General features: G+C 67.8%; 43 protein-coding genes and 1 pseudogene. 26 read left to right on the forward strand and 18 right to left on the reverse strand.

Going from position 1 to position 46,874, the window contains the following annotated elements; genetic code table 11:
• Positions 1-650, reverse strand: a 650-nt coding sequence (locus H0W40_RS06180) for a YgcG family protein (RefSeq protein ID WP_367153750.1), incomplete at its 3' end; no start/stop codon positions are given.
• Between the two features lie 43 nt (positions 651-693).
• Positions 694-1,341 (reverse strand): LemA family protein, encoded by a 648-nt coding sequence (locus tag H0W40_RS06185; protein WP_292444303.1) that lies wholly within the window; start codon positions 1,339-1,341, stop codon positions 694-696.
• An 80-nt stretch (positions 1,342-1,421) separates the two neighbouring features.
• Between H0W40_RS06185 and H0W40_RS06190 the strand changes: the two genes are divergently transcribed.
• The 3 genes from H0W40_RS06190 (at position 1,422) to priA (ending at position 5,381) form a co-directional block, all read left to right on the forward strand.
• On the forward strand, positions 1,422-1,688 hold the full coding sequence (locus H0W40_RS06190; protein WP_292444305.1) for a hypothetical protein: 267 nt from the start codon (positions 1,422-1,424) through the stop codon (positions 1,686-1,688).
• Complete coding sequence (hemE, locus tag H0W40_RS06195; protein ID WP_292444307.1) at positions 1,685-2,833, forward strand: uroporphyrinogen decarboxylase; 1,149 nt, start codon at positions 1,685-1,687, stop codon at positions 2,831-2,833. The genes H0W40_RS06190 and hemE overlap by 4 nt, the downstream gene beginning before the upstream one ends.
• Before the next feature lie 382 nt (positions 2,834-3,215).
• Positions 3,216-5,381: a primosomal protein N' gene (gene priA / locus H0W40_RS06200; protein WP_292444400.1), complete on the forward strand. Its 2,166-nt coding sequence runs from the start codon at positions 3,216-3,218 to the stop codon at positions 5,379-5,381.
• Positions 5,382-5,507: 126 nt separating this feature from the next.
• On the opposite strand, the gene H0W40_RS06205 is transcribed toward priA, so the two are convergent.
• Positions 5,508-6,473, reverse strand: coding sequence for an AEC family transporter (locus H0W40_RS06205; protein WP_292444310.1), 966 nt, complete (start codon positions 6,471-6,473; stop codon positions 5,508-5,510).
• A gap of 191 nt (positions 6,474-6,664) precedes the next feature.
• On the opposite strand from H0W40_RS06205, the gene H0W40_RS06210 reads away from it, so the two are divergent.
• On the forward strand, positions 6,665-8,824 hold the full coding sequence (locus H0W40_RS06210; protein WP_292444312.1) for an ATP-dependent helicase: 2,160 nt from the start codon (positions 6,665-6,667) through the stop codon (positions 8,822-8,824).
• Positions 8,825-8,972: 148 nt separating this feature from the next.
• On the opposite strand, the gene H0W40_RS06215 is transcribed toward H0W40_RS06210, so the two are convergent.
• The 6 genes from H0W40_RS06215 to H0W40_RS06240 all read right to left on the reverse strand — a co-directional run bounded on the left by H0W40_RS06215 (position 8,973) and on the right by H0W40_RS06240 (position 14,622).
• On the reverse strand, positions 8,973-10,232 hold the full coding sequence (locus H0W40_RS06215; RefSeq protein WP_292444315.1) for a glycosyltransferase: 1,260 nt from the start codon (positions 10,230-10,232) through the stop codon (positions 8,973-8,975).
• Complete coding sequence (locus tag H0W40_RS06220) at positions 10,229-11,749, reverse strand: radical SAM protein (RefSeq protein WP_292444318.1); 1,521 nt, start codon at positions 11,747-11,749, stop codon at positions 10,229-10,231. Before H0W40_RS06220 ends, H0W40_RS06215 begins: the two co-directional genes overlap by 4 nt.
• Before the next feature lie 45 nt (positions 11,750-11,794).
• Positions 11,795-12,739 carry an MBL fold metallo-hydrolase gene (locus tag H0W40_RS06225; RefSeq protein WP_292444322.1) on the reverse strand — a complete coding sequence of 315 codons (945 nt, stop codon included), beginning with the start codon at positions 12,737-12,739 and terminating at the stop codon, positions 11,795-11,797.
• Positions 12,740-12,813: 74 nt separating this feature from the next.
• Positions 12,814-13,389: a YceI family protein gene (locus tag H0W40_RS06230; protein WP_292444402.1), complete on the reverse strand. Its 576-nt coding sequence runs from the start codon at positions 13,387-13,389 to the stop codon at positions 12,814-12,816.
• 76 nt (positions 13,390-13,465) lie between these two features.
• Entirely contained in the window at positions 13,466-14,038 is a 573-nt protein-coding gene (locus tag H0W40_RS06235; protein ID WP_292444324.1) for a YceI family protein, read from the reverse strand.
• On the reverse strand, positions 14,035-14,622 hold the full coding sequence (locus H0W40_RS06240; protein ID WP_292444326.1) for a cytochrome b: 588 nt from the start codon (positions 14,620-14,622) through the stop codon (positions 14,035-14,037). The genes H0W40_RS06235 and H0W40_RS06240 overlap by 4 nt, the downstream gene beginning before the upstream one ends.
• 184 nt (positions 14,623-14,806) lie before the next feature.
• Between H0W40_RS06240 and H0W40_RS06245 the strand changes: the two genes are divergently transcribed.
• The gene (locus H0W40_RS06245) at positions 14,807-15,916 is read left to right on the forward strand and encodes a phospholipase A (protein ID WP_292444329.1); all 1,110 of its coding nucleotides are present in this window, start codon (positions 14,807-14,809) and stop codon (positions 15,914-15,916) included.
• Positions 15,917-16,066: 150 nt separating this feature from the next.
• Here the strand turns inward: H0W40_RS06245 and H0W40_RS06250 are convergent, their stop codons facing one another.
• A complete protein-coding gene (locus H0W40_RS06250; protein WP_292444331.1) occupies positions 16,067-20,044 on the reverse strand; it encodes an indolepyruvate ferredoxin oxidoreductase family protein in 3,978 nt (1,325 codons plus the stop codon).
• Between the two features lie 285 nt (positions 20,045-20,329).
• Between H0W40_RS06250 and H0W40_RS06255 the strand changes: the two genes are divergently transcribed.
• From H0W40_RS06255 to H0W40_RS06270, 4 genes are all read left to right on the forward strand, one after another.
• The gene (locus H0W40_RS06255) at positions 20,330-20,635 is read left to right on the forward strand and encodes a BrnT family toxin (RefSeq protein ID WP_292444334.1); all 306 of its coding nucleotides are present in this window, start codon (positions 20,330-20,332) and stop codon (positions 20,633-20,635) included.
• Entirely contained in the window at positions 20,613-20,882 is a 270-nt protein-coding gene (locus tag H0W40_RS06260) for a BrnA antitoxin family protein (protein WP_292444337.1), read from the forward strand. Before H0W40_RS06255 ends, H0W40_RS06260 begins: the two co-directional genes overlap by 23 nt.
• A gap of 109 nt (positions 20,883-20,991) precedes the next feature.
• Positions 20,992-21,618: an alternative oxidase gene (locus H0W40_RS06265; protein ID WP_292444339.1), complete on the forward strand. Its 627-nt coding sequence runs from the start codon at positions 20,992-20,994 to the stop codon at positions 21,616-21,618.
• Between the two features lie 137 nt (positions 21,619-21,755).
• Complete coding sequence (locus H0W40_RS06270) at positions 21,756-22,451, forward strand: hypothetical protein (protein ID WP_292444341.1); 696 nt, start codon at positions 21,756-21,758, stop codon at positions 22,449-22,451.
• Positions 22,452-22,520: 69 nt separating this feature from the next.
• On the opposite strand, the gene H0W40_RS06275 is transcribed toward H0W40_RS06270, so the two are convergent.
• A complete protein-coding gene (locus H0W40_RS06275) occupies positions 22,521-23,399 on the reverse strand; it encodes a PEP-CTERM sorting domain-containing protein (RefSeq protein ID WP_292444344.1) in 879 nt (292 codons plus the stop codon).
• A gap of 426 nt (positions 23,400-23,825) precedes the next feature.
• Here H0W40_RS06275 and H0W40_RS06280 point away from each other — a divergent pair, with 426 nt between their 5' ends.
• Positions 23,826-25,127, forward strand: a complete 1,302-nt coding sequence (locus H0W40_RS06280) for a PAS domain S-box protein (protein ID WP_292444346.1) — start codon at positions 23,826-23,828, stop codon at positions 25,125-25,127.
• 148 nt (positions 25,128-25,275) lie between these two features.
• Positions 25,276-25,935 carry a response regulator transcription factor gene (locus H0W40_RS06285; protein WP_292444348.1) on the forward strand — a complete coding sequence of 220 codons (660 nt, stop codon included), beginning with the start codon at positions 25,276-25,278 and terminating at the stop codon, positions 25,933-25,935.
• Positions 25,936-26,139: 204 nt separating this feature from the next.
• Here H0W40_RS06285 and H0W40_RS06290 read toward each other — a convergent pair whose 3' ends face one another.
• On the reverse strand, positions 26,140-26,844 hold the full coding sequence (locus tag H0W40_RS06290; protein ID WP_292444350.1) for a helix-turn-helix domain-containing protein: 705 nt from the start codon (positions 26,842-26,844) through the stop codon (positions 26,140-26,142).
• A gap of 93 nt (positions 26,845-26,937) precedes the next feature.
• Here H0W40_RS06290 and H0W40_RS06295 point away from each other — a divergent pair, with 93 nt between their 5' ends.
• Together H0W40_RS06295 and H0W40_RS06300 are read left to right on the forward strand one after the other, a co-directional pair.
• The gene (locus H0W40_RS06295; RefSeq protein ID WP_292444352.1) at positions 26,938-27,810 is read left to right on the forward strand and encodes a methyltransferase domain-containing protein; all 873 of its coding nucleotides are present in this window, start codon (positions 26,938-26,940) and stop codon (positions 27,808-27,810) included.
• Entirely contained in the window at positions 27,807-28,763 is a 957-nt protein-coding gene (locus H0W40_RS06300) for a carbon-nitrogen hydrolase family protein (protein WP_292444354.1), read from the forward strand. Before H0W40_RS06295 ends, H0W40_RS06300 begins: the two co-directional genes overlap by 4 nt.
• Positions 28,764-29,054: 291 nt before the next feature.
• Here the strand turns inward: H0W40_RS06300 and H0W40_RS06305 are convergent, their stop codons facing one another.
• On the reverse strand, positions 29,055-30,800 hold the full coding sequence (locus H0W40_RS06305) for an AIPR family protein (RefSeq protein WP_292444357.1): 1,746 nt from the start codon (positions 30,798-30,800) through the stop codon (positions 29,055-29,057).
• Between the two features lie 175 nt (positions 30,801-30,975).
• On the reverse strand, positions 30,976-31,929 hold the full coding sequence (locus H0W40_RS06310) for a bestrophin family protein (protein WP_292444405.1): 954 nt from the start codon (positions 31,927-31,929) through the stop codon (positions 30,976-30,978).
• 154 nt (positions 31,930-32,083) lie between these two features.
• Between H0W40_RS06310 and H0W40_RS06315 the strand changes: the two genes are divergently transcribed.
• The 5 genes from H0W40_RS06315 to H0W40_RS06335 all read left to right on the forward strand — a co-directional run bounded on the left by H0W40_RS06315 (position 32,084) and on the right by H0W40_RS06335 (position 36,398).
• Positions 32,084-33,514 carry a CmpA/NrtA family ABC transporter substrate-binding protein gene (locus tag H0W40_RS06315; protein WP_292444360.1) on the forward strand — a complete coding sequence of 477 codons (1,431 nt, stop codon included), beginning with the start codon at positions 32,084-32,086 and terminating at the stop codon, positions 33,512-33,514.
• Between the two features lie 3 nt (positions 33,515-33,517).
• Positions 33,518-34,396, forward strand: a complete 879-nt coding sequence (ntrB, locus tag H0W40_RS06320) for a nitrate ABC transporter permease (protein WP_292444363.1) — start codon at positions 33,518-33,520, stop codon at positions 34,394-34,396.
• Positions 34,386-35,348 carry an ABC transporter ATP-binding protein gene (locus H0W40_RS06325; RefSeq protein WP_292444366.1) on the forward strand — a complete coding sequence of 321 codons (963 nt, stop codon included), beginning with the start codon at positions 34,386-34,388 and terminating at the stop codon, positions 35,346-35,348. The genes ntrB and H0W40_RS06325 overlap by 11 nt, the downstream gene beginning before the upstream one ends.
• A gap of 44 nt (positions 35,349-35,392) precedes the next feature.
• Positions 35,393-35,836 (forward strand): cyanase, encoded by a 444-nt coding sequence (cynS, locus tag H0W40_RS06330; RefSeq protein ID WP_292444368.1) that lies wholly within the window; start codon positions 35,393-35,395, stop codon positions 35,834-35,836.
• A gap of 79 nt (positions 35,837-35,915) precedes the next feature.
• Positions 35,916-36,398 (forward strand): nuclear transport factor 2 family protein, encoded by a 483-nt coding sequence (locus tag H0W40_RS06335; protein WP_292444370.1) that lies wholly within the window; start codon positions 35,916-35,918, stop codon positions 36,396-36,398.
• Here H0W40_RS06335 and H0W40_RS06340 read toward each other — a convergent pair whose 3' ends face one another.
• The 3 genes from H0W40_RS06340 to H0W40_RS06350 all read right to left on the reverse strand — a co-directional run bounded on the left by H0W40_RS06340 (position 36,399) and on the right by H0W40_RS06350 (position 39,239).
• Positions 36,399-37,322: a YihY/virulence factor BrkB family protein gene (locus H0W40_RS06340; protein WP_292444373.1), complete on the reverse strand. Its 924-nt coding sequence runs from the start codon at positions 37,320-37,322 to the stop codon at positions 36,399-36,401. It lies immediately after the preceding gene.
• A 30-nt stretch (positions 37,323-37,352) separates the two neighbouring features.
• Positions 37,353-38,048 carry a L,D-transpeptidase gene (locus H0W40_RS06345; protein WP_292444375.1) on the reverse strand — a complete coding sequence of 232 codons (696 nt, stop codon included), beginning with the start codon at positions 38,046-38,048 and terminating at the stop codon, positions 37,353-37,355.
• Between the two features lie 147 nt (positions 38,049-38,195).
• Complete coding sequence (locus H0W40_RS06350) at positions 38,196-39,239, reverse strand: murein transglycosylase A (protein ID WP_367153751.1); 1,044 nt, start codon at positions 39,237-39,239, stop codon at positions 38,196-38,198.
• On the opposite strand from H0W40_RS06350, the gene H0W40_RS06355 reads away from it, so the two are divergent.
• From H0W40_RS06355 to H0W40_RS06370, 4 genes are all read left to right on the forward strand, one after another.
• Complete coding sequence (locus H0W40_RS06355; RefSeq protein ID WP_292444407.1) at positions 39,223-39,564, forward strand: hypothetical protein; 342 nt, start codon at positions 39,223-39,225, stop codon at positions 39,562-39,564. The genes H0W40_RS06350 and H0W40_RS06355 overlap by 17 nt on opposite strands.
• Positions 39,565-39,681: 117 nt before the next feature.
• Positions 39,682-40,923, forward strand: coding sequence for a cation:proton antiporter (locus H0W40_RS06360; protein ID WP_292444380.1), 1,242 nt, complete (start codon positions 39,682-39,684; stop codon positions 40,921-40,923).
• Positions 40,924-42,048, forward strand: coding sequence for a YbdK family carboxylate-amine ligase (locus H0W40_RS06365; RefSeq protein WP_292444383.1), 1,125 nt, complete (start codon positions 40,924-40,926; stop codon positions 42,046-42,048).
• A gap of 109 nt (positions 42,049-42,157) precedes the next feature.
• The gene (locus H0W40_RS06370; protein ID WP_292444385.1) at positions 42,158-42,979 is read left to right on the forward strand and encodes a gamma-glutamyl-gamma-aminobutyrate hydrolase family protein; all 822 of its coding nucleotides are present in this window, start codon (positions 42,158-42,160) and stop codon (positions 42,977-42,979) included.
• A 72-nt stretch (positions 42,980-43,051) separates the two neighbouring features.
• On the opposite strand, the gene apaG is transcribed toward H0W40_RS06370, so the two are convergent.
• Positions 43,052-43,426 carry a Co2+/Mg2+ efflux protein ApaG gene (gene apaG / locus H0W40_RS06375; protein ID WP_292444388.1) on the reverse strand — a complete coding sequence of 125 codons (375 nt, stop codon included), beginning with the start codon at positions 43,424-43,426 and terminating at the stop codon, positions 43,052-43,054.
• A gap of 139 nt (positions 43,427-43,565) precedes the next feature.
• Between apaG and rpe the strand changes: the two genes are divergently transcribed.
• The 4 genes and pseudogenes from rpe to trpD all read left to right on the forward strand — a co-directional run.
• Positions 43,566-44,267: a ribulose-phosphate 3-epimerase gene (gene rpe, locus H0W40_RS06380; protein ID WP_292444390.1), complete on the forward strand. Its 702-nt coding sequence runs from the start codon at positions 43,566-43,568 to the stop codon at positions 44,265-44,267.
• A gap of 242 nt (positions 44,268-44,509) precedes the next feature.
• On the forward strand, positions 44,510-45,997 hold the full coding sequence (gene trpE / locus H0W40_RS06385) for an anthranilate synthase component I (RefSeq protein ID WP_292444392.1): 1,488 nt from the start codon (positions 44,510-44,512) through the stop codon (positions 45,995-45,997).
• A gap of 1 nt (position 45,998) precedes the next feature.
• Positions 45,999-46,568, forward strand: coding sequence for an aminodeoxychorismate/anthranilate synthase component II (locus tag H0W40_RS06390; RefSeq protein ID WP_292444395.1), 570 nt, complete (start codon positions 45,999-46,001; stop codon positions 46,566-46,568).
• Between the two features lie 20 nt (positions 46,569-46,588).
• Positions 46,589-46,874 (forward strand): annotated as a pseudogene (gene trpD / locus H0W40_RS06395) (anthranilate phosphoribosyltransferase); the annotation flags it as partial.

Below are 46,874 nucleotides of genomic sequence, written 5' to 3' on the forward strand. Positions count from 1 at the left end.
AGGAAGAACAGCGCCAGGTCCTGCCACTGCGCGCCCGGCTGCGCTTGCGCGCCGCGCGGCTCGGGCGCGGGCAGCGCTTCGCCGCGAATGCGGGCGGCCAGCGCATCAATGGCCGCGCTCAGGCCGCCGGCGTAGTCGTTCGCGCGAAAGGCGGGCGTGAGGTAGCGGTCGATGATCTGCTTGGCGGCCAGGTCGGGCACTGCGCCTTCGAGCGCCTTGGCCGGCGCAATGCGCAGCCGGCGTTCGTCTTTCGCCACGACGATCAGCAGCCCGTCGCCCACGTCGGCGCGGCCGATCTGCCAGGCGTCGCCGACGCGCTGGGTGTAGTCGGCGATGTCCTCGGAAGCGGTGGACGGCAGCATCAGGATCACGAGCTGGGAGCCGACCTCCTGCTCGAAGGCGGCGAGCTTGGCGTCCAGCGAGGCGGTCTGCTCGGCGCTCAGCGTGCCGGTCTGGTCGATCACCCGCGCGGTGAGTTCGGGCACCGGCACGAGTTCCTGGGCCCGCACCATTGTGCTGACGAGCGCCAGGGCCAGCGTGAGGGCCAGCAACAGCGCCATCGGTAGCACCTGCCAACCGGCGCGCGAGTGGTGCGGCCGGTGCGGCAACGAGGCGCCGGGCAGCGCCGGCGAGAGCCGCCGATCGCGCATCAGGGCCGGCCCGATGGTTGATGGCGCACGGCGAGTTGTCGCTTCATCGTGAAGCTGGCGGCGCCGCGGGCGGCGCGCCGCCCGGCGCGGCCGGCTTGCCGAAGTCGAAGTTCACCGCCGGCGGCTGTGAAATCTCGGCCTCGTTCTGCACCGTGAAATTCGGCTTGGGGTCGTAGCCGAAGATCATTGCGGTCAGGTTGTTGGGGAAGCTGCGCGCCAGCACGTTGTACTCCTGCACCGCCTTGATGTAGCGGTTGCGCGCGACGGTGATGCGGTTCTCGGTGCCTTCGAGCTGCACGCGCAGGTCCTGGAAACCCTGGTTGGCCTTGAGGTTCGGGTAGTTCTCCACCACCGCCAGCAGCCGGCTCAGCGCGCTCGACACCTCGCCCTGCGCGGCCTGGAAGCGCTGGAACGCCGCCGGGTCGTTCACGAGCTCCGGCGTGGCCTGGATGCTGGTGGCGCGCGAGCGCGCCTCGACCACGCGGGTGAGCGTTTCCTGCTCGAAGTTGGCCTCGCCCTTCACGGTGGCGACGATGTTCGGAATGAGGTCGGCGCGGCGCTGGTACTGGTTGAGCACCTCCGACCACGCGGCATTGGTCTGTTCGTCCAGGCGCTGGAAGTCGTTGTAGCCGCAGCCGCCGAGCGCGAGGCTCGCGAAGACGGCAAAGGCGGCGAAGGCGTGTCGGAGCATGGCAGTCCTTTGGAGGGCAGAGGCTGCGGCGCGCGCGGGCAGGCGGCCGAAGAAGTGAGCCGGGCGCGCGACGGGCCGCGTTGCGCGCTGGCTATCCTAACCACGGTGAACCCGAAAACGACCTCGATGCCTTCACTGCGTTACACGGCGCACTGATCCAGCGGCGTGTCGGCGCGGCCGCCACGCCGCCACGCCGCCGCGGCTGCACCGGCGGCGCACTGAGCCGGGCCGTGGTGGAGCGGGCGCTGGTCAGCGCGAGGGTCGCGGCTGCGGCACAGGACGGCCCCGCGCCGGTGGTGGCGCAGTGGGTGGGCGTCACAGGGCCGCCGCCGATAATCTCCCGATGACCCGACCCGCTGTTTCCGTTGCGCCGCCTGCCGCCGACGAGCCTCGCCTGCCCGAGCTCGCCAACGACCGTTTTCTGCGCGCCTGCCTGCGCCTGCCGACCGACTGCACGCCGGTCTGGTTGATGCGCCAGGCCGGCCGCTACTTGCCGGAGTACCGCGCCACGCGAGGGCGCGCCGGCAGCTTCATGGGCTTGGCGACGAACCCGGACTTCGCGACGGAAGTGACCCTGCAGCCGTTGGAGCGCTATCCACTCGACGCGGCGATCCTGTTCTCCGACATCCTCACCGTGCCCGACGCCATGGGCCTGGGCCTGAGCTTCGCCGAGGGCGAGGGCCCGCGCTTTGCGCACCCGCTGCGCACCGAAGCCGATGTAGCGCGCCTCGCCGTGCCAGACATGGCCAGTCTGCGCTACGTGTTCGACGCCGTTGCCTCGATCCGTCGCGCGCTCTTGCAGGACGTGGCAGGGGAGACGAAGGGACGTGTCCCGCTGATCGGCTTTTCCGGCAGCCCGTGGACGCTGGCCTGCTACATGGTCGAAGGCGCCGGCAGCAGCGACTACCGGCTCATCAAGACCATGCTCTACCGCCGCCCGGATCTGCTGCACCGCATCCTGGAGATCAACGCCGACGCGGTCGCCGCCTACCTCAACGCCCAGATCGAGGCCGGCGCACAGGCGGTGATGGTCTTCGACAGCTGGGGCGGCGTCCTGGCCGACGACGCTTTCCGGCGCTTCAGCCTGGCCTACACCGAGCGTGTGCTCGGCCAGTTGAAACGCGAGCACGACGGCTGTCGGGTGCCGCACATCGTGTTCACCAAGGGCGGCGGGCCGTGGCTCGAAGCCATCGCCGCGAGCGGCTGCGACGTCGTCGGCCTCGACTGGACCGTCAACCTCGGCCAGGCGCGCTCGCGCATCGGCGAGCGGGTGGCGCTGCAGGGCAACCTCGACCCGAACGTGCTGTTCGCCGAGCCGGAGCAAATTCGCGCCGAGGTTGTGCGCACGCTCGACAGCTACGGTGCGCCGTCGGCGCGCAGCGGCCACGTTTTCAATCTCGGCCACGGGATCAGCCAGCACACGCCGCCGGAAAGCGTGAGCGTGCTGGTCGAGGCGGTTCACCAGCATTCGCGGCAGCAGCGCGTTGCTTGAGAGGCGGCCGTCGGTCCGATCGATCCGGGGTTTTGCACTGTTTTAGCTGATTGGCGCTTGACTTATCCCCAAAAACGAATCACGACGCCGCTCGGTGTCAAGCTGTTGCGGTGCAGCACTCGATCGGCAAGGGTCGCCGCTAAGTTGTTGATTCATATAGGCAGGTTGTGCTGCCTCAAAATGCCTCAGTCCGTCCACAGGCCAACAACGGCGCGCATTTAGCGGCCGTTTTCGCAGGTTTCCCACAAAGTTTTCCACAGGCTGAGTGGATAGATCACAAAGCCTAGATGAATCAACAACTTGGGTCGGTTCTCTGACGATCGTTCGAGGTTTCGTGGCCAAGTCGACTGTTCTTCAATCGCCCGAGGCGGCTCTGCCGGCGGTGCCGGGTCACGCCCCGGTCGATGCCGCGACCCGCGTCGCGGTCCTGGTCGATGCGCCCCAGCACAGCGGCCTGCAGGGCGCGCTCGATTACCGCGCCGAGCGACCACATGTGCCCGGAAGCCTGCTGCGTGTGCCGTTCGGGCGCCGCGAGGTGCTGGGCATCGTCTGGGAGGCGCCGGTCGTCTCCGAGCCGATGCTCGAGCTCGCCGCGCTGCGGCCGGTCGGGGAGTCGCTCGACGCGCTGCCGCCGCTGCCGGACGGCTGGCGCGCGCTGGTCGACTTTGCCGCTGCCTACTACCAGCGCAGCCCGGGCGAACTCGCGCTGGCAGTGCTGCCGCCCGAACTGCGCGGCCTGGACGCCGCGGTGCTGGCGCGGCGGGTGGGCCGCCTGCGCGCGCAGCTCTCGGCGAAGTTGCCGCAGGGAACGGGCTCGCGGAGCGCATCCGGTTCGATCGGCTCGATCGAGCCGCCTGCGCCGACCAGCGTGCCTGACGCGCCCGGCCCCATGCCCAGTGGCGAACAGTCCGCCGTCCTGGCCGCGCTGGCCGCCTCAGTGCCGGCCGATGCGCCCGGCGTGACCCTGCTGCACGGTGCCACCGGCAGCGGCAAGACCGAGATCTACCTGCGCGAGTCTCGCCGCGCGCTCGATGCCGGCCGCCAAGCGCTGGTGCTGGTGCCCGAGATCAACCTCACGCCGCAGCTCGAGGCCCGTTTCATCGAGCGCTTCCCCGGCCGGCGCGTCGTCTCGCTGCACAGCGGCCTGACGCCCGCCCGGCGCCTGAAGCACTGGCTCATGGCGCTGCTCGGGGAGGCGGACCTGGTGCTCGGCACGCGGCTGGCGGTGTTCGCGCCGCTGCCGCGGCTGGGCCTGATCGTGGTGGACGAGGAGCACGACCCTTCCTACAAGCAGCAGGAAGGCGCGCGCTATTCGGCGCGCGACTTGGCGGTGGTGCGTGGGCGCATCGAGCGGGTGCCGGTGCTGCTGGGCTCGGCCACGCCCTCGCTGGAAAGCTGGCACAACGCGCTGGCGCCGGCCGAGGGCGGGCCGGGCCGCTACCGCCGCCTGACGCTGGCCTCACGCATCGGTGGCGGCGCACTGCCCGCGGTGCGGCTGGTCGACATGGGCCGGCTGCCGCGCGAGACGGTGCGCGACACGCCGATCGCGCCGCCCTTGCTGGCCGCCCTGCAGGAGCGGCTGTCGCGCGGCGAGCAAAGCCTCGTCTTTCTCAACCGCCGCGGCTATGCACCGGTGCTGCATTGCCTGGACTGCGCCTGGAAAAGCGCCTGCGCGCACTGCAGCGCCTGGCGTGTGTTCCACAAGCGAGACCGCACGCTGCGCTGCCACCACTGCGGCTTCACGGAGCGCGTGCCGCGCGCTTGTCCCGAATGCGGCAACGCCGACATCCAGCCGGTCGGCCGCGGCACCGAGCGGCTGGAGGAGCAGCTCGGTGCCTTGCTGCCCGGCGCCCGGCTCGGCCGCATCGACGCCGACACCACGCGGCGCAGCGGCGCGCTGGAGGCTGAACTGGCGCGCGTGCATGCGGGCGAGATCGACGTGCTGGTCGGCACGCAGATGATCGCCAAGGGGCACGATTTCCGGCGCATCACGCTGGTGGCGGCGGTGAACCCCGACGCGGCGCTGTTCAGCAGTGACTTCCGCGGCCCCGAGCGCCTGTTCGCGCTGCTGCTGCAGGCAACCGGCCGGGCCGGCCGCGACGCCGGACAGGCCGCGCGGGCCGAGATGTGGGTGCAGACCTGGCACCCGCAGCATCCGCTCTACGCGGCACTACGCGCCCACGACTACGAAAGCTTCGCGCGCCAGCAACTCGCCGAGCGCCTCTCGGCGGGCCTGCCGCCGCATGCCCATCTCGCGATCCTGCGCGCCGATGCCCGCAGCCAGTCGGTGGCGCAGGCCTGGCTGCAGGCGGTGGGGGACGCGTCGGCCGGCTTGCCCGAGGCGGCGCAGGTCACGCTCTATCCGCCGGTGCCGCTGTCGGTGCAGCGGGTGGCCGACGTGGAGCGCGCGCAGATGCTGGTCGAGTCGGCCTCGCGGCCGGCGCTGCAACGCTTCCTCGCCGCATGGGGTGCGCTGCTGCAGGCCCGGCGACCCGAGCAAAAGGGCGTGCTTCGATGGGCGGTGGACGTGGACCCCCTCGCCATCTGAGCGGGGCGATTTTTTCCGTCGATCGGCAAGCGCAGGCTCACGCTGCCCGGTAAGGCGATCGCTGCGATGCGTTTCATGGAAATGCCTCCTTGCGGGCGCCACGCCTCACGGCGGTTCCGGGCTGCGTCAGCCCGGCGTGGCGCCGAACAATCCGGCCAGACCCGAGAAGCTCAGGAACGCCAGGACCGTCGAGGTCATGATGATCCGGGCGATGCGGCCGTTGTCGGCCAAGAAGCGCTCCGCCAGCAGCGAGACGTTGCTGGCGGAGGGCAGGGCCGCCGCCAGGGTCAGCACCATCAGCTCGAAGCGCGACAGCGGCGCGCCGAGCGCGATGGCTGCACTGCCCAGCCCGAACACCAGCGCTGGGTGCACCGCCAGCTTGATCAGCGCAACCGGCACGAACAACGCCGGCGCGGTGCGCGAGTGGGCGTGCTGGCCGGCCCGGTAGAGCACGGCGCCGATGGTGAACAAGGCCACCGGCGTGGCGGCGCCAGCCAGCAGCTCGACCATGCGGTCGATCGGCCCCGGCAGGCCCAGCCCGTAGGCGGAAAACAGCGCGCCGAGCGCGATCGCCCAGGGCTGCGGGTTGCCGATCGGGCCGCGCAGGGCGTTGCGCAGGCGCCGGCCGAGCGGCAGGTGCGCGTTGTCGTGCATCTGCGCCAGGGCCAGGCACACGGAGCTGGTGATGAACATGTCGATCAGCAGGGTGACCATCATCGGCCCGGCCGCGGCGGCGCCGAGCAGCGCGGTCATCAGCGGCATGCCCATGAAGCCGGTGTTCGGGAAGGCGGCGACCAGCGCGCCGAAGGCGGCGTCTTTCAGGTTCACGTGCGGGCCGCGGGTGACCCGAATCGTGAAGGCAACGATGGCCAGCGCCGCGAGGCTCCACACCGCCAGCATCGCCGGGTTGAGCAGCTTGTCCACCGGCGTGCTGGCGCCGAAGCGAAACAGCATGCAGGGCAGCGCGAAGAACAGCACGAACGCGTTGAGGCCCGGAATCGTCGCCTCGGGCATCAGGCGCAGCCGGGCGGCGAGGTAGCCGCACAGGACCAGCCCGAAGAAAGGGACTGTGACGGCGAGGATGGCAGGCATGGGGCGGGCAGTATGTCAGGCGCTTGCGATCGCATCGGTCCCTCTCCCTCTCCCTTTGGGAGAGAGAGGTGAGGGCGGCGCAGCAGGGCGGCCTCGCCGACCCTCACTCCAACCCCGCTCGTGGGAGAGGAGTCGCGCAGCAGCGCATCGCTATGATCGCGCTCCCCTTTCGCTGCCTTGGTCCCGTTTCCTTGTCGTCCCCGCCCTCGCTCAACGCCGCCCAGATGCAGGCGGTGCATCACCTGAGCGGTCCCTGCCTCGTGCTCGCCGGTGCCGGCTCCGGCAAGACCCGCGTGATCACGCACAAGATCGCGCGCCTGCTGCAGCCCGGCGCCGGCGCCGGCCTCGAGGCGCGGCAGATCGCCGCCATCACCTTCACCAACAAGGCCGCAGCCGAGATGCGCGAACGCATCAAGGGCCTCGTCGGCGGCAAGGCGAGCAAGGGGTTGATCATCAGCACCTTCCACGCGCTGGGCGTGCGGCTGCTGCGCGAGGACGGCGCGGCGATCGGCCTGAAGCCGCAGTTCTCCATCCTCGACAGCGACGACGTCGCCGGCCTGCTGCGCGACGCCGGCGGCAGCAGCGACGCCGCGCAGGCGCGGCGCTGGCAGTGGACCATCAGCTTGTGGAAGAACCAGGGCCTCGAGCCGGAGCAGGCCGAAGCGCAGGCCGCCAACGACGACGAGCGCATCGCCGCGCGCGTGATGCAGCGCTACCAGGAGCGCCTGGCCGCCTACCAGGCGGTCGACTTCGACGACCTCATCGGCCTGCCGGTGGCCATGCTCCAGCGCGACGAGGCGGTGCGCGCCAAGTGGCAGGCGAGCCTGGGCCACGTGCTGGTCGACGAATACCAGGACACCAACGCGCAGCAATACGAACTGCTGCGCCTGCTGGTCGGCGACGGCAGCGAACGCACGGCGATGTTCACGGCGGTCGGCGACGACGACCAGAGCATCTACGGCTGGCGCGGCGCAACCATCGACAACCTCAAGCGCCTGCCGCTCGACTACCCGAAGCTGCAGGTGATCGCGCTGGAGCAGAACTACCGCTCCACCGGCAACATCCTGCGCGCCGCCAACAAAGTGATCGCCGCCAACCCGAAAATCTTCGAGAAGAAGCTGTGGAGCGAGTACGGCGACGGCGAGCCGGTCCAGGTGGTCGAGGGCGACAGCGAGGAACACGAGGCCGAGCGGGCGGTTTCTCGCATCCAGGCCCTGCGCGCGCAAGGCGGCGCGCTGCTCGGCGCCGGTGCGCCGGGCGCGGCGGTGCCGACGGACCGCTCCGGCGGCGGCCAGGGCATCGAATGGAAGGATTTCGCCATCCTCTACCGCGCCAACCACCAGTCGCGCGTGTTCGAGCAGAAGCTGCGTGCCGCGCAGATCCCCTACAAGGTCTCGGGCGGGCAGAGCTACTTCGACCGCGCCGAGATCAAGGACCTGTGCGCCTGGTTGCGCCTGCTGGTCAATCAGGACGACGACCCGGCCTTCTTGCGCGCCGTGACCACCCCCAAGCGCGGCATCGGCCATCAGACGCTGGCCAGCCTGGGCAGCTTCGCGGGCCAGTGGAAGACCAGTCTGTACGAGGCGCTCTTTGCCGAGTCGCTCGGCACGGCGCTCTCCGCCAAGGCAGTCGGCTCGCTGCACGAGTTCGGCCGCTACGTGAACGATCTGGAATACCGGGCTCGCCAGACTGTCGGGGGCGAGGATGCCAAGGCGCTGCTGCTCGGCTGGCTCAAGGACATCGGCTACGAGCAGCACCTGCACGATGGCGAAGACAGTGCCAAGGTCGCCACGGCCCGCTGGAGCAACGTGCTCGATTTCGTCGACTGGATCGCCAAGCGCTGCGGCGGCCAGATCACGCAGGAGGCCGGCACCTTCGAGGCGGAGAAGAAGAGCGTGCTCGAAGTGGCGCAGAGCATCGCCGTGATCATCAGCCTGGCCGAGCGCGGCAACGACCAGAACGTGCTGACGCTGTCCACCCTGCATGCGGCCAAGGGCCTGGAGTGGCCGCACGTGCAACTGGTCGGTGTCAACGAAGGCCTGCTGCCCTTCAAGCTGGAAGACGAGTCACTGAGCGTGGAAGCGCTCGCCCAGCGGCTCGAAGAGGAGCGGCGGCTCATGTACGTGGGCATCACCCGCGCGCGCAGCACGCTGACCGTGTCCTGGCTCAAGCGCCGCAAGCGCGGCCGCGAGACGGTGGCCGGTGCGCCCAGCCGCTTCATCACCGAGATGAAACTCGACGAAGAGCGCGCGCCCGGTTTGAGCCCGCGCGAACGGCTCAAGGCGCAACGTGCCGAGCTGGCGGCTCGTGCCGCGGCCGCATCAGCGGCGACAGCAGACAAACAAGGCTGATCGGCGCTGTTCGGCCGCGCGGGGCAACATCTCATGCGGTCCGGCGGCAGCGAATCATCTGGCGTGGCCGCCTCATCCTGGCGTCCGCGGGTTGCCATCAGCCGCGTCATGGTCGGCGAAGGGAAATACTGCGTTCCGGGTGCATTGCCTACTGACTTGAAGGCAGCGCTGCATCGAAGGCGCCCAGAGCCGCGTCGAAGCCGACGCCCAGCACCTCGGCCGATGTGCGAATGTCGAAGTTCTGCACCTTGCGCCGAGCGTTGTCGGCCAGCTGCTGCAGGCAGTGGGTGGGCGCGAGGAGACACTGCTCCATCGCATTCGCCAGTGCGTGAGCGTCGCGCGGTGGAACCAGCCAGCCGGTGACGCCGGTTTCGACCAGTTCGCGCACACCGCCCACGTCGGTGGCAATGGCCGGCCTGCCCGCTGCGAACGCTTCCATGATGGCCACGGGCAAGCCCTCGTCGTCGCTCGCCAGAACGAGTGCCCGCGATTCGCGCAAGTGCTGGCGCACCTGCTGCTGCGTTGCCCAGCCGAAAAGATGCACTGGCGCCGAAAGCCCGAGCTCCGTAACGCGCCGGTCGGCTTGTGCACGCAGGCTTCCATCCCCGATGAGGGTCAAGCGGAAGCGCACACCGCGCTCCTGGAGGTGCTTTGCCGCGTCGATGAGCAGCAGTGGGTTCTTCTGCGGATCGAGACGCGCCACGCACAAGAGATGCGGCGCCTGCGGAACCCGCGCCGGCGCTTCGTCTAACCAGGCGGCGTCGAGCCCGCAACGCACGAGCTTCGCCTTGGCGGCCCATGCGGGGTAACGCTCTTCGACGGCCCGCTGGCCGCTCGAAGAAACCACCGCAACGAACGATGCGCCGGCGATCTTGTCGCGCAGGTTGAGCCGCTCAGGCACGACAAACTCGTGCGGGCCGTGAAAGGTCAGGCTGTAGCTCACCTTGGACAGTCGGCTCGCGAGCAGGGCGACCGCTGCGGGGTTGGTGCCGAAATGAGCGTGGATGTGCCGGCAATCGACCGCTCGCAGGCTTCGACAGAGGAGGCACGCGAGCACGAAGTAGCCGGCGTGTGTCACGAATCGCGCGTCGCCGTTTCTGGCCATCCGCATCGCCTGCAGGAAAGCCGAACACGCGGCAAAGGGGCGGCTTGCAAAGGCGATGGCTACCGACGCCAGCACCCGCTGCCACTTCGACTCGAGCAGAACCTGCGTCATTCGCTGCTCGGCGGCATCGGCGGGGTCGAGCGCGAGCAGCTTGGCGCGCCGGTGCGAAAAGCGATGCACCCGCCATCCGGCCGATTCGAGTGCGGCGATTTCCCTGCGAATGAAAGAGTGGCTCGGTGAGGGATAAACGTTGATCAGGTACGCAACGGCGCGGCCGGCGGCTGGCGTGCCCTTAAGCGTCACATCACGCCTTCGAACTCGCGGGCATTCACCGAGAGTTCGCGCGAGTTGATGCGGTGCACCTCGGTCAGAAGCCGCATCGCTGCCCTTCGGTGAGAGGCGGTGTGGACGACGTCGTGGCGGTGTTCGACATGCGCCATGCCCGCGTTCTCGTGGACGATAGTGAATCCCTTGAACTTCTCCGGTTTTCGCTTCACCGCGCGATGCAGCGCCGTGCCCGTCACGAGATGCAGCCGATTGAGCGACACGCGTTCGATGACGCTGCGATGGCGGGCAAGGAACTCGACGCTCGCCTCGACGTCATCGGCTGTCTCGCCCGGGTGCCCGAGGATCATCGTGCAGCGTGCCGAGATGCCGGCCTGTGCGGTGCCATGCAAAAACGCGCTGATCGTCTCCAACCGCGTTCCCTTCTTCATCGAGTCGGCGATGCGCTGGCTGCCCGTTTCGAGACCGGTGGTGAGCCGCACGCACCCGGACTTCGCCGCCGCGCGCAGACTGGACTCCGACAAGCCGTTGTCCGCTTCGGTGCCTGCATGCACCGCGGCGATCCAGCGACTGCCGGCGACGGTGTCCTGCATGCCGCCGATGATCGAGCGCCACATCTCGATGTTGCTGTTGAGCTTGAGGTCGGTGAACACGAAGCGCGAGACGCCGAATCGCCGGTGGTGCGCGGCGAGTTCCGACAGAACGTTCTGCGGGCTGCGGCTGCGGTACGTGCGGCCTGCCGTGCTCGTGACATCGCTGCAGAACGTGCACACGCCCCAGCCGCATCCGCGGCCGGTGATGACGGGCACGATGCGGTTCGGATAAGCAGACCAAGGGAAATCGCTGTAGTCGGGATAGGGCACTGAGTCCAGCCCCTGCAGCGGCGGCGCGATGCCACCCCTCGGGCGGCCATGCGCGTCGGTGGTCACCACGCCCGCATGCGTGCTCGGGTCGTTCTTCGCGAGCAGCGTTTCGAGGATGGTCGGCAAGCGCAGTTCGACCTCTCCGGCGACGAGCGCTGAGAGCCCGGGCAGGCGAACCCACTCCTCGATCACATCGAGTTGAGCGAAGTACGGCCCGCCAATGACCACCGGAATGCCCCTTTCCTTGCACGCCAGACAGATCTGCGCGCAGGTGTCGCGGTACATCAGGTAGGTGGAAATCAGCACGGCTTGCGGCTTGGCAATGGCGATCTCTGCCTTCACCGCCGCCAGCACTTGCGCCTCATGGGAACTGATGCCCGAGAGCCGCTTCGCGGCGGCGCGATCTCGCCACCTGCGAACCCAATCACGACTGGAAGTGGCGACCCGGTAGTTCAGCTTTGCGGCAACCAGGCTGAATCGGTGCGGGCGCGGCTCCCGCGTGACGCCCTGCACGCCCACCATGAGAGGAGCGAACACGGTCACCGCATAGTTCGCCCGACGCAGGACCGCGGCAAGGTAGCCGATGGGCAGCGTCGGGTAGCGCGCGAAGTTGTTGAGGTCGACGAGCAGCACGCTGCGTTGGCCCGACGGGTCAGATTCTTCGATCATCATTTGGAGCAGAGCATATTCGCAAGATCGCGACCGCCTCTGCAGACCTCAAGCGTCGCAGACCACGCCCCCTTCCACGCGCAGCGCCCCGCTCCCCGCCAACTCATCCACCAGCCGTGCGGCCCATTCCTCTGGCGAGCCGGCGAGTGGCGCACCCACCCGCTGCCAGATCGCCACGAACAGCGACGCGCCCTGCGCCCACCGCAGCACTTCTTCCAGCGGCTGCTTCCGCTCTTCCATGAGGTGGTACTTGACCAGCACCTTGGCCGAGTGGCGCGCGTGGCGGTCGGGATCGGCGCGGTAGCCGGTCAGGCGGGCGCGGGCGCGGGCCAGCGCCCCGGCAACGTCGGCGAACGCAGGGCCATGGCCCGGAATCACCGTGGCGACCGGAAGCTGCTCGATCGCATCGAGCGCCGCGGCCACGGCGTCGAAGCCCGGCTCGCCTTGCAGTTCGGGGAAGACGATGCCGAAGCCGTTCTCCCAAAGCGCGTCGCCGGAGATCAGCACGCCGTGCGCCGAGTCGAACAGCACCACCGCGTCGGGGTCGTGGCCGGGTGCGGCGATCACTTCCCATTCGCGCGCGCCCAAACGCAACCGGCCGCCGGGCACCACGCGGCCGCGCGCGCTGAAACGCACGCAGCGCTGGCCGATCGGTCGAAATCCGAGGGCGTCTTCGTCCCAGCGCTGCACCGCGTCGAAGCCGCCCGAGGGCACGTCGATCGGCACGCCACCGAAGGCCTCGGAGACCGCCGCGTTGCCGCCGCAGTGGTCGCTGTGCAGGTGGGTGTTGACGATGCGCCCGAGCGGCGCACCGGCCAGCGCCTGGCGCAGCAGGGCGACGGTCTGCGCTGCGTGCGTGCAGTGGCTGCTGTCGACCAGCACTGCGCCGCCGGCATCGTCGTCGCGGTCGTGGATCAGCACGTTGTTCGACGACAGCCAGCCGCGCACGAGCACGGTAAGGTCGTCGGGCAGGCGCAATGAAAGGGCGCTCACGCCATTACTGTAGCGGCGCGTCGATCGGGCCCGGGCTTCAGGCGGCACCGTCGCGAGCCGGCCGCCCGTGCGCCCTACTGCCGGACCGCCTCCACCTGCACCAGCAGCCGGATGTTGTCGGGCTGCACCGGCAGGGCGTAGGTGATGCCCCACTGGCTGCGCTGGATGGTGGTCTCGAAGTCGCCGCCGCAGACCTCGCGCTTGAGCATGGGGTTCTGGTAGCAGTTGAAGTTGCTCGCCTTGAGCACGACCGGATGGGTCTTGCCGAGCAAGGTCAGCGTGCCGGCCACTTCGCTCAGTTTGTCGCCGTCGAACTGGAAGTCGTCGCTCTTGAAAGTGGCGGTGGGGAATTCGTCGCTGCGGAAGAAGTCCTTGCCGGTGAGGTGCTGGTTGAAGGGACCGACGCCTGTATTGACGGAGCCGGTCTCGATGGTGAGCTCGACCTTGCCCGTCTTCGCGGCGCGGTCGAACACCACCGTGCCCTGCTTCTTGTCGAAGCGCCCGCGGTTGGTCGAGGTGCCGAAATGCAGCGACTCGAAAGTCACGAAGGTGTGGGTCGGGTCGATCGCATAGATGACCGGTTCGGCATGTGCGCCGCTCGGTCCGAGCAGCGCGAGCAGGACGGCGCCGAGGGCGGCCGGATGCTTCATCGTCATGAGGATGTCCTTTGCAGGGTGGGAGGAAAGAAGGCATGCGGCGCCGGCCTCGCCGGGCGCAGCGCGGGAATCACGGCGCGCGCAGGCCGGCCAGGGCCAGCTTGAAGCGCACCTGCACGTCGTCGGCGACCATGGAGGTGTCTGCCCATTCGCCGTCGCCGATCTTGAACGCGAGCCGCTCGAGCGTGAAGCTGCCGGTCGCGGTGCCGGTGCTGCCGGTCTGCGCCAGGCTGATCGGCACGACGAGGTCGCGGCTGTGGCCCTTGATGGTGAGCCGGCCCGCGACCTCGTACTTGCCGCTGCCGAGCGGCTTGATGGCGGTCGATTGAAAAGTCGCTTGCGGGAACTTCGCCGCGGCGAACCATTCGGCCTTGGGCAGTTCGGCGTCGGTCTCCGGGATGCCGAGCGTGGCGCTGCCGGTGTCGATGGTGAGCACCACGGAGCCGGCCTGCGGGTGCCCGGGGTCGAAGACGATCTGCGCGTCGAAGCGCTGGAACTCGCCTTCGACCGGCACGCCCATCTGCTTGCTGACGAACACGATCTCGCTTTGCGCGGGCGCGAGCTTGGCGGCGGTGGGCTGGGCCTGCGCCAGCGGCGTGGTCAACAGGCCGGCAAGCGACCAGGCCAGCCAGGGCTTGTTCATGCGGGATTCCTTTCCTGTGCATTCGACGATCCCGCGCCACCGAAGCGCATGCGAACGAGCAGCCCGTCGCGGTCGATCCACTGGTGCTTGAGCGCCGCGGCGATGTGCACCACCACCAGCGCGAGCAGCGTGTAGGCGAGGGTCGCATGCACCGGTTTGATGACTTTGGCGAACTCCTTGTCCACCGCCACCAGGTCGGGCAGCGGCAACACGCCGAACCACACGACCGGAAAGCCCGCCATCGAGCTGTAGGTCCAGCCGGCCAGCGGCACGGCGAAGAACAGCACGTACAGCAGCGCGTGCGTCGCGTGGTGGGCGCGGCGCTGCCACGGCGGCATGGCGTTCAGGGTGCGGGCCGGCAATTCGGGCGGGCGGTGCGTCAAGCGCCACAGCAGCCGCGCCGCGGAAAGCGCCAGGATCGAGATGCCCAGCCACTTGTGCCAGTTGTACAGCCGCAGCTGCAGCGGTGAAAACGAGAGGCCGCTCATGTAGAAGCCCAGGCCGAGGCTCGCGAACAGCGCGAGCGCGAGCAGCCAGTGCAGCGCAATGGCAGTCGTCGTGTAGCGGGCGGGCAGGGTGTGCATGGCGGAGCGGTTCGGGCACTTTAGAAGAGCGCCGCAGCGCGCCGGTTCACCGCGATTGACGCATCGATTCAAAAGATTGCAGCGCCGCAGGGGTTTGCACCTTGCGCTCCGCTGCGCGAGCCCTTGCCCGCAACGCCGCCGGGGCCTGCGGCAGAATCCGCGGCCCGAGACCCGAACCCCTTCCTTGAAGCCCGCTGCCGCCCGCCTTGCCCTCGCCGCCTTGTTGCTCGGCCCGGTCGTGCCGCTGCATGCGCAGGAAGCGGCGCCGCCGCAGCTTGGCTCCTGCCGCGGCATTGCCGCCGACACTGAACGCCTGGCCTGCTACGACCGCCTCGCCGGCCGGGTGCCCGCAACCGCGGCCGGAGCGACAGGCCCGGTGCCGGCAGTACCGGCCGGCCGCACACCGGCCATCGTGGGGGTGCCCGAGGAGCCTGTCGGTCCGGGTCTGCAGGGCCCGCCCGCGCCGCGGCCGAGCTTCCTGTCCAGTTACTGGGAACTCGACGAGGCCGACAAGCGCGGCGTCTTCAATTTCACCGGCTACCGGCCCAACTTCGTGCTGCCGATGCACGTGACCACCCGCATCAACAACACGCCGGACAGTCCCGCGGCCGACCGCAGCGGCAGCCTCGGCGACTACCGCAAGGTGGAGGCCAAGGTGCAGATCTCGCTGCGCACCAAGCTCGCCGAGAACCTGCTGCTGCCCGGCGGCGACCTGTGGGCCGGCTACACGCAGCAGTCGCTCTGGCAGGTCTACCGGCCCAGCGAGTCCTCACCCTTTCGCAGCACCGATTACGAGCCGGAGCTGATGTACGTGCTGCCCACGCCGCAGGCGCTGCGCACGCTGCCGGGCGGCTGGCAATGGCGCTACGGCATCCTGGCGCTGGCCCACCAGTCCAACGGGCAGAACGAGCCGCTCTCGCGGAGCTGGAACCGCCTGTACATGGGCGGCGGCTTCGAGCGCGACGACGTGTCGCTCTCGGTGCGCTACAACTACCGCTTCGGCGAAAGCGCCTCGAAGGACGACAACCCCGACCTCGTCGACTACCGCGGCCACACCGACTGGCTGCTCGCCTGGACGCCCGGCCGCACCACCGCCTCGATGCAGTGGAGCACGAGCTTTCGGCGCTGGGACCGCGGCTCGCTGCAGTTCGACTGGACCTACCCCGTCGAGCCCGACAACGCCCGCGCACTGCGCTGGTACGTGCAGCTCTTCAGCGGCTATGCGGAAACCTTGCTCGACTACAACTTCCGGCAGACGAGCCTGGGAGTCGGTTTGACTCTGTTCGAGTTCTGACAAACCCCCCGCCAATCTTCTTGCTCTCTCTCCCTCTGGGAGAGGGTTGAGGGCGAAGGAGGGCGTTCGAGCCGCATGCGGCGAGCCTCCTGAGCGGCATCGGCTTGCAAGCCGATGCGCGCACCGCAGGTGAGGGCCGGCCCGGCCCGACTACATCGCTGGCCCCTCACCCAAGCTCTCCGCAGAGGGGAGAGGAGCAATTGCGCGGCCTTTCTGCGCTGCCGCCCGCCACTGCGCCATCAGCCGCTCCCACTTCGGCCGCGCGGCGGCCAGATGGCGGGCCTTCACGTGGCCATAACCGCGAATCTCCTCGGGGATGCGCGCGATCTCCGCCGCGAGCGACACGTTGCCCGCGTTGAGCGTGGCAAGCAGCTCGTCGATCGATGCCCGGTAGTCGCCGACCAGCGCGCGTTCGGTGCGGCGCTCCTCGGTGCGACCGAACACATCGAAGGCCGTGCCGCGCAGACCCTTGAGCTGCGCCAGCACGCAGAAAGCGCTGCGCATCCACGGCCCGAACTTCTGCTTGACCGGCTCGCCCCGTGCGTTCTTCTTGCCCAGCAGCGGCGGAGCGAGGTGGTAGTGCAGAGTGATGTCGCCGTCGAACTGGGCGGCAAGCTTGTCGGCGAAGCCGGTGTCGGTGTGTAGCCGGGCCACCTCGTACTCGTCTTTGTAGGCCATCAGCTTGAAGAGGTAGCGGGCGACGGCTTCGGTGAGGGGGAAGGATCGGCGCGCTGCGTTGCCCTCACCCCGACCCTCTCCCGGAGGGAGAGGGGGTGAAGAGGATGCTTGGGTGCGAGGCAGTGATTCGAGTACCGCCGTTTCCGAGAGTGACTTGTGCTGCCTTCCCTCCGGCGCCGACCTGTATTGCCCCCTCTCCCTCTGGGAGAGGGTTGGGGTGAGGGCCGCGGCCTCGGCATGGCGCACTTTCTCCACGAAAGCAACGTATTCCTCCGCATACGCCGCGTTCTGGTAGGCAGTCAAAAACTCCACCCGCTGCGCAATCACCTCATCCAGCCCGGGCTTCTTCACGAACCGGATCACCTGCGCCGTCGCCGTGAGCCCCTCCACCGCCGCCGGGTCGTGAGCCGCCCGCCGGCCCCATTCGAAAGCGGCCTTGTTGTTGGCGACCTGCACGCCGTTGAGTTCCATCGCCCGCATGAGCGAGGCCTTGCCCAGCGGCACCCAGCCGCGTTGCCACGCGTCACCCAGCATCAGCGGGTTGGTGTAGATCGCATCGCCCAGCAAGCCGGTGGCCAGGCGATCGGCATCGATCTTGCCGACCTGCGCCGCACCGCCCGCGGCCTGCTCGATCACGCTCTCGCACTGGCCACCCTTGAACTGCCAGTCCGGGTCGCTCACGAAGGCCGCCGTCGGCATGCCATGCGTGTTGAGCGCCACGTGCGTGCGGCCCTCGCGCATGACCGCCAGCGTGTCCTTCTTCGCGGCGACGATAGGGTCGCACGCGATCACCAGGTCGGCCTCGGCCGTGCCCACCTTGGTGCAGAAGATGGCTTCGGGCCGGTTGGCGATCTGAATGTGACTCCAGGTCGCTCCGCCCTTTTGTGCCAGGCCGCCAGCGTCCTGTGTGACGATGCCCTTGCCTTCGAGGTGGGCCGCCATGCCGAGCAACTGCCCGATGGTGATGACGCCCGTGCCGCCGATGCCGGCGACAAGGATGCCCCAGGCCCGGTCCTGGCCGCTGTCGCTCAGTGCTGCGGGCAACACCGGCTCGGGCAGCGCGGGGCCCTGGAAGGGATCGCGTGCGGCTTCCTTCTTCGGCTTCCTGAGCGCTCCACCGGTCACCGTGACGAAGCTCGGGCAGAAGCCCTTCAGGCAGGAGTAGTCCTTGTTGCAGCTGCTCTGGTTGATGCGGCGCTTGCGGCCGAAGGGCGTTTCGACGGGTTCCACGGAAAGGCAGTTCGATTGCACAGAGCAGTCGCCGCAGCCTTCGCAGACCAGCTCGTTGATGACCACCGTCTCGGCCGGCGTTTCCAGCGTGCCGCGCTTGCGCCGGCGACGCTTCTCAGTGGCGCAGGTCTGGTCGTAGATCAGGATGGTGCAGCCGGGAATCTCGCGGAGTTGGCGCTGGACGTCGTCGAGCTCGTCGCGGTGGTGGACGGTCACGCCGGGGGCGAGGCCACGCCGGCTCTCACCCCAACCCTCTCCCAGAGGGAAAGGGAGTAACGCAGCGCTGCTCTTTGCGGTTGTATGGCCCCCTCGCCCCTCTGGGGAGAGGGTTGGGGTGAGGGGCTTTGCGGCCTGGCCCTTGGCCTTCCCCTTCCCAAAAGCCGAAGCCGAATACTTCTCCGGCTCATCCGTCACCACGACGATCTTTCTCGCCCCCTCCGCCTCCAGCTCACGCGTCATCTGCGCCACGCCTAGGCTGCCATCGACCGGCTGCCCACCGGTCATCGCGACCGCATCGTTGAACAGGATCTTGTAGGTGATGTTCACCCCCGCCGCGATGGCCTGGCGCACGGCCAGCAGCCCCGAGTGGTAGTAGGTGCCGTCGCCCAGATTCGCGAACACGTGCTTGTCGGTCGTGAACGGCGCCTGCCCCACCCAGCTCACGCCTTCGCCGCCCATCTGCGAGAAGGTCACCGTGCTGCGGTCCATCCACACCGCCATGTAGTGGCAGCCGATGCCGGCCACCGCGCGCGAGCCCTCGGGCACCTTGGTGCTGGTGTTGTGCGGGCAGCCGCTGCAGAACCATGGCGCGCGCTCTCCGGTGGAAACCTTCATGGCCGCGAGCGACTTCTCTTTCGCATCGATCAGCGCCAGCCGCGCCTCGATGTGCGTGCGCGTGTCGCCGTCCAGCCCACCCGGATTCGCGAGCTTGAGCAGCCGCTTGCCGATGGCCCGCGCGATGATCGCCGGCGTGAGATCGGCCTTCGCCCGCAGCAGCCAGTTGCCGCTCGGGCTGGGCTGGCTCCATTCGCCGCCGTGGCCGCCGAAAGGGCCGTCGCGTTCGATATCGATTTCACGCTCGTCGAACTTGCCCAGCACGTTGGGCCGCACGTCGGGCCGCCAGTTGTAGAGCTCTTCCTTGAGCTGGTATTCGATGACCTGGCGCTTCTCCTCGATCACCAGTATTTCCTGCAGCCCGGTCGCGAACTCGCGCGTGATGCTCGCCTCCAGCGGCCACACAACGCTCACCTTGTGCAGGCGAATGCCTACGCGCCGGCAGGTCGCGTCGTCCAGGCCCAGGTCGTGCAGCGCCTGGCGCGTGTCGTTGTAGCTCTTGCCGCTGGCGATGAGCCCCAGCCGCGCATTGGGAGAATCGATCACCGTGTGGTTGAGCTTGTTGGCGCGCACGTAGGCCAGCGCCGCATACCACTTGTGTTCCATCAGCCGCGCCTCCTGCTCCAGCGGCGCGTCGGGCCAGCGGATGTGCAGGCCGCCGGGCGGCATGGCGAAGTCCTCGGGCAGCACGATGTTCACGCGGTCGGCATCGACGCTCACGCTGGCCGACGACTCCACGATCTCCTGGATCGTCTTCATCGCCGCCCACACGCCCGAGAAACGGCTCATCGCGAAGGCGTGCAGGCCCAGGTCGAGGATCTCCTGCGCGCTGGCCGGAAAGAACACCGGCAGCCCGCAGGCCTTGAAGATGTGGTCGCTCTGGTGCGCGGCGGTCGAGCTCTTGGCGATGTGGTCGTCGCCGGCCACCGCGATCACGCCGCCGTGCTTTGCGGTGCCGGCCATGTTGGCGTGCTTGAACACGTCCGAGCAGCGGTCCACGCCCGGGCCCTTGCCGTACCAAAGGCCGAACACGCCGTCGAACTTCTTGCTCTGCGGGTAGAGGTCGAGTTGCTGCGTGCCCCACACGGCGGTGGCCGCCAGCTCCTCGTTCACGCCGGGCTGGAACACGATGTTCTGGGCGGCCAGGTGCTTCTTGGCCGACCACAAGGCCTGGTCGTAGCCGCCGAGCGGCGAGCCGCGATAGCCGCTCACGAAGCCGGCAGTGTTCAGGCCGGCGGCGGCGTCGCGCTGGCGCTGCAGCATCGGCAGACGCACGAGGGCCTGCACGCCGCTCATGAACGCGCGGCCGGTTTCCAGCGCGTACTTGTCGTCCAGCGACACCGTCTCCAGCGCACGTCGGATCGATTCGGGAAGAGGGGCGTTCATGGCTCTCGGTGCTCCTGCAGCTTCACTGCGAAGGGGGCGTGCCGCGCTGCGCTCGTGGCGCGGCGGCGGCACGCCGGGACCCGGTGGGGTTGCCGGCCAGTTTAGGGAACTGCGCCGCCACTGGCGCCTGGCGTGGCCTTATTGCCTGCGCCCACGCGGCGAAGTGAAGGCAGGAGCGGCGTTGCCGCTGGGGCCTCTGGAGCGGCGGTGAATGAGGGACCGCCTCGATCGGGTGGCCGCTGCAAACATGGAGCGCAGCGGTGTATACGTTGGTAATATACGGCCATGCAACTCGAACGCATCGTCGGCTTCGATTGGGATGACGGAAATGCCACCAAGAGCGAGCACGAGCATGCCGTTTTGCAGCGAGAGAGCGAACAGGTCTTCTTCAACCAGCCGCTGTGGGTCGTTGACGATCCGGCCCATAGCCGACAAGAAGTGCGAGCCCATGCATTCGGCAGCACCGACGATGAGCGGCTGTTGCACGTCACATTCGCGCTTCGTGCCGAGAACACCTTGATCCGCGTAATCTCGGCCCGCGACATGAGCACCAAGGAAAGGAAATGGTATGCCTCGCAAAGCAGCACCTAAGCCGCTACCGACCTTCAAGACCGAAGCGGCAGAGCGTGCGTTCTGGGCGACGCACGACGCCACCGAGTACCTCGACCTCTCGACGGCCCGGCGTGTCGTGCTGCCTAATTTGAAGCCGACCACGCAAAGCATCTCCCTGCGCCTGCCTTCGCACCTGCTCGATGGCATCAAGGCTGCGGCGAACAAGCGCGATGTGCCCTATCAGTCCTTGATCAAGATCTGGCTGCAGGAGAAGCTGCACCCATGACCACTGCCTCACCACGTCGCGCTGCGCCGCCGCGGCACTGAACCGGGGTTCGACACGGCCAGCCCTTCGGGACCCCCATGGCACCGCAACCAACAACCCGAAAGCCACCATGCCCGACACCGCACCGCTCGAACGCCACCACGCACCGGTCGATTTCTCCGACCGCATCGCCTACGCGATCACCCGCTTTCTGCGCTTCTTCGCCGACACCTTCTTCGCCAACCGCTACGGCAACCGCGCCGTGGTGCTGGAGACGGTGGCCGCCGTGCCCGGCATGGTGGGCGGCGCGCTGCAGCATCTGCATGCGCTGCGCCGCATGAAGAGCGACGACGGCTGGATTCGCACGCTGCTCGACGAAGCCGAGAACGAACGCATGCACCTGATGACCTTCGTCGAGATCGTCAAGCCCTCGAAGTTCGAACGCACGCTCGTCATCGTGGCCCAGGGCGTCTTCTACAACCTGTTCTTCCTGCTCTACCTCGTGTCGTCGAAGACGGCGCACCGCGTGGTGGGCTACTTCGAGGAAGAGGCGGTGTACAGCTACACCGAGTACCTGGGCGGCATCGACAAGGGGCTGTACGAGAACGTGGCGGCGCCGCAGATCGCGATCGACTACTGGCAGATGCCGGCCGACGCCCGCCTGCGCGACGTGGTCCTGAAGATCCGCGACGACGAGGCCGGGCATCGCGACGTCAATCATGACTTCGCCGACCGGCTGAACCCCGCTCGCGCCTGAGGCGGCGAAGCGTCCGACCTGCCCGCGCGGGCTCCGCCCGGCCTGCACACTGCGGCACGGCAGCCACTGGACCGAGAAAACCTCATGCGCCTGACCGACATGGGCCCGCTGGCCCTGACCCTTTTCGAACCGCTGTCATGCAACGACGACCGCTGATCCTTTCCGCGCTGGGCCTGCCGGCCTGGTGCGCTTTCGCCCAGCCCCCGGCCCGCCTGCCGCTTCGCAACCTGCTCGTCGAAGTGCGGCAGGGCGACGAGTCGCGGCTACGTGCCAGCGGCGGCGGGATCGAGCAAGGCGCGGTGGTGGTGGGGCCGAACGGGGAAGTCTTGGCACGTGCCGGCGTCACGCTCGAGGCACGCAGCCGCGACCGCTTACACGGCACCGCCCAGCAAGTCACGGTGCTCAACGGCGGTCAGGCCGCTCTTCGAACGGGCACCTCGGTGCCGCTCCAGTGGTTTCAGTTCGCGTGGACGCCCGAGGGCCCGGTCGCCGTGCCCGGCGGCCACTACGTCGAGGCGGGTCGTGGTTTCGTGGTGCAACCGCGCTGGCCTGGCGGCGATTCGCTGGTGACGGTGGAGCTGCGCACCGAAGCTTCTGTCGCCGCCTCTGCAGGGCTGAACTCGCGTTACGCGCCCGACGGTCAGTTATTGCCCGAGGGGTCGGTGGAGCGGTCCGGCGTCGTGACCACGCTGCAGTTGCCGCTGGGCGAATGGGTCACGGTGGCAAGCTCGGCCGATGCGCGGGCCGCCGTGCGCGAGCGCGGCGTGCTGTCCACGCGCGAAGTCGAGCGGCAGCAGCGCTTGGTGCTGCAGATGCGGGTGACGGCACCTTGACACCCGGTAGTGCGACCGCCAAACCGCAACCGACCCCTCGGGGTCGGTTGTTCTGAGCAGAAGCCAGCTTCAGTCGCGGACCGTCCTGCGACGGCGCCGCGTGTACCAACCCACAGCGCCTATGCCCACCAGCATCAGCGCGTAGGTTTCGGGTTCCGGTATGGGGTTGGGCGGCGTGACGATCACGCCGCCGTCACCGATTCTCGCGTCCCGAACGCCGATCGAGATGATCTCGTCGCCGCGGTTTTCGAACACGGTGAACGCAGGCACGAACCCGGTGAAGCGGTTGTGCGTCGGAAAGCCGTTGATCATGCTGGGAGCGGCATCGCTGATGCCGATGGCCGTGCCGGCGCTCGTCGCCGTGAAGCCGGACGAACCGCCAATGGGCAAACCGCTGGCCACAGCCGATGGCGGCAGGAAGTCGTAGTAAGTGGCCAGCGAAGCGCCGGAATTTCCGTAGATATCGCCGCCTGCATTGAAAAAGCTTGTGACCTGCGAGGAGAAGCTGTTGAGGGCGGCAGAGTCCGCGTCGGTGAAGGAGCAGCCGCCGCAACTGGTATGCGACGAGACCGCGAGCACATCGACGCTGCTGAGGAAGGACGAGAAATCGGCGGCGCTCGCGAAGCTCGACATCTCGCGCACGGTGATCGTTCCGAACCCCTCGTAGGTGTTGACCCCGACGCTGCCGATGGAGCCACTGGCGCCGCGCACCACGCCTATGTCGTAGCTGCCCGCCGCAATGGCCGTGGCGGTGCCGCTGCCGCGCAGATAGTCGAGGATCACGTTGTCGAACCCGTTCTGGCCGTCGTGCAAATCGACGTCGTGCCCGGTCAGGAAGATCGAGCCGCCCATCGCCGCGCTCGAGCAAATGCTCGCAGCCGCCAAGGCGGCGACTTTGAAAAACTTTTTGTTCATCTGGATTCTCCGGTGGTGGAAGTTGCCGTTCAACGTCGGGGACGTTTACCGAACTCGACTGCTGGAATCGCCTTAATCCGGCTCCCTTGCTGCTCGCCTTAACTCCGCCCAGCGATCCGCTAGACCTGATTCATATTAGGAGTCGTTCCGACTCCCGACCCCCGCGCTCCGGGGGGGTGCAACGAAACTAGGGGGAGCGGGCTGGCGCCGGATCGTCGCCTCCGTTCTCAACTTCGCCAGGTTCGCCGTGCGCTGAAGGCGCCCACCGCCTCCTCACGAGCAGGGACCTCTTTTTCTCTGAAAAAAGCGCCGGCTGAAAAGGGCGCTGGAGCAAATGGGTCGGCGCCCCAGCGTGGGGCGCTTGTGCCCTGCTTTGAGGCTTGCGCGCCTGAAAAGGATTCGGCTTACGGGGCGTGTGGCCGGCACAAGCCTTGCGCACGGTGTACGACACCCGAATCCATGTCGCCGACCCTGACGCCCACCCCCCTTGCGTTGAGCGACGACGCATGCGCGAGCACGCCGCAGTTTTTACCCGCGGACGATCGCTGGCGAGACCGCCTCGCCCTGCTGCTCGAATCCACGGGCGAAGGAATGTTCGGCGTCGACATGACCGGCCGCTGCGTCTTCATCAACCGCGCCGCCGCGCAGATGCTCGGCTACACCCCGGCCGAAGCACTGCAGCGCAACATGCACGAGCTGATCCATCACTCGCATCCCGACGGCCGCCACTACCCCGAGCGCGACTGCCCCATCTTCGCGGCTTTCCGACAGGGCCTGCCCTGCCGCATAGACGACGAGGTGCTGTGGCGCAAGGACGGCAGCTGCTTCGCCGCCGAGTATTCGTCGCACCCGATCGTCGAGCAGGCAGCGGGGGGCCCGGTGACCATCGGCGCGGTGGCGACCTTCGTCGACATCTCGCGCCGCAAGGAGGCCGAGGCGCTGCTGCGCGAGAGCCGCCATGAGCTCGAACGCCGCGTCGAGGAGCGCACGCGGGCCCTGAGCGATCGCAGCGCCGAGCTGGGCGCCGCCGTGGCACAGCTGCGCGAACTCTCGGCCCACCTGGAAACGGTGCGGGAGACCGAGCGCACCCGCATCGCCCGCGAAATCCACGACGAGCTCGGCTCTCTGCTCGTGGCGCTGCGCATGGACCTCAACTGGCTCGCCCACCGCGTGACTGAGCGCGACGAACTGCAGCGCAAGTGCGCCGGCATGGCCCGCATGATCGACAGCGCGGTCGTCAACGTGGGCCGCATCATCACCGACCTGCGGCCCAGCATCCTCGATCACCAGGGCCTGTGGGCGGCGCTCGAATGGCAGGCGCAGGAGTTCATAGAAACCGCTGAGCTGGCGCACGAGCTGCAGGTCACCGTGAGCGCCGGCGTCGAGCCGCCGAGCGGGGAGCAGGGCGAGCGCTGGGCCATCGCCGTGTTCCGCATCTTCCAGGAGATGCTGAGCAACGTGGCGCGCCATGCGCAGGCCCGTTCGGTGCGCATCCGGCTGTACGTTGATGGCCCACCGGAGCCGGTGTTGCACCTGGAAGTGCGCGACGACGGCATCGGTGCCGCGCGTGGCGCGCTCGACCATCCGCGCAGCTACGGCGTGCTCGGCATGCGCGAGCGCGCGGCGCATTTCGGCGGGCGGCTCTCGATCGCGAGTGCGCCGGGGCAGGGCACGAAAGTGCGGCTTGAAATGCCGCTGCCGGTGGCGGCCGACCCCGTCACTGGCAGCTCGCGTTCCAGCTTGCCGGCTGGAGCGGCTTGACGGCTCCGAGCATGCGGCGCGACCCTCCTCGCAAGCGATTGCGGCGCAAGCTGCTGGCGCGCAGCAATGCGAAGCCGCGAAGCGCGAGCCGAAACTGGATTCCGGCCGCGGCTTTCGCCGTCGCGGGCGGGGCACGAGGAGCCGCACCATGATCGGCGTGCTCGTCTGCGACGACCACCTCATCGTGCGGCAGGGCATCCGCCAGATGCTGGCCGACACGGGCGACATCATCCTCACCGCCGAGGCCTCCAACGGCCCCGAGGCGCTGCGCCTCGTGCGCGCCGCGCAGGCCGGCGCGCCGCCGGGCATCGACGTCGTGCTGATGGACATCGCCATGCCGGGGCGCGACGGGCTCGACGTGCTCAAGCAGCTCAAGCGCGAGGTGCCGCGCCTGCCGGTGCTCATGCTCAGCACCTACCCCGACAAGCAGTACGCCGTGCGCAGCCTCAAGCTCGGCGCGGCCGGCTATCTGAACAAGAGCACCGACCTCGAACAACTGAGCGGCGCCGTTCGCAAGGCCGCCGCCGGCGGCCTCTTCATCACACCGGCCATCGCCGAACAGTTGGCCGGCGCGCTGGGTGCCGGCCGCGACAGCGAGCAGCCGCTGCACGAACGGCTCTCCAACCGCGAGTACCAGGTGTTCCGACTGCTCGCCCAGGGCACGAGCGTGGGCGAGATCGCCGTGCAGCTTGCGCTGTCGCCCAATACCGTGAGCACCTACCGCGCTCGTGTGCTGGAAAAAACCGGAGCGCGCAACGATGTGGAACTGGCGCTCTACGCAGTGCGGCAAGACCTGCTGCCGGTGTAGCGCGACTTTCTGTCGCCGAAAAATTTGCTCCCTTTCGCCCCAGAGAGGGCTGGGGTGAGGGCCAGCCCGACCTGCCACCGTCTGCACTGTCTCAAAAGTCGACCGCGATCATCTGCGCTTCGCCTTCGCGGCGGCCCGCCGTCGTCGACGAACTCCACCTGCGTGCCCGGCTGGTCCTCTGGCGCGCGCTTCGCAACCGCCTGCTCACGACGCCGCTGGGGCCTCGCGCCGCGCGGCCTCCCGCGTCGGTGCAAAGGCGCTCCTGCCCAGCCAAGCCCACAGGGCCGTTGCGTCGCCCGCGGCGCCCAGGACGCGCAGCTCGCGCGAGCGCAACGCCTCTTCCGGGCTGCGGTCGCCGGTCCACACCTCCGTCAAGGCGCGCACCGTCGATTGCACGAGCAGCGTCGGATCGCGCCCCGGGTCGTCGCGGCACAGATCGGCCGCGCCGTCCTCGACCACCAGCCACCAGTGCGTCTCGCCGGTGCGCGCGTCGCTGAAAAGGAACTCGATGACCACCGGGCGCGGCGGAAACTGCTCGAGGCGGACGAAGCGGCGCACGTCCCACATGAGAAAACCCGCGTCGAGCTCGTGCTCGGTAAGCTGGCTGCCGATCCAGCGGGCACCCCAGTGGCCCAACGCCAGCACGATCGGCCGCAGCTCCTCGCCGGCCTCGGTGAGCCCGTACTCCCAGACCTTGCCCACGGCGCTGCGGCGCACCACGCCGATCGACTCGAGGTGCCGCAGACGCTGTGCCAGCAGGCTGGTGGACATGCGCGGCACGCCACGGCGGATTTCGTTGAAGCGCTTGCTGCCGCACATCAGTTCGCGCACCACCAGGGGTGTCCAGCGCTCGCACAGCGCCTCCGCGCCGCGTGCCACGGTGCAGAACTGGCCATAGTTGTCGTCCATCGTGCGCTCCACCGCTGCAACGCTGCAGATTCTGGACTAGCCCGCTCGCCGGTCGAAGCCCACGATGGGGCTCCCTTTCAACAGGAGACCCTCATGGACGACAAGCCGATCTTCGATGCCGCCAGATTCAAGACCACAACCCGTGCCCAGTGGGAAGCCGCGGCTGGGGCCTGGCGGGACTGGGGTCCCTTCCTCGGCCGGTGGCTGGGCCCGGCCACCGAGGCGATGCTCGACCTGGCGCAGGTGGGCCCGGGCCAGCACGTGCTCGACGTGGCCGCGGGGGCCGGCGAGCAGAGCTTCAGCGCGGCCCGCTGCGTCGGGCCGACCGGGCAGGTGCTGGCCACCGACATCGCGCCTAGCCTGCTGGCCCATGCCGCGGCCGACGCCCAGGCCGCCGGCCTGCACTGGCTGCGCACGCAGGAGCTCGACGGCGAGGCGCTGGACACACTGCCCGCCGAATCCTTCGACGTGGTGATATCTCGCGTGGGGCTGATTTACTTTCCCGACCGGGCACGCGCGCTGGCCGGCATGCGCCACGTGCTCAAGCCGGGCGGCCGCGTGGGAGCGATCGTCTACTCGACGCCCGAGCGCAACCCCTTCTTCTCCATTCCCGTCTCGATAATCCGGCGCCGCGCGAAACTGCCGCCGCCGCTGCCGGGCCAGCCCGGGCCGTTCTCGCTGGGCGGCGAGGGCGTGCTGGCGGCGGCCTTCGAGCGCGCCGGTTTCGGGCAGATCAAGGTGAGGCCGGTGCCCTCGCCGCTGCGCCTGCCCAGCGCCGCCGAATGCGTGCGCTTCGAGCGCGAATCGTTTGGCGCCTTGCACCAGATGATGGCCGGGCTGGACGAGCGCGAGCGCGAGGAGGCCTGGGCCGAGGTGCATGCCGAATTGGCGAAGTTCGAAACCGCCGACGGCTTCGTCGGCCCCTGCGAGATGCTGGTGGGCGTGGCCACCAAGGAGGCAGCATGAACACGCGCGTTGCCGTCGTTCAACACCCGCCCGTGCTGCTCGACCGCGGGGCGACCCTCGACCGCGCCGTGGCCTTGCTGGCGCAGGCCGCCAGCGAAGGCGCCTCGCTCGTGGTCTTTCCCGAGTCGTTCGTGCCTGGGTACCCGTCGTGGATCTGGCGCCTGGCGGCCGGGCGCGACGGCGCCACCATGACGCAGCTCCATGCCCGGCTCGTCGAGCAGGCGGTCGACCTCGACCGGGGCGACCTGGCGCCCCTGGGCGAGGCGGCGAAGGCGCACGGCGTGACGGTGGTTTGCGGCCTCGCCGAGCGCGACGCCGAGTTCAGCCGCAGCACGATCTACAACACGGTGGTGGTGATCGGCCCCGACGGCCGGCTGCTGAACCGGCACCGCAAGCTGATGCCGACCGCTCCCGAACGCATGGTGCATGGCTTCGGCGACGCCAGCGGGCTGCGGGCCGTGGACACCCCCGCCGGCCGGCTCGGCACGCTGATCTGCTGGGAAAGCTACATGCCGCTGGCGCGCTACGCGCTGTATGCGCAGGGCATCGAGCTGTACATCGCGCCGACCTACGACGCGGGCGACGGCTGGTTGAGCACCATGCGCCACATCGCGCTCGAAGGGCGTTGCTGGGTGATCGGCAGCGGCGTGGCGATGCGCGGCCGCGACGTTCCGGAAGGCTTGCCGGCGTGCGCGACGCTGTTTCCCGACGCCGACGAATGGATCAACGACGGCGATTCGGTGATCGTCGATCCGCGCGGCAAGGTGGTGGCCGGGCCGCTGCGGCGGGAGCTGGGCATCCTCTACGCCGACATCGACCTGGCGGCCGTGGTGCCGGCGAGGCGAGCGCTGGATGTGGCGGGGCACTATGCGCGGCCTGATGTCTTTGAGCTGCAGGTGCGGCGCGTGGCCGCGGCGCCGGTGAGGTTCGTGGAGACCGGCGCGGGGGCCTGAGCCGGCGGCGGAATGCACGGCCAAGCAAGTTGTGCTTTATCAATCTTCAACCTCGAAGTCGGCACCGGGAATCCGAGCCAAGTCGACCGGCATGTCTTTACGGAAAAGGGGCGATGGCCGGAGGCGTGTTCGTAGAGAAGGACGGTATCGCCGAATTTGTTGTGGCCGACAAACGTGTCACTTTAGAGGTTGAGGTCTGCTGTCGGCTAGAAGCGGTCGAAAGCCCTTGATCCTCAAAACGGGCGCTCGCCAACTCAGTTCTTAGAAGACTACGGCCTACCTGTTGTGCAACTACCGCGGAGATCGGACTCGATGCGGATTAGGTTTGCCCTTGGCTGTCGGACGCGCAAGCCTGATGAGAGTTTCGGTAAACGGCTCCGTACGAAGGGGCGCAGTATCGAGGTCTCCGCCTGCCGCTTTCAACACGAGTTGCGAGGCGCTCGCGAAAAGCTTCTCGGAGTTACCAGAATCCCAGAGCTTTTCAATTAATGGCTTGCAGAGACGCTCAATCTCATTCGAGTTCATTTTGGAGACCGGCGGAGGAATTTCTGCCACTCTTACCGCCAAAAGGATCTCGTAGCGCGCTGCTCTGTACATGCCATCAAGGAGTTGATTTCTGAACAGGTACTCCAGCCTATAGGAAGCAAGCGCCGCCACGTAGTAGGGTTCCAACTTGTCCCCAGGTGCAAACAGGTCAGTCCCAACTCGATCAAGAATTCTTCGGTAGCTTCTGGTCGCCCGGTGGGGCTCCTCCAGGAACATCGACGCAAAAGCGCGGATCAAGCTACCCGGTGTGACGATTCGAGTCTTCTCGATGCCTCCGACGTTGTTGTACTGTCGCGAACGCCGCTCGTAGTAAAGGCGCTCGTGATCGTCAAACGCATTGAAGTAGGACTCCAGCTTCTTCTGGAAATCTGACAGCGCCAGCAACTGCTCTTCGCGCACTTCCGTCTGCCTGTTGGTCGCTTTGACGATGGAACCAATGACTTCTTCATCACGCGTCGCGATTAGCCGAAGTGGAACCATCACCGTGGCGTCTACCGAGGCGCGTTGGTCATGCAGCACATGGCTAGTCTGGCAGCCGTTGACTACCTGATAGTCCTCTATGTAGAACCTGTTCGCTGTCGTCCGCAGCGTCTTAGCGATCACGGTCACGCCGTTGTTCATGAGCGCGAAGCGAGCGCGATCCTTCCCTGACTCAAGGGTGTCCCTCATCTCCGCATTCACTGCGTTGAAATCCTGCCAGTCGCGGACGTTGTCGTAAAAAATGCCTCGAAGCATCTCGCCGTTCTCGTCTTCGATGAGGCGCAAGAATTCGGGCGCGGGAAGCAGCCCTACATAGGCTTCCGTTACGCCAGCAATCGTGGGCACAACCGTTTTCTGCGCGAAATCAAACTCCCGCGAAACGGAGTTACGGCTCTCCCGATTGAGTCGCTGAATCCCCTCGGCGTCGACAGGCACGAACTCAACGCTTCTAAAGATTCTCAACGCCGAAATGTCATCAATGGCGGCCTTCCTGCGCGCCTCTAGGGCTTGATCCCCCGTCCATGTTCCTGTCGTGATGTAGTAAAGCCTGCAGATCGGATTTCCACGCTTGAACTTGCTGCTCTCGTTGTAGATCGCAGTCATGATCTTTGCGAGCTTCGCGATCTCCTTGCCCCGAGGCAACGTTGCCTTGTCTTTGAAAAAGTCCTGCGCGCCGTAGGAGAACTGTCCAATCTTCGCAGTCTCGAACGACGAAGAACGCTCGGCCTGCACAAAGACAAACGACACGTCCAAGTAGCCATTTCGGTCGACGAATTCTGCGATGGCAGCCGCATCGTCGATCAGCGAGCCATTGACAATGATTGCGAGTGCATCTATCCCTGTGTCACCGCCAGACCCGACTACTACGTCGCTCGTCTCGAACCCTTCCGACAGTGATCTGCCGATCGTCAAGAAGGCCGCAAAATGTTCGAACTGCTTGTCCTCAGGGAGCGCCTCAAGGTTCTGCTCCGTCGTGAACTCGACCAGAAGCGATTTAGTTATGCGATCCATGTTGTTGTCTCTCTTCCCCCAGGGCTGGGTGGTGATTGTGTCTGACCAGCGGCTGAGGTCATGTAGGTACGTCGAATGTCGGCGAGTCGGCGCTGCGATCGTCGCTTACGGGTCGATTGCAGCCACCTAGCCCTCGAACGCCCGCAAGTAAGACGTCACCCTTCTTCGCCAAGCGTCAATGCAACCAACCATCAACCGGCTCCAACCCAATCGGCAGCTCATCCGCCCCCATCGCCTCCAGCAAGTTGATCTCCAACGTCCGGCACATCGCATCGAGCGGCAGATGATGCGCACGTACCCCGAACGGCTCCTCGATCTCGTCCCCCACCGCATCCAACCCGAAGAACGTATACGCCACGATCGCCACGACAAAGGGCGTCATAAAGCCGATCAGGTCCACAAGTCCGAACGGCAGCAAGAAGCAATAGAGGTAGGCCGTTCGGTGCAGCAGCAGCGTGTAGGCAAAGGGAATGGGTGTCGATGCAATGCGCTCGCACCCCGCAGCCACTTCGGCCAGGCCGGTGAACTGCTTGTCGACCTCCGCGGCGATTTGCGGCTCGATCTGGCCTGCACGCAGGCAGTCGCCTAGTTCGCGGCTGCTCAGGCGCAGCAGCAGGTCGGTGGCGCCGCGCGAGTTGGCCACCGCGGCCAGCTCGGCGTCCGTCAGCCACGGCCGCAGTTCCTCGGGCGCTTCGATGCCGCGCAGTTGCTGTCGCAGCACATGGGCGAACGCGATCGCGCGGCGGATGATCGCGTGGCGCACATCGATCGGTCCGAGCGCATCGATGGGCGGCAGCGCCGGCGGAGCCTCCATCCGCGTCAAGGTCAGCAACTGCCGCGCCAGGCTGCGCGACCGGAAGATCAGCTCGCCCCACAGCTTGCGTGCTTCCCAGTAGCGGTCGTATGCAGCGCTGTTGCGAAACCCCAGGAAGATGGCCAGAGCCAGCCCGATGAGCGAGAAGGGCACCGGCGTGAGCGTGATCTTGGCGTCGAACAGCTCGCCATGGCTGAGGGTCACGGCCATGGCCAAGGCCGTGCAGGTCGCGAGGCTCCCCAAGATGCGGGGCAGGATCGATCCGCGCAGGGCGAAGAACAGGCGCAGGGCGTTCGGGCGGCGCGTGACGATCATGTCGCGCATTGTCGAGGCCGCTCCGGGTCGCCCGCACGAGCTCCCGCGGCCCCGCTTGTAGTGCCAGCCCTACAGAACATCCCCGCCGGCAACGATCCCGCCCCGCGCCCTGTCTCCCTAGCATCGGTCTCAACGAATCCCGGAGGGACGACCGATGTCAGACGAGCGCTATTTCGACCCGTACGACGCCAATAGGCCGCTGCTGATGCGCTGCTCCTGCGGCCGCCACGCCTCGGCCGCCGAGCACGCCGCCGCTGAGCAGCAACACCACGCTGCGGTCGACGCCACCACCGAACTCAAGCGCCGCAGCGAGACCGCCGACTTCGAGGCCTACTCGCAAGAGTTCATCGAGGCCACGCTCGTCAAGGCGCTCTTTCCGCAAGACGCCCTTCGCCGCCGCTTCCTGCGCGCCGTCGGCAAGGGCACGGCCATGGCGGCCATCTCCAGCCTCCTGCCCATCGCCTCCCTGCAGGCCATGGCGCAGGAAGGCGCCGGCAAGAACGGCGCGCTGGAGAAGAAGGACCTGAAGATCGGCTTCATCCCGATCACCTGCGCCACCCCGCTGCTCATGGCCCACCCCCTCGGCTTCTACGAGAAGCAGGGCCTGAACGTGCAGGTGGTCAAGACGGCGGGCTGGGCGCTCATCCGCGACAAGATGCTCAACAAGGAGTACGACGCTACGCACTTCCTTTCGCCCATGCCGCTGGCCATCAGCATGGGGGTCGGCTCGAACCCCGTGCCGATGAACGTGGCGACGATCCAGAACACGAATGGCCAGGCGATCACGCTGGCCAACAAGCACAAGGACAGGCGCGATCCCAAGCAGTGGAAGGGCTTCAAGTTCGCGGTGCCCTTCGAGTATTCGATGCACAACTTCCTGCTGCGCTATTACGTGGCGGAGTCGGGGCTGGACCCGGACCGTGACATCCAGATCCGCGTGCTGCCCCCGCCCGAGATGGTGGCCAACCTGCGCGCCGGCAACATCGACGGCTACCTCGGCCCCGATCCCTTCAACCAGCGTGCGGTGTTCGAGGGAGTCGGCTTCCTGCACCTGCTCACCAAGGACCTGTGGAACGGCCACCCGTGCTGCGCCTTCGGAACCTCGACCGAGTTCATTCAGCAAAACCCGAACACCTTTGCCGCCCTGTACCGCGCCGTGCTCACGGCTGCGGCCATGGCGCGCAAGCCGGAGAACCGCCCGCTCATCGCCAAGGTGATCTCGCCACAGGCCTACCTGAACCAGCCCGAGACGGTGGTCACGCAGGTGCTCACCGGCAAGTTCGCCGACGGCCTGGGCAACATCAAGACGGTGCCCGACCGCGCCGACTTCGACCCCATCCCCTGGCAGAGCATGGCCGTGTGGATGCTCACACAGATGAAGCGCTGGGGCTATGTGAAGGGCGACGTGAACTACAAGCAGATCGCCGAGCAGGTGTTCCTGCTGACCGACGCCAAGAAGACGATGAAGCAACTCGGCATGGCGGCGCCCGAGGGGGCCTACCCCAAGTTCACGATCATGGGCAAGGTCTTCGACCCCGAGAAGCCCGAGCCCTACCTGAACAGCTTCGCGATCCAGAAGGTCTGAGCGATGACCGACTCGGCCCGCGTTCTCAACCTGAAGGCAGCGCTGCTGTCGGCGCTGATCCTGCTGCTGCTGATCGGTGTGTGGCAGCTTGCCACCTTGCCGGCAGCGGCCGGTCCCGCGGTCGCGATGACGCCCGAGCAGATCGAATACGCCAAGCTGCTCGGCAAGGACCCGGGCGAAGCCGGTGAGGGCGGCGCCAAGTCAGGCGTTCCCACGCCGGCGCAGTTCGGCGCCACGGTCGTCGAGCACCTGGCCAGCCCCTTCTACGACAACGGCCCCAACGACAAGGGCATCGGCCGGCAGCTCGGCTACTCGCTCGGCCGCGTGGCGCTGGGCTTTGCCCTCGCAGCGTTGGTCGCGATCCCGCTGGGCTTCCTGATCGGCATGAGCCCGCTCATCTACCGCGCGCTCGATCCCTTCATCCAGGTACTCAAGCCGATCTCGCCGCTGGCCTGGATGCCGCTGGCGCTCTACACGATCAAGGACTCCAACATCTCCGGCATCTTCGTGATCTTCATCTGCTCGGTCTGGCCGATGCTGCTCAACACCGCCTTCGGCGTGGCGGGCGTGCGGCGCGAGTGGCTCAACGTCGCCAAGACGCTCGAGGTGAACCCGCTGCGCAAGGCCTTCGAGGTGATCCTGCCCGCCGCGGCGCCGACCATCCTGACCGGCATGCGCATCAGCATGGGCATCGCGTGGCTGGTCATCGTGGCGGCCGAGATGCTGGTCGGCGGCACGGGCATCGGCTACTTCGTGTGGAACGAGTGGAACAACCTCTCGCTCACCAACGTGATCTTCGCGATCCTGGTGATCGGCCTGGTCGGCATGGCGCTCGACCTCTTGTTCGCCCAGGCGCAGAAAGCCGTGACTTATGTCGACTGAAAAAGCGGTCAAGCGCTTCGTCCAGGTCGAAGCCCTTGCGAAGACCTACCCGGGCTCGAGCGAGCCGGTGTTCGACAGCGTCAACTTCGGCATCGCCAAGGGCGAGTTCGTCTGCATCATCGGCCACAGCGGCTGCGGCAAGACCACCATCCTGAACGTGCTCGCCGGGCTGGAGAGCGCGACCGAAGGCCATGTGTTCATGGACAACCGCGAAGTGGCGGGGCCCAGCCTGGAGCGCGGCGTCGTGTTCCAGGGTCACGCGCTCATGCCGTGGCTGTCGGTGCGCAAGAACATCGCCTTCGCGGTGCGCAGCAAGTGGCGCGATTGGAGCGCCGCGAAGATCGACGCGCAGGTCGAAAAATACGTGGCGATGGTCGGGCTGGCCGGCGCGATCGACAAGAAACCTTCGGCGCTCTCGGGCGGCATGAAGCAGCGCGTGGGCATCGCGCGGGCCTTCGCCATCGAGCCCAAGATGCTGCTGCTCGACGAGCCTTTCGGCGCGCTCGATGCGCTCACGCGCGGCACGATTCAGGACGAGCTGGTGCGCATCTGCGCCGAGACGCACCAGACGGTGTTCATGATCACGCACGACGTCGACGAGGCGATCCTGCTGGCCGACAAGATCCTGCTCATGAGCAACGGCCCCGGCGCACGCATTGCCGAAGTGGTGGTCAACACCCTGCCCCGCCGCGCCGATGGCGCAAAAGAAGGCGGACGCCAGCGTGCCACGCTGCACCACGACCCGCAGTACTACCGCATCCGCAACCACCTGGTGGACTTTCTGGTGACGCGCTCCAAGGAGCTGTCGCACGGCAGGGCGCCGGCCTTTCCGCTGGAGGTGCGGCCGGGGCTGGAACCCGACGAGGAGGTCTTCGCTCAGCTACCCGCGATGCCGTCTGCCATGCCGTCCGATCCGCCGCCGGCGCGAGCGCCCCTGCAGCGCGTCGTCTGAACCCGTCCTGCCCCGACACCGTTTTCAACCGAACAGGAGTTCCCATGAGCCGTCTCGAAGTCACCGAAAAGATCATCTCCACCAAGGTCGCCAAAGGCATGAAGTGGTCCGATGTGGCCGACAAGGTCGGCCTCAGCAAGGAATGGGTCACCGCAGCCTGCCTCGGCCAGATGACGCTCAACGCCGAACAGGCCGGGGTTATCGCGGGCCTGTTCGAACTCAGCGAGGCGGAGAAGCAGTGGCTGATGGTCGTGCCCTACAAGGGCTCGCTGCCCACCAGCGTGCCGACCGATCCGCTGATCTACCGCTTCTACGAACTCGTCAGCGTTTACGGCACCACCTTCAAGGAACTGATCCATGAAGAGTTCGGCGACGGCATCATGAGCGCGATCGATTTCAAGATGGATCTCAAGCGCGAGCCGAATGCCGCGGGCGATCGCGTGAGCATCGCGATGAGCGGCAAGTTCCTGCCCTACAAAACGTACTGAGCCGGGTATTCCTCCCTCTCCCTCTGGGAGAGGGTTGGGGTGAGGGCCGGCCCGAACCCGCCATGACGCCAGCACCCCCATGACCGACACCCGCCCTCCCGTCCCACCGTTCACGCTGGAAACCGCCCGCCAGAAGGTCCGCCTGGCCGAGGACGCCTGGAACACGCGCGACCCCGACGTGGTGGTGCGCGTCTACACCGACGACACCCGCTGGCGCAACCGCGCCGAATTCCCGGTCGGGCGCGAAGCGGTGCGCGCCTTCCTGCAACGCAAATGGGAACGCGAACTCGACTACCGGCTCATCAAGGAACTCTGGGCCTGCGACGGCCCGGTCAACACCGGCCGCCTTGCCGTGCGTTTCGCCTACGAGTGGCACGACGCCGCGGGCCAGTGGTTCCGCAGCTACGGCAACGAGAACTGGCAGTTCAACGCCCAAGGCCTCATGACGCATCGCTACGCCAGCATCAACGACCTGCCGATCCGCACCGAGGAGCGCCTCTTCCACTGGCCGCTCGGCCGGCGGCCCGACGGGCACGCGAGCCTGAGCGAACTCGGCCTCTGATCAGCCGACTCGGGGCTGCTCGACCACCAGCTCGCGCTGCACCGCCACGGCGGTGGGGCGCGGCACGACCGAGCCTCCGCGGGCCTCGAGGTGCGCCCGGGTGACGGCCGCGCCGAACAGCAGGATCAGCGACGAGTAGTTGACCCACATCAGCAACAGCACCAGCGAGCCGGCCGCGCCGTAAGCCGAGCCGGTGGCGGTGTTGGCGAGGTAGATCGCTATCAGCGCGCGCCCGATCGCAAACAGCACCGACGTGACCGCCGCGCCCACCCACACGTCGCGCCACTTCAGCAGCACGTCGGGCAGGATGCGGAACATCGCCGCGAACAGCAGCGTCACCACCACCAGCGACAGCACCACGTCGATCGTGCCCAGCGACCACGCCGGCACCGGTAGCCAGTTCTCTGCAAAGGCCATCACCGCGCGCACCGCCACGCTGAGCAGCAGCGAGACCAGCAGCACAAAGCCGATCGCCAGCACCACGGCGAGCGACATCATGCGGCTCTTGACGAGCAGCATGACGGTATTGCGGTTCGGGTTGGGCGCAACCGACCAGATGGCGTTGAGCGACTTCTGCATTTGCGCGAACACGGCCGTCGCCCCGAGCAGGATCAGCCCGAAGCCCATGAGCGTCGGCGCCAGGCCGGCGTTCTCGATCTGTGCACCGGCCACAGCGGTCTGCACGAAGCCGGCCGCTTCCTCACCCACTGCCGCTTGCAGCCGGGTCATCAACTCGCCCTGCGCGGCCTGCTCGCCCAGCACCAGGCCGACGACGGAGACTGCCACGATGACCACCGGGGCGATCGAGAACACGGTGAAAAAGGCGAGGGCGGCCGCGTACACGAAGGCCTGGGCGTCGAGCCAGTAGCGGGAGGCGTGCCGAAGGATGTCGAACCAATAGCGGAGGGTCTGGCGCAGGGGCATCGAGGCATTGTGCCGGTCGGCGGCGTTGCGTCAGGGTCGGCGCAGCGCCATCCATTCGCCGCCGAAGGCTTCATGCACCGGACGCATTTCGGGCAGCACATAAACGACGCCGTAGCCTCGGCCCAGCAGGGGCTGCACGACGGCATCGAAGAAGGCCGGTGCCACGACCACGCAACCCAGCGAGACGCGGTTGTCCTCGGCACCCGCCGAGAACAAGCGCTCTTCGCGGGGCTGCCGCGCGTTGCCGGGCCGCACCCGGTGGATGGCCAGGCCGGCGTCGTAGTCGAACCAGACCACGGCTTCGCCATCGAGGTTGCGGCCCGGCTCCGAGGCGAAGCGACCGGCCGGCGTGGTGCGATCGGCCGGTGCGATATCGGCCGGGTCGAGTGCGCCAAGGCCGGGCACTGCGTCGTCGCCGATGGCCGAGCCCAGCAGTGCCGAAGCCGCGCCCACGAGACGCCCGCCTGGCTCGAACACCACGAGTTGCGCGGCCCGCTTGTCGACGATGGCGAACGGCCGGCCCCGGTTGTCGCCGGAATCGACGATCCAGTGCGCGACCTGGCGGGCGTCGGCAGAGGCCGGCACGCTGGCGCGTTCGACGCTGACGTGGGCAGCGGGCGACGTGGCGGAAGGCGCGGCGATCGCCGGCAGACCGGCCAAGGCGCACAGCGCTGCGGCGGCGGCGGTCGCGATACGGGCCTTGCTTGATCTCCCTTCAGCAGGCATTGCGTTCTTGTCCTTCTCCGGTGCGGCACACAAAACAAAGCCGGGCGCTCGAGCCCGGCTTCGCTGTGGGTTAAATGCTACGAAAGAAGGCGGCGCAAGGGTAGGTGCGTCAGCGGGAAGAAAACACGCAGACGCGAGCCTGGGGCCTCAACGGCTGCCTACGGTTTGCACCTTCGGCCACAGCACCCACATGCGCAGCGGCTGCTTCATGCGGCCGGCCCGCGCTTCGGCACCGTCGCCCCAGCCCCAGAAGTAGTCGGCCCGGACCGGCCCGGTGATCGCGCCGCCGGTGTCCTGGGCGACCACCAGGCGCTGCAGCGGCCGGGGCGGCGGCGGGTTGGCCGCTGACCAGGGCTGCGGTTCGGTGGTGTCGATCCACACCGGGCTGCCATAAGGCACCGATCGCTTGTCCACCGCGATAGAGCGGCCCGGCGTCAGCGCCACGCCCTGCGCGCCGCGCGGACCGGCACTGGGATCGATCAGCGGCTCTTCCCGAAAGAACACGTAGCGCGGGTTCGCGTTGAGCATTTCTTCGACCCGGCGGGGATGCGCCCGCGCCCAGGACTTGATGGCCGGCCACGAGGCCTGCTCCAGCGTGAAGGCGCCACGGTCGACCAGCCAGCGGCCGACCGACTTGTAGGGCTGGTCGTTGTGGCCCGCAAAGGCGGCGCGCACGAGCCGGCGCTGCCCGTCGGGCTCGGTGACGGCCAGCCGCCCGGAGCCCTGGATGTGCAGCACCAGCGCGTCGAGCGGGTCGGCCACGAACGCGATTTCGCGGCCGCGCAGGCCCGAACGCGCGGCCGGGTCGCGCTCGACCTGCTCGCGCGTGAACCAGGGTTTGCGCGTCGCCAGGTCGGCGGGCGGCCCGTATAGCGGAACCGTGAAGCCCGGCCGCGCACTGCGGCTGGCCTCGATCAGCGGTTCGTAGTAGCCGGTGATCATTCCCTCGGCCTGGCCCTCCGGCGACTCCACGCGCCACGGCTGCAGGTGCGCCGTCAGCCAGGCACGCACCTTCGCCTCATCGGGCTCGGCCACGCTGCGGGCCTCGGCGCAGGCGTCTTGCCAGCCGGGCGCCGGCCGCTCGCAACTCTTGAGCAGCGCCGGCCAGGCGGCCAGCACGTTGTCCTGAGGCCAGCCGGGGAGCTCGTTCCAGGGCGCGGCCACCCAGCGCGAGATGCCGAACGCCATCATGGCCGGCGCGGGGCCCGGCGCCGTGGTCACCGGCGCGCCCTGCGGTGCGGGCGGCTGGCCGGAAGCGGCGGGCGGGCTGCCCACGGGCGCACCGGTGGGTGGTTCACTGGCAGGAGCTTCGGGCGGCAGCGGCGAGGCGCAGCCGGCGAGCCCTCCTAGAATCAGCGCGGCCCGCAAGGCCGGGCGCAACGAGAAAGACCAAGGCATGTGGGTGATTGTGCTGGAGGCCCTGGCCGCGCTGGCGCTGCTCGTGTTCATCGTCTGGTGGACGATGTTTTCCGGGCGCCGCAAGGGCGAGCCCGAGCGACCCGAAGACGACGCGTAGTCGTCAGCGCCGGGCGGCCTGCGAGAATGCCGCTTCGTCGTCGCCGCCTGTGAGCACTTGCTCCCGCACGGGCCGCGGCTGAAGCTCAAAAGTCGAAATTGAAGCGGGAGACACCGAATGCTGGCGAACATCGCCGGGTACCTGCAGATCCAGCCGTGGCCGCCCGAGCCGGGGTTGCTGTTCTGGTCGGCCCTGACCCTGATAGCCGGCGGCCTGATCGGCGAGGCGGTGTTCCGCCGTCTGGCCTTGCCGCGCATCGTCGGCTACAGCGCCGTGGGCATGGTGATCGCGCTGAGCGGCAACGGCCTGGAGGCCGGCCAGATGGGCGGCGGAGCCCGCCTCATCGTCGATCTGGCGCTAGGGCTGCTGCTGTTCGAGCTGGGCAGCCGGGTCAACCTGCGCTGGCTGCGCGCCAATCCCGCGCTGCTGTGGACCAGCGCGGCCGAGTCGCTGCTGAGCTTCGCGGCGATCTTCCTCACCTTGCGCTGGCTGGGGCTGGACACCAACGTGGCGCTGGCCTGCGCGACCATGACCGTCTCGGCCTCCGCCGCCGTGGTCGGTCGTGTCGCCAGCGAGCTCAAGTCGGCCGGTCAAGTGACCGAACGCATGATCGTGCTCACGGCGCTCAACACGCTATACGCCGTGCTCTCGCACCGATTGGTGCTGGGCTGGCTGCACCTCGACGCCGCAGGCGAGTGGGTGCAGGGCGTCGCCCAGCCGATCTACACCTTCGTCGGCTCGGTGCTGCTGGCCATCGCATTGGCCCGGCTGGTGGCCTGGGTGGCGCGCCGGCTGGAACTGCGCGACGAGAACTCGGTGCTGCTGCTGCTCGGCCTGATCGTGCTGGCCCTCACCACGGCGCAATTGCTCAACCTGTCCACCCTGCTCGTGCCGCTGGCGGCCGGCGTGTTGCTGCGCAACACCACTGAGCGCCCCTGGGTCTGGCCGCGCCACTTCGGCACCGCGGGCGGCGTGCTGGTGCTGATGCTGTTCGTCATCGTCGGCGCGTCATGGTCGCTCGAGGCGCTGGCCCTGGGGGGTGTGGCGGCGCTGCTGCTGCTGCTCGCGCGCGGCGCGGCCAAGGCGCTGGTCGTGGTGGGCATGGCGAGCTGGAGCGGTATCCGCGCGCGGCAGGGCGTCGCACTGGCGCTGACCTTGACGCCGGTCTCGGGTACCACGCTGGTGCTTTATGCCGACTTGCATGTCACCCACCCGGCTTTCGCGATGACGGTCGCGCCCATCGTGCTCAGCGCCATCGCCATCATGGCGCTGCTCGGCCCGATCGCCGTGCAGTCGGGACTGCGGCTCGCGGGCGAACACCAGCCGCCGCGTCGGGCCGCGGCGCAGGAGATCAAATAGATGAGTTTGGAGGCCTTTGCCGATTCGCGTTCGCTGAGCCTGGGCGTCGAGCTCGAGCTTCAGATCGTCAGCACCCACGATTACGACCTGTCGCCGAGTGCGGCCGATCTGCTGCGGCTGGTCAAGAAGCAAAAGCTGCCCGGCACGGTGACGCCGGAGGTGACCGACAGCATGATCGAGCTGTCCACCGGCATCTGCAACAGCCACGCCGACGTGCTGGCCCAGCTCACCGAGATCCGCGACGCGCTGGTCGGCTGCGCCGACAAGCTCAATGTGGGCCTGTGCGGCGGCGGCACCCACCCGTTCCAGGACTGGAGCCAGCGCCGCATCTACGACGCGCCGCGCTTTCACCAGCTCTCCGAGCTCTACGGCTACCTGTCCAAGCAGTTCACGGTGTTCGGCCAGCACGTGCACATCGGCTGCCCCGGTCCCGACCAGGCGCTGGTGCTGCTGCACGGGCTGTCGCGCTTCATTCCGCACCTGATCGCGCTGACCGCTTCGTCGCCGTTCGTGCAGGGCATCGACACCGGCTTTCATTCGGCACGCCTGAACTCCGTGACCGCGTTCCCCTTGTCCGGACGGGCACCTTTCGTACTGCGCTGGGAGGATTTCGAAACCTACTTCGGCAAGATGATGCACACCGGTGTGGTCCAGAGCATGAAGGACTTCTACTGGGACATCCGGCCCAAGCCGGAGTTCGGCACGATCGAGGTGCGCGTGCTCGACACCCCGCTGACCATCGAGAAGGCCGCCGCCATGGCCGCGTTCATCCAGTGTCTGGCGCGCTGGCTGCGCATCGAGCGGCCGTTCGAGCCGAGCGAAGACGACTACCTGCCCTACACCTTCAACCGTTTCCAGGCCTGCCGCTTCGGCCTGGACGGCAGCTTTGTCGATCCCAAGACCGGCGAGCACCGCACGCTGCGCGAAGACATCGAGGCGACCCTGGGCTCGCTCGAGATCCACGCCATGGAGCTGCAGGCCGAAGACGCCCTGCGCACGATCCGCGTCGAGCTCGCCGGCGACGGCAACGACGCCACCTGGATCCGCCGCACGCACGACCGCGAGCACCTGCTGGCCGAAGTGGTGCGCCAGCAGTGCCAGCGCTGGGGAGGCCGCCAGGGGTGAACCCGCCGCCGAGCCGCCTGCCGCCGGAGGCGTCGGGCGTTGGTGCCGCCCAGGCCGACGCAGGTCGGCCTGCAAGCACGGCACCCACCTTCTACGCGGGCCACGGCACATGAGTCCGCGGCCGATGCGCATCGGCCTGTCGGCCCGGCTGCTGCACACGCCGCCGGCGGAGTTGGGCTTTCGCAACAAGACGCTGCAGTACCTGGAGCAGTCGATCGCGCACTGGATCATGGGCCACGGGGCGCTGGTCTTCATGGTGCCTACGCTCGGCTTCGATGCCGAGATTTCGCGCCGGCGCATCTCGGTGACCCACTACGTCGATGCGCTCGACGGCCTGGTGCTGCAAGGCGGCGCTGACGTGAGCCCGGCCACCTACGGCCAGCAGCCGCTGCGCCCCGAATGGGCGGGCGATCCGGTGCGCGACCGCTACGAGATCGAGCTGCTCGACGGTTTCCTCGCCAAGGGCAAACCGGTGCTCGGCATCTGCCGCGGCTGCCAGCTCATCAACGTGGCCTTCGGCGGCACGCTGTTCCAGGACATCGGCACCCAGCAGCCGGACGCGCATGTTCATGTCGATGCCGATCTGTACGACCAGCACAAGCACGAGATCGACTTCGAGCCGGGCTCCAGGCTGTCAGGCCTGTATCCCGACGTGACGACTGCGCGTGTCAACAGCATCCACCACCAGGCGGTCGACCGGCTCGGCTCCGACCTCGTGATCGAGGCGCGCTCGCGGGAAGACGGCATGGTCGAGGCGATTCGCGCTCGCGGCTCGCTGTTCGTGGCCGGCGTGCAGTGGCATCCCGAGTTCCACTTCCAGGATTCCGGGCTGCTCAGCGGCGAGCCGCTGCTCGATGCCTTCCTGAGCGCCGCGCGAACCGCCACCGAGGTCCAGCCGGCGCCGGTCAGCCTGCCGCTGGCAACCCGCTGAGCCCGACCGGCCCGCGCAACAGGCGCCGGCCGGCCATCGTCTGAGCGGCTTGCTCGACGAAGGCTTTCCCGCTCAGTGCAAAGCCGACTGCTGCGACAACTCGAACGGCGCGATTCCGGCTTCGAAGGCCTGCGCCTCGGCGCTCATGCAAAAGTAAGTGCCCTGCATGCGTCCACGCGGTGCCTTGATGCGCGCCCAGCTCTGGTATTCGAACTGCTCGCCCGGCTTGAGCAGCGGCTGGTGACCGACCACGCCCAGGCCGCGCACTTCCTGCGTGACGCCGGTGGCGTCGTGGATGAGCCAGTGGCGGCCGATCAGCTGGGCGGCGACGTCGCCGCTGTTGACGATGGTCACGCTGTAGGCGAAGGCGTAGGCCTGCTGATCAGGAGCCGATTGCTCGGGCAGGTAGCGTGCGATGACGCTGACGGTGAACTCGGGGCGGGCCATGCGCGCATTCTATGAAGGCTGCGCTTCGCCGAGCCGTCGCCGGAAGCGACCGTTTCTTGGAGCGATCCCTGGCCGACGCGAGCGCGTCGCGACAAGGGTCGTCTCTAGAATGCTCGGTCCTGCCCCACGCACCGCGATCATGCGCAATTCGTCCTCCTTTCGCATTGCCCCGAGCCTGCTCTCGGCCGATTTCGCGCGCTTGGGCGAGGAGGTCAAGAGCGTCATCGCAGCCGGCGCCGACTGGATTCACTTCGACGTGATGGACAACCATTACGTGCCCAATCTGACCTTCGGGCCGATGGTTTGCGAGGCCCTGAGAAAGCACGCCGTCACCGCGGACGGCGCGCGCGTGCCGATCGACGTGCACTTGATGGTCAAGCCTGTGGATGCGTTGGCGCAGGCCTTCGCCCGCGCGGGCGCCGACCTGGTGAGTTTTCACCCGGACGCCAGTGCGCACGTGGACCGCACGCTGCAACTCATCAAGGCCGAGGGCTGCCAAGCGGGACTGGTCTTCAACCCGGCCGCGCCGCTCGATGTGCTGGAGTGGGTGCTGGGCGAGGACTGCGACAAGCTCGATCTCATCTTGCTCATGAGCGTGAACCCGGGCTTCGGCGGCCAGAGCTTCATCCTCAGTACGCTGAGGAAACTCGAGCGCGTGCGCCGGCTCATCGAACAGAGCGGGCGCGACATTCGCCTGGAAGTCGACGGCGGCATCAAGACCGACAACATCCGCGCCGCCGCCGACGCCGGGGCCGATACCTTCGTGGCGGGCAGCGCGATCTTCGGTCAGCCCGATTACAAGGGCGTTATCGACGCGATGCGCGCGCGGTTGGCGGCGTAACGACCGTCGGCCCTGCTGCTAGACTTTGCGGCATGTTCATGTCGCGCAAGCAAACCAAGGGGTCCCACGACCGGGGAGCCTGGCCCTGGCGTCGCCGGGCCGACTGAGCCGAAGCCCGCGCGCATCAGCGCCGCTGCTGGGGCTCACGCTGGCGCGCGGTTCTGACCGCCGCCTTGCTTGCGAACACCGCATGACGCAACGCTTCCTCGAAGCGAGTGCGCCGGGCCGCGGAGGGCCCCGACGTGATCACTGAACTGGAATTCAAGAGCCTTGCCGAGCAGGGCCACAACCGCATTCCGTTGATCGGCGAGGCCTTCGCCGATCTGGAAACGCCGCTCTCGCTCTATCTCAAATTGGCCGGTGGCCGACGTTTGAGCTTTCTCCTCGAATCCGTGGTGGGCGGCGAGCGCTTCGGGCGCTATTCGTTCATCGGCTTGCCCGCCCGCACGCTGCTGCGCGCCACCGGCATGCGGTGCGAGGTCGTCACCGACGGCAGGGTGGTCGAGACGCACGAGGGCAATCCGCTCGATTTCATCGAAAGCTACCAGCGCCGCTTCAAGGTCGCCCTGCGGCCCGGCCTGCCACGCTTTTGCGGCGGGCTGGCCGGCTACTTCGGCTACGAGGCCGTGCGCTGCATGGAGCCGAAATTGGCGGCCGTGCACAAGGAAGGCGGCATCGGCACGCCCGACATCCTCTTGCTGCAGACCGAAGAGCTGGCGGTCATCGACAACCTGTCGGGGCGTCTTTACCTCATCGTCTATGCCGATCCCGGCCAGCCCGAAGCCTATTTCAAGGCCAAGCGGCGGCTGGCCGAATTGAGCGACCAGCTGCGCTACAGCGTCAGTGCACCGGCGGTCCGGCGCAGTCCTTCGCATGCGGTAGAGCGCGAGTTCGCCAAGGCCGACTTCGAGGCGGCGGTCGTGCGCTGCAAGGAGTACATCGCCGCGGGCGACTGCATGCAGGTGGTGCTCGGCCAGCGCCTCAGCAAGCGCTACACCGAAAGCCCGCTGTCGCTGTACCGCGCGCTGCGCTCGCTGAACCCGTCGCCGTACATGTACTTTTACGACCTGGGCGAGTTCCAGATCGTCGGCGCGTCGCCCGAAATCCTCGTGCGGCACGAGCACGTGCAAGATGGCGACAAGACGGGCGAGAAGCTCACCATCCGCCCGCTCGCCGGCACCCGGCCGCGCGCCGCCACGCCCGAGCAGGACCGCGCCGCCGAACTCGAGCTCCTCGCCGATCCGAAGGAGCGTGCCGAGCACCTGATGCTGATCGACCTGGCCCGCAACGACATCGGCCGCATCGCGCAGACCGGCTCGGTGAAGGTGACCGAGGCCTTCGCGGTCGAGCGCTATTCGCACGTGATGCACATCGTCAGCAATGTCGAGGGCCTGCTGAAGCCAGGCACCACCAACATGGACGTGCTGCGCGCGACCTTCCCGGCCGGCACGCTTTCGGGAGCGCCGAAAATCCGCGCCATGGAAATCATCGACGAGCTCGAGCCGGTTCAGCGCGGCATCTACGGCGGCGCCTGCGGCTACATCAGCTTCGCCGGCGACATGGATGTCGCCATCGCCATCCGCACGGGCATCGTCAAGGACAACGTGCTTTATGTGCAGGCGGCGGCCGGCGTAGTGGCTGATTCGGTGCCCGAGCTGGAGTGGAAGGAAACCGAGGCAAAGGCGAGGGCCGTATTGCGAGCGGCAGAGCTGGTCGAAGAGGGGTTCTGACATGTTGCTGATGATCGACAACTACGACAGCTTCACCTACAACCTGGTGCAGTACTTCTGCGAGCTGGGCGAGGAGGTGAAGGTGCTGCGCAACGACGAGATCGACGTAGCCGGCATCGAGGCGCTGCATCCGGACCGCCTTGTGATCTCGCCCGGGCCCTGCTCGCCGGCCGAGGCAGGCATCTGCGTCGAGGCGATCCGCCATTTCGCCGGCAAGCTGCCGATCCTGGGCGTGTGCCTCGGCCACCAGGCGATCGGTGCCGCGCTCGGCGGTCGCATCATTCGCGCGCGGGTGCAGATGCACGGCAAGGCCAGCCAGATCACCACCGACGGCAAGGGCGTGTTCAGCACGCTGCCCGAGCGCTTCGACGTGATCCGCTATCACTCGCTGGCCATTGAGCGCGAAACCTTGCCAGCCGAGCTGGATGTGAGCGCGACCACCGAAGACGGTGAAATCATGGGGGTGCGCCACAAGGCCCTGGCGATCGAAGGCGTGCAGTTCCATCCGGAATCGATCCTGACCGAGCACGGCCACGCGATGCTGAAGAACTTTCTCGACCACACGCACTGACTGACGAAGAGGTTCGCACCATGCCCATCACCGACAGCGCCGCGCTGCAGCGCACGATCGAGCACCGCGAGATCTTCCACGACGAGATGCTGCACCTGATGCGCCGCATCATGAGCGGCGAGATGTCGCCGGTGATGATCAGCGCGCTGATGGTCGGACTGCGGGTGAAGAAGGAAACCATCGGCGAGATCGCCGCCGCTGCCCAGGTGATGCGCGAGTTCGCGACGCCCGTGCCGGTGGAAGACAAGACGCACCTGGTCGACCTGTGCGGCACCGGCGGCGATGCCGCGCACACCTTCAACATCT

This window comes from Methylibium sp., assembly GCF_013817345.1.
In the GTDB taxonomy this organism is placed as follows: domain Bacteria; phylum Pseudomonadota; class Gammaproteobacteria; order Burkholderiales; family Burkholderiaceae_C; genus Methylibium.

Excerpts from the sequence above, each read along its gene's own strand:
- H0W40_RS06185 (WP_292444303.1), bottom strand. The coding sequence starts at position 1,341 with ATGCTCCGACACGCCTTCGCCGCCTTTGCCGTCTTCGCGAGCCTCGCG.
- hemE (WP_292444307.1), top strand. The coding sequence starts at position 1,685 with ATGACCCGACCCGCTGTTTCCGTTGCGCCGCCTGCCGCCGACGAGCCT.
- H0W40_RS06205 (WP_292444310.1), bottom strand. The coding sequence starts at position 6,473 with ATGCCTGCCATCCTCGCCGTCACAGTCCCTTTCTTCGGGCTGGTCCTG.
- H0W40_RS06220 (WP_292444318.1), bottom strand. The coding sequence starts at position 11,749 with ATGATGATCGAAGAATCTGACCCGTCGGGCCAACGCAGCGTGCTGCTC.
- H0W40_RS06230 (WP_292444402.1), bottom strand. The coding sequence starts at position 13,389 with ATGAAGCATCCGGCCGCCCTCGGCGCCGTCCTGCTCGCGCTGCTCGGA.
- H0W40_RS06235 (WP_292444324.1), bottom strand. The coding sequence starts at position 14,038 with ATGAACAAGCCCTGGCTGGCCTGGTCGCTTGCCGGCCTGTTGACCACG.
- H0W40_RS06240 (WP_292444326.1), bottom strand. The coding sequence starts at position 14,622 with ATGCACACCCTGCCCGCCCGCTACACGACGACTGCCATTGCGCTGCAC.
- H0W40_RS06250 (WP_292444331.1), bottom strand. The coding sequence starts at position 20,044 with ATGAACGCCCCTCTTCCCGAATCGATCCGACGTGCGCTGGAGACGGTG.
- H0W40_RS06255 (WP_292444334.1), top strand. The coding sequence starts at position 20,330 with ATGCAACTCGAACGCATCGTCGGCTTCGATTGGGATGACGGAAATGCC.
- H0W40_RS06260 (WP_292444337.1), top strand. The coding sequence starts at position 20,613 with ATGCCTCGCAAAGCAGCACCTAAGCCGCTACCGACCTTCAAGACCGAA.
- H0W40_RS06265 (WP_292444339.1), top strand. The coding sequence starts at position 20,992 with ATGCCCGACACCGCACCGCTCGAACGCCACCACGCACCGGTCGATTTC.
- H0W40_RS06270 (WP_292444341.1), top strand. The coding sequence starts at position 21,756 with ATGCAACGACGACCGCTGATCCTTTCCGCGCTGGGCCTGCCGGCCTGG.
- H0W40_RS06280 (WP_292444346.1), top strand. The coding sequence starts at position 23,826 with ATGTCGCCGACCCTGACGCCCACCCCCCTTGCGTTGAGCGACGACGCA.
- H0W40_RS06285 (WP_292444348.1), top strand. The coding sequence starts at position 25,276 with ATGATCGGCGTGCTCGTCTGCGACGACCACCTCATCGTGCGGCAGGGC.
- H0W40_RS06290 (WP_292444350.1), bottom strand. The coding sequence starts at position 26,844 with ATGGACGACAACTATGGCCAGTTCTGCACCGTGGCACGCGGCGCGGAG.
- H0W40_RS06295 (WP_292444352.1), top strand. The coding sequence starts at position 26,938 with ATGGACGACAAGCCGATCTTCGATGCCGCCAGATTCAAGACCACAACC.
- H0W40_RS06300 (WP_292444354.1), top strand. The coding sequence starts at position 27,807 with ATGAACACGCGCGTTGCCGTCGTTCAACACCCGCCCGTGCTGCTCGAC.
- H0W40_RS06305 (WP_292444357.1), bottom strand. The coding sequence starts at position 30,800 with ATGGATCGCATAACTAAATCGCTTCTGGTCGAGTTCACGACGGAGCAG.
- H0W40_RS06310 (WP_292444405.1), bottom strand. The coding sequence starts at position 31,929 with ATGATCGTCACGCGCCGCCCGAACGCCCTGCGCCTGTTCTTCGCCCTG.
- H0W40_RS06315 (WP_292444360.1), top strand. The coding sequence starts at position 32,084 with ATGTCAGACGAGCGCTATTTCGACCCGTACGACGCCAATAGGCCGCTG.
- ntrB (WP_292444363.1), top strand. The coding sequence starts at position 33,518 with ATGACCGACTCGGCCCGCGTTCTCAACCTGAAGGCAGCGCTGCTGTCG.
- H0W40_RS06325 (WP_292444366.1), top strand. The coding sequence starts at position 34,386 with ATGTCGACTGAAAAAGCGGTCAAGCGCTTCGTCCAGGTCGAAGCCCTT.
- cynS (WP_292444368.1), top strand. The coding sequence starts at position 35,393 with ATGAGCCGTCTCGAAGTCACCGAAAAGATCATCTCCACCAAGGTCGCC.
- H0W40_RS06335 (WP_292444370.1), top strand. The coding sequence starts at position 35,916 with ATGACCGACACCCGCCCTCCCGTCCCACCGTTCACGCTGGAAACCGCC.
- H0W40_RS06340 (WP_292444373.1), bottom strand. The coding sequence starts at position 37,322 with ATGCCCCTGCGCCAGACCCTCCGCTATTGGTTCGACATCCTTCGGCAC.
- H0W40_RS06345 (WP_292444375.1), bottom strand. The coding sequence starts at position 38,048 with ATGCCTGCTGAAGGGAGATCAAGCAAGGCCCGTATCGCGACCGCCGCC.
- H0W40_RS06355 (WP_292444407.1), top strand. The coding sequence starts at position 39,223 with ATGCCGAACGCCATCATGGCCGGCGCGGGGCCCGGCGCCGTGGTCACC.
- H0W40_RS06350 (WP_367153751.1), bottom strand. The coding sequence starts at position 39,239 with ATGATGGCGTTCGGCATCTCGCGCTGGGTGGCCGCGCCCTGGAACGAG.
- H0W40_RS06360 (WP_292444380.1), top strand. The coding sequence starts at position 39,682 with ATGCTGGCGAACATCGCCGGGTACCTGCAGATCCAGCCGTGGCCGCCC.
- H0W40_RS06365 (WP_292444383.1), top strand. The coding sequence starts at position 40,924 with ATGAGTTTGGAGGCCTTTGCCGATTCGCGTTCGCTGAGCCTGGGCGTC.
- H0W40_RS06370 (WP_292444385.1), top strand. The coding sequence starts at position 42,158 with ATGAGTCCGCGGCCGATGCGCATCGGCCTGTCGGCCCGGCTGCTGCAC.
- apaG (WP_292444388.1), bottom strand. The coding sequence starts at position 43,426 with ATGGCCCGCCCCGAGTTCACCGTCAGCGTCATCGCACGCTACCTGCCC.
- rpe (WP_292444390.1), top strand. The coding sequence starts at position 43,566 with ATGCGCAATTCGTCCTCCTTTCGCATTGCCCCGAGCCTGCTCTCGGCC.
- H0W40_RS06390 (WP_292444395.1), top strand. The coding sequence starts at position 45,999 with ATGTTGCTGATGATCGACAACTACGACAGCTTCACCTACAACCTGGTG.